The following is a 57671-nucleotide window of genomic DNA, read 5'->3' as shown; positions in this document are numbered from 1 at the left end:
CATCCGCTCAGCCGGGCGCGGGAAGAATCCGGGCAGCGAGCCGTCAACAGCGTGTGGCTGTGGGGCGCGGGCGAACTCGAGCGAATGCCGCAGGCGCCGGCCGCCTTGGTGCAGGCGACCGATCCGCTCAGCATCGGCTTGGCGCGCGCCAGCCAATGCGCGACCGCGACGCCCGAACTCTCGTCGGCACTGAAGCAGGACACGCTCGTCGTCATCGACAGCTTGCGCAAGCCGGCGCAGCGCCTCGATCTCGACAGCTGGCGCAGCGGGCTTGAAGCATTGGAGCGCGACTGGTTCTCCCCCCTTGCCACGGCGCTGCAGCGCGGCCGCATCGATGCCTTGCGCCTCATCGCACCGGGCGATCGCGGCACGCTCGTTGTCGCCAACTGCCGCAGCGACCGCTGGAAGTTCTGGCGCAAGCCCCATGCCTTCGACGCACTGCTGAAGTCCATCTCACCCGCGCCGATGGCCCTGCCGGACGCCCCCCCGCCCACCGCCCCGCATACCGACCGATGACCCGCATACAGTCACGCCCCGTCTCGCAGCAAGCCTACACCCGCCTCGCCGATGCCGGCCTGCACCCGCTGCTGGCCCGCCTGTACGCCGCACGTGGCATCGCACGCGCCGACGAACTCGACACCAGCCTGAAGAACCTGCTGCCGCCCGAAGCGCTCACCGGCACCCAGGAGGCCGCCGTGCTGCTCGCCGACGCCATCGAGGCCGGCGCACGCATGGTGATCGTCGCCGACTATGACTGCGATGGCGCCACCGCCTGCGCCGTGGGCATGCGTGCGCTGCGCGCCTTCGGTGCCGATGTGCATTACCTGGTGCCGGATCGCGTCACGCTGGGCTATGGACTGACCCCGGCCATGGTCGAGATCGCGGCCCGGCTCGAGCCCGACGTGTTGATTACCGTCGACAACGGCATCGCCAGCGTCGAAGGCATCGCCGCGGCGCGCGCGCACGGCATGGCGACCGTGATCACCGACCACCACCTCCCCGGCGACGTGCTGCCCGAGGCCGACGTGATCGTGAACCCCAACCAGCCCGGCTGCGACTTCCCCAGCAAGGCGCTGGCCGGCGTCGGCGCGATGTTCTACACCATGCTCGCGCTGCGCGCCGAGTTGCGCGAACGCGGCGCCTTTGCCGGCGGCAGGGAGCCCAACCTCGCCGACCTGCTCGACCTGGTGGCGCTGGGTACCGTGGCCGACGTGGTCAAGCTCGACCGCAACAATCGCATCCTGGTCGCACAAGGCCTCGCGCGGATGCGCGCGGGTCGCCTGCAGCCGGGCATCCGCGCGCTGTTCGCCCTGGCCGGCCGTGACCCGGCACGCGCGAGCACCATGGACCTCGGCTTCATGATCGGCCCGCGCCTGAACGCGGCCGGCCGGCTGTCGGACATGAGCCTCGGCATCGAATGCCTGATCACCGACGACGCCGGGCGCGCGATGAACATCGCGCAGGAGCTCGACAAGCTCAACCGCGAACGCCGCAGCATCGAGGCCGGCATGCAGGAGGAGGCGCTCGCCCGGCTGGCCGGTTTCGAGGCTGGCAACCGCGCCACCATCGCCCTGTTCGAACCCGACTGGCACCAAGGCGTGATCGGCATCGTCGCCGGCCGCATCAAGGAGAAGCTGCACCGCCCGACGATCGCCTTTGCGCGCTCGAACGACGGCGAGCTCAAGGGCTCGGGCCGTTCGATTCCGGGCCTGCACCTACGCGATGCGCTCGACCTCGTCACCAAGCGCCAGCCCGACCTGATCGTGCGTTTCGGCGGCCACGCCATGGCGGCCGGGCTCACCATCCGCGAATCCGAGCTCGCCCGCTTCGACGCGGCCTTCGAGGACGTCGTCAGCGAACTGCTGGAACCCGCCCAGCTCGAGCGCCGCATCGAGACCGACGGCAATCTCGAGTCAGGCTACTTTGCACTCGACGCCGTGCGCATGCTCGACAACGAGATCTGGGGCCAGGGCTTCCCGGCGCCGGTATTCGACGACGTGTTCCGCGTCGAACGCCAGCGGGTGTTGAAGGACAAGCACCTCAAGCTCGAGTTGTCGCGCGGCGGCAGCCGCTACGAGGCGATCCAGTTCAACCACGCTGAGGGCGCGGCGGCGCAGATCCACGCCGCCTACCGCCTGGGCATCAACGAATACAACGGCGTCTCCAGCGTGCAACTGATGCTCGAGCACTTCGAGGCCGCCTGAGGCCGTTGAAGGGATCTGGAGAAACGGCATGACGCGTCTGCGGTGGTACATCATCGATCTGGCACGCAGTCTGTGGGTACGCTCCAGCCTGTTCGCCGTTGCGGGAATCGCCAGCGCGGTGGCAGGTATCGTGCTGGAACCATTGATCCCTGCCGCATGGTCGGTCCGCATCGGGGCGGAATCAATCGGAAACGTTCTGCAGATTCTGGCCTCGAGCATGCTCGCCGTGGCCACCTTCTCGCTGGCGACGATGGTGTCGGCCTACGCCGGGGCATCGAGCGCGACCACGCCCCGCGTCACCGAACTGCTGATTAGCGACAGTAGTGCGCAGAATGCACTGGCGACCTTCGTTGGGAGCTTCCTTTTCAGTCTGGTTGGCATCATTGCCCTGAACGCGGGGGTGTATGGCGAAGGGGGACGCGTCGTTCTGTTCGTGGGCACGCTCGCAGTAATCGTGATCATCGTGCTGACTCTGTTGCGCTGGATCGACCTGCTGGCACGATTCGGCCGGGTCGGAGACGCCATCGAACGGGTGGAGACGGCTGCGTCGAATGCAATGCGGACGCAAGCGAGGAACCCCTGCTTCGGCGCACACATGCGCGTGGGACCGCCCCCCGGCGACGCGTGGGTAACCAGTGATCGTATCGGCTACATCCAGCATATCGACCTCGGCGCACTGGAACGCGTAGCGACGGAGGGGAATGGGGAGATTCACCTCGAAGCCGTGCCCGGGAGTTTCGTCGACCTCGCCCAGCCGCTGGTCTGGCTCGACTTCGCGCCGGACGAAGAAGGAGTTCGCAGCATACGGGCTGCATTCGATATCGGTCGCGACCGTTCTTTCGACCAGGATCCGCGCTTCGGCGTCGTGGTGCTCGCCGAGATCGCCTGCAAGGCGCTGTCGCCCGCCGTCAATGATGCGGGCACGGCGATCGCAACCTTGGGGGCGCTGAACCGAGTGCTCGCCATCCTCGCCGAACCGCCCGAGGAGAATCGCACGGTCGCTTACGCCCATGTCTTCGTTCCGCCCATCGCGGTCGAAGATGTCTTTGAGGACGCCTTCTCGAGCATTTCCGAGTCGGGCGCAGCCAGCCTGGCAGTAGGAATCCGCCTGCAGAAGACCTTGAAGTCCCTGCACCGCATGGGCTCTTCCGAGTTCCGAAGCGCTGCTGTGCGGCAGTCGCAACTGGCTCTGAAGCGCGCCCGTATCGCCCTCCCTCTCGCGGACGATGCCGCGCGGATCGAGGCGCTTGCGCTATCCGATTGATCGGCGTCCGTCGCCCGGCCTGGCGCCGGGTGTCAAGCCAGACGCTGGCTCGCGTCGACGAGGGATTCCAGATCCGGCACAGCGAGTGGGCGACTGAAAAGGTAACCCTGGTAGGCGACGCACCCTTGCTGCTCGAGGAACAGTCGCTGCGCCTCGGTTTCCACCCCTTCCGCGATCACCGCGAGTCCCAGACTGTCGGCCAGCACGATGACCATCTTCGCGATGGCGGCATCGTTCGGGTCGACCAGAATGTCGCGGACGAACCCCTGGTCGATCTTGATCTGATCCAGCGGCAGGCGCTTGAGGTAGGCCAGCGAGGAATACCCGGTCCCGAAGTCGTCGAGCAAGAAGCCAACGCCGCGGGCCTTGAGTGCGGCCATCTTGGCGATCACGCCCTCGATGTCGGTCACCAGCGAATTCTCTGTCAACTCGATCTTCAGGCGTGCAGGATTGGCGCCGCTGCGCTCAAGGATCTCGATCACCTCGGCCACGAACGCATCCTGCCGGAACTGGCGCGCGCTCACATTCACCGCGACCGACAGGTGCGCCATCCGAGCGTCGTGCGCCCAGTGCGCCAGTTGCGCGCAGGCACTCTCCAGCACCCAGCGTCCGAGCGGGAGAATGAAGCCGTTCTCCTCGGCGAGCGGAATGAACTCCGCTGGTGACACCATGCCGCGCTCGGGATGACGCCAGCGCAGCAGCGCTTCGGCACCCGTAATCCGCCCGTCGGCAAGAACCTGAGGCTGGTACTGCAGCAGGAACTGCTCTTTCTCGAGCCCCACCCACAACGCCGACTCCAGCTCAGCGCGCGTGCTCACCCTCGCCTGCATCACCGGGTCGAAGAAACGCAGGGTGTTGCGGCCCGCCAACTTGGCTTCGTACATGGCGAGGTCGGCGCGCTTGAGAGGCTCTTCAATCCGTTCGCCCGGATGATCGCCAAACAGCGTAATGCCGATGCTGGCCGACACACGATGCTCGGACCCGCCCAGTTCGAAGGTCTTGTGCAGGGCATGCAGGATCTTTGTCGCAACCGTCTCGGCATGCCCGGCAGCCACCATCGAATAGCGCCCCAGCCCGTCGAGCATCACGACGAACTCGTCCCCCCCGAGCCGGGCGACCGTGTCGTCGTGACGGACACACCGCCCGAGAATCGCGGCAACCGCCTGCAGGAGCAGATCGCCCTGATCATGGCCCGCCGTGTCGTTGACCGATTTGAAGTTGTCGAGGTCGACAAACAGCAGCGCGCCGTGCTCTCCAAGGCGCGCACAGTTTGCCAGGGCATGCTCGAGGCGCTCCATCAGCAGGCGCCGGTTCGGCAGCCCGGTGAGCGGATCGAAGAAGGCGAGCTTCCTCACCGCCTCCTCCGAGGACTTGCGCAGTGTGATGTCTCGTGCCGAATGGAACAGCACCGGCTTGTCGTCCAGTTGCAGCGGAAACGAGGTCACTTCGACCGGGAAAGTCTCGCCATCGCTGCGCCGGTGCATGGTCTCGAACGTGAACACGTCGCCCGAGCGGTGCACGCGATCGATGATGCCCCGGGCCTCCTCGGCCGACATGCCGGCCTCCCACTGCGCCACGTTCATGCCGATCACGTCGGCGCGGTCATGGCCCAGCATGCGGCAGAAAGCATCGCTCGCCTCGATCACCGAGCCCTCGAGGTCCGTAATGTGGATACCGTCGCTCGCATTCTGAAGCAGGATCTGGCTGCGCCGGTTCGCACGCTCGTTTGCCTCGATCAGCCGCCACAGCAGCCATGCGGCCAGCGATGTCACGGCAAGGAAGAGAATCGCGAGCGCCGTGCCCTTCTGGACATCGTCACGCCACTGCACGAGGTAGTCGTCCTCGCCCCGCCCAACGACAACGAAGGCGGGCATTACCGAGAGCTTGCGGTAGGCATTGATGCGGTTGACCCCGTCCGCCGTGCGCGCGCTGTAGAAGGATTGCGCCTCGACCCCGGACGCGATGATGTCCGTCAGCTCCTTCGAGCCGCCCCGGGTACCGATCTCCCCCGCCTGCGTTGCCAGCGGCGGGAAACGCGCGATCATGGTCTTGTCCAGGTCGCGCATCAGCGCAATGCCGTGATCGCCGAGCTTCAGCCCGGACAGCAGGCGTTCGAAGTAGGCCGCCGGCACCGCCGCCGTCACCATCCCGGCAAAATCGCCGTCGGGATTGTTGTAGCGTCGCGAGAACACGATGATCCAGGTTCCGGCAATCCGGCCGTACAGCAGCTTGCTCGCGATCAGCCCGCGATCGACGTGATCCCGGTGCTCGGCGAAGAAACTGCGGTCGGCGTAGCTCACCCGCGTCTGCGGCGTCACTCCATAGCCGAGGATAGGCGCACCCGACGCATCCGTGATGCGGATCTCGGCCACCTGCGTCAGCCAGTCCTGATGGAAGTCGACGACGGCCATGGTGTCGCCTGCGCCAGGCAGTCCCTTCCGGCGCAGATCACCCTCCAGCCGAACCTGTATTTCCTTCAGCGCGAGGTCGATCTCGCGCACCGACGAGCTCACGCTCTGGTCCAGCAGCAGCGCGAGATTCTCGACCATGGTACGAACCTCTTCCTCCTTGCGGACCTTGGACGCGTGGAGCGTGTAGGCCAGCAGGCCCACGATGAAAAGGTTCAGCAGCAGCACCCCGGCGAGCAGGATTCGGGTGAGATTCTTCTTGTTCTGGTGCATCTGGCCTTGCCAGCCCGTATGAATATCCACGACAGCGAGGACGCAACGCGGCGCGTGGCCTCCCCTCCAGGTCAATCCTGCCGCCCCCTATGCATGCGGGATTCTGATCGATTGACCACACTCGGATCTCCGGCGCGGATGGTACACGTTCGCGCGCGCAAGGGCCGTGCATGAAGTCGCACCTCATGACATTCGCCCTCTGCCGGCATGACAGGACCGACCCTACGGCGGATGCCGCGCGGCCCGGTGCAAGCACGGTGCGTCGTCCCCGTCCCCTGCAAGGCCGCCTGCCCCGACCTCGCTACCGGTATAATGCGCGGTTTTCCAGATTCCGCCGGAGCCTCACCCATGGAAGCCGAACGCCAGAACGCCATCGCCGAAAAACTCGCCGACCTCGCCGCCCGCGGTCGCGAACTACGGAGGTATCTTTGACTACGATGTGAAAGCATCGAAGCTCGAAGAAGTTAACCGCGCGCTGGAAGACCCCGCCGTCTGGAACAACGCCGAACGCGCCCAGGAACTCGGCAAGGAAAAGCGCCAGCTCGAGGACGTGGTGCTGACGCTGCAGAAGATCGACTCGCAGTCGCGCGACCTCAAGGATCTCTACGATCTGGCCGAGGCCGAGAACGACGACGACACCTTCGAGGCAGTCGAGGCCGACCTCGGCGGACTGGAAGCCGAAGTCGAGAAGCTCGAGTTCCGCCGCATGTTCAGCAACCCGATGGATCCGAACAACTGCTTCGTCGAAATCCAGGCTGGTGCCGGCGGCACCGAGGCGCAGGACTGGGCCGGCATGCTCGAGCGCATGTACCTGCGCTACGGCGAAAAGAAGGGCTTCGGCGTCGAACTGATGGAAGAGACCGAAGGCGAAGTCGCCGGCATCAAGAACTGCACGATCAAGGTCAGCGGGGAGTACGCCTACGGCTACCTGCGTACCGAGACCGGCATCCACCGCTTGGTGCGCAAGTCGCCGTTCGACTCCAACGCCCGCCGCCACACCAGCTTCACCTCGGTGTTCGTATATCCGGAAGTGGACGACTCGATCGAGATCGAGATCAACCCGGCCGATCTGCGCATCGACACCTACCGCGCCTCCGGCGCCGGCGGCCAGCACATCAACAAGACCGACTCGGCGGTGCGGATCACGCACGAGCCGACCGGCATCGTGGTGCAGTGCCAGAACGACCGTTCGCAGCACAAGAACAAGGCCGAGGCGATGTCGATGCTGAAGGCGCGCCTGTACGAAGCCGAGCTGCGCAAGCGGCAGTCGGAGCAGCAGAAGCTGGAAGACTCCAAGAGCGACATCGGCTGGGGCCACCAGATTCGCAGCTACGTGCTGGACCAGTCCCGCATCAAGGATCTGCGCACGAACTACGAAGTGGGCAACACTCAGGCAGTGCTGGATGGCGACCTCGACAACTTCATTGCGGCAAGCCTGAAGCAGGGCGTCTAGGATCGCCCACCATTCAGCCGAAGAGCGGTGACCACGCCAAGGACTGGCCTGGGTATTTGTGAAGAAGGCGAGGACTGTCTGAGCCCTGCGCAGCCAGGGCGAGTTCCGCAGACTTCGGAACAAATACCCAGGACGGGCCGATTTGATGCGTGAAGGGTCGAACGCCGCTGGTTTTTCACAGCGCTGAAGACCGCGCCGCTCAGGTCGGACGCACGGGGTATTTGTTCCGCCGGCTGCGGAACTCGCTTCGCTCGGACAGTCCTCGCCGACTCCACAAACACCCCGCACGTCCTCCGGCAACCGGTGCTGAATCGGCTGAAGAACCACTGCGGGATCGAGCTTATCGCCATCTCCAACCGGTTTGATTCCGACCGCCGGCAAGCACACCAAACCGACCCAACCGGACTTTGCAGCGTTCCCAGAATCGATGACTGAACCGTTCCTGTCGGACTTTCTCGCACCCGGCGTTGATCCCGACGAAGTGCCGGAACTCGCCGCGCTCAACAGCGCCCGGCCGCTGCTCGACGCCTTCATCACGCTCTTCCGCGGCACCGAGGCCGAAGTCCTCATGCGCCTGCTCGTGCTGCGCGAGATCGGCCGCGAAGCCGACGCCCCGCGCTGGTCGCCGGACGCACTGCGCGCACGCTTCACCTACCTCGACCCGGTCAAGCTCGAGACCGTGCTCAAGCGCCTGCGCGACAACGCCCTGCTCGCCATTGGCGAAGACGGGCAGTACCACCTCTCGGATATCGGCCGCAACGCGGTGGCCGCCATCGCCATGCTGCTGCGCTTCGGCGAGGAAGAGGACGCCGAGCTCGGCTTCCTCACCGCCCAGCTTGCCGGCCTGCAGGCCGTGGGCGGCGTCACCGCCGAATCCCTCGGTCACCTGCTGTCCAAACTCAACGATCTCACCTGGCACTTCGAGGAAGCGATCGCCTCCGGCTCCGAGTTCCGCATCCTCGACGCCCGCCGCCGCCTGTCGGCCAACGGGCGCTGGCTCGAGCGCGGCACCGACATCCTCAACAAGCTGCTCGCCGACCCCGAAGTCGACTTCGACATCGCACGCATCGCCCAGCGCATCGGCCTCGCGCAGTCGCGGCTGGCGCGGGTGGATGCCGCCTTCCAGCGCGCGCTGAACAAGATCGAATCGCAGCGCGTGACGCTGGGTGGCTCGGGCATCTCATCGTCAGACGTTGCCGCCTGGCTACGCCGGCTCGATATCGCCACCCTCGCGGATCTTGCCGAAGGCGGGCTCGCGGCGGTGCCGGACTTGCCACTGCTGGCCGGCGGCCACGAGCTGCTGGACCGCGCCGAGACCGCGCTCGGTGACGACAAGGCGCGCACTGCGGTCGATGCCACGCTGCCACCGCCGGACAGCTCGCCCGTCGGCACCGCGCCCGACGCCGAGGACCTGGCGATGCTCGAACACTTCACCCATCGTCTCGAAGCCCTGCCGGAGGCACGGCCACTGCAGTACGTGATCGCCGGCGGCGGCTTCGCGCCCGCCAGCTACCGCCTGTCGCTGCTCGCGCTGCTGGCCGACGGCGAGGACGCCAGTCCGGTCGACGGCCCCATCGGCGCCTTCATGCGTCTGCCGCTCGACGTGCGCTTCGGCGACGAGCTGGTGCTGGTCGGCAAAGACGAGATCGCTGCCATCAACGCCGGCGAGGTGGTCCCGCGTGCGACCGCCCTGCCCGCCCAATCCTGAACGGTGCGCCCATGGAACATGAACTGAAGACGCTCACCGCGCGCCTGCTGGCGCAGCGCTGGCTGCCACGCAGCGACCGCATGGTGCGGCGCGCACTGGTCGACGAGACCTTCCGCCTCGAGCTCGACCGCCGGCTGGCCGACGTCGGCCTGCAACTGCTCGACAACCCCTATGCCGCCCACGTTGGCGTCTCGCTGCAGGCCGAGATGGCCGAGCCGGTGTTTGGTGCCGGCCGCGAGTATGCCGCCAGCAACCTCGGCCTGGCACGCGACGAGATCGCGCTGCTGGTGGTGATCTGGTCGCTGATCGTGCTGCCCAAGCGCGAGCGCCAGGTAACCCGACGCGAGTTGGTCGACGACGGCCAGACCGACATGTTCGGTGGCGACAAACCGATGGCCCACGGCGACAGCGTCTCCGGCAGCCTGGCGGAGAGCTCGCTGGTGGCCGACTTCGGCCCGCGCCTGGGCGGCAAGACCAAGATGACGATCGCGCTCGGCAAGCTCGCGCGGCTGGGCTTCATCGAGCGCCGCAACGGCATCATCGGTGAAGGGCCACTGCTCGACGTGGCACTCGACTACCGCGTGATGGCCGACCGCATCATCCACGGCACGCTGGGCGAGGTACTCGCCGCCGCCGGCCATGCCGTGCCCGAAACCAATGCCTTCGAGCTCGCGGACGTGCTGCCCGACACGGACGATAGCGACGACGACGCCGGAGACAACCGCTGATGTTCCATATCAAGACGCTCGAACTCGTGCACTGGGACTTCTGGCGCCGCTTCTCGCTGCCGCTGGACGCCCAGATCATCACCATCGTCGGCCCCAACGGCTCGGGCAAGACCACCCTGCTCGACGCCCTGCGGACGCTGTTCGCGTTGCGTTGCTCGGGCAAGCGCGACTTCCGCCGTTACGTGCGCCGCGCCGACCGCAGCTTCGCCTGGATCCGCGCCATCGTCGCCAACGTCCCCGGCAGCACCGGCAAGCGCCCGTTCTTTCCCTGCCTGTCGGACGAAGTGACGCTGGCCTGCCGCATCCGCAAGGCCGGCGGCGACTGGATTCGCGACTACACCATCGTCGACGACAACCAGGACATCGAGGCGCTGGAAGCCAACAATGACTGGATCGGCCTGCGCGACTATCAGAACCGCCTCGCCTGGGGCGGGCTGACGCCGGCCATCACCAAGGTGCTGGCGCTCGAACAGGGCGACACCGACAAGCTGTGCGAGTACTCGCCCAAGGCCCTGCTCGAGCTGGTGTTCGACGTCTTCGGCGACAAGGAAGTGCTGGACAACTACCAGGCCGCGCGCGAGGAGCAGAAGAACGCCGAGCGCGAGCTGGGCGAACTCGGCATCGACCTCGACCGCCTCAAGACCCAGGCCGAGGAGAAGAAGGCCGAGGCAAACCGCTTCCTCGAATGGAAGCAGCTCGCCGACGAAGCCCAAGCCCTGCAGGCGGAGATCGTGCCGCGGCTCGAGATCGCCGAGCTGACACGTGCGATCGCCGACGAGCGCGACGCGCTGCGCCGCGTCAGCCGCGAGCGCACCGACAAGCTCGTCGAGCAGCGCGAGGCCCGTCTGAGGCTCGACGCTGTGCGCGCCGAACAGGACGCCGCCAGCGCCGAACGCAAGCGCCTGAAGGAGAGCGACACCGCCACCGAGCAGCGCTACCTCGCGGCCCACGACCGCGTACGCGACCTCGAGAAGCTGCTGGCCGAACGCGACACCCTGCGCGCCCAGCTCGCCACCGAGCACGGCGCTGACGCGGTGGCGCTGGAGAAGGAGCACGAGGACGCCGACGCCGAGCGCAGCCGCCTTCGCGCCAGGGAACGCGAGCTCGTCGCGGCCTTCGAGGACCGCACCGAGACCCTGCGCAGCGAACGCAACCGCAGCGGCCCACCGGGCGACGCCGAGGTGTCGCGCTTCCGCGTCAAGCTCACCGCCGAAGGCATCGCCCACCAGAGCCTGGCCGAGGTCGTCGAGGTCACCGACCCGGCCTGGCAGACCGCACTCGAAGCCATTCTGCGCCCTTACCGCCACCTGATCCTGCTCGAACGCGAAGGTGACCGCCACGCCGCATGGGCGCTGGGTGAGCGCGAGCGTTTCCGCCACTTCATCGTGCCCGAACTCGAGCCGGCCCCGCCGCCGCGCTCGATGAGCCTGGCCGAAGTCGTCGACTTCAACGGCCCGGTGCCGCGCTGGCTGGCCGACCTGCTCAACCGTATCCGCCGCGTCGAGGACGCCGAGGCCGCGCGCGACCTGCCGCGCGAACAGGAGTGGATCACCCGCGACGGCTACCACCGCGAACGCCGCGGCGCCCGCCACCTCGGCCGACCGCAGGAGTTCCACTTCGGCGAACTCGCACGCCAGTCACGCATCGCTGCGCTGCAAGAGGAAATCATCGCGCTTGACAAGCAACTGCAGGCCCTGCGCCCGAAGCTGGACGAAGCCACCGCGCGCGTCACCGCGATCCGCCAGCGCATGCTCGGCCTGCAGTCGGCGCAGCTGCTGGCTGCCAACGCCGAGCGCTACGCCGCAGCCGACACCGAACTCCCGCAGGCACGCAAGGAACTGACGGCCGCGATCGCCGAGCGCAGCGAGATGCACGGCACACTCGACGCGCTGAACGAGAAGCTCAGCGGCATCCAGATCGAAGTAGACCGCCGCCAGCGCGAGCTGAAGGCCATCGACCTGCGCCTGGCCGACATCGCCCGCGAGCACGGCCCGCGCCGCCGCACGCAGGCCGAACGCATCGTCACCCTGCGCCGCCGCCGCCGCGGCATGCCGGCGCACTGGCTGATCGCCGGCGAGCTCGCCCTGCTCGCCGAGAAGTACGGCGACGCCCGTGGCGCCCGGCTGCAACTCGAGCGCCTGCAGCGCCACATCGACGAAGGCGACTGGATCACCGACCCGGCCGTGCTGGTCGTGCGCGACCGCCTAGCCGCCGACGTTGACCGCCGCGAGCGCGACTACCTCGACCGCCAGGGCTATTGCGCCACCGCGCGCAACCACACCGAGAATGCCCGCGCGGCCTACATCGCCAAGCTGCGCGCCACCGTGCGCCAGTACGCCAAGAACCTGAAGGCACTGGGCGACCTCGCCAACGTCAGCGTCGACTGCCCCACCCCGCATCTCGAGAATGACGACCTCTCGCTATCGCAGGCCGGGCTGGAGGTGCGCTTCGACTTCGACCGCAAGGGCGCCGTGGGTTTGAACGATGGCGAGGCCTCGGGCGGCCAGCAGGTCATGAAGTCGCTGATCCTGCTGATCGGCCTGCTGATGGACGAAGCCCGCCCCGGTGGCTTCGTGTTCATCGACGAGCCCTTCGCCCACCTGGACGTCGCCAATATCGACCGTGTCGGCACCTTCCTGCGCGCCACCCGCGCGCAGTACCTGATCACCACGCCGGTCACACACAATGCCAACGTCTTCGCGCCAGCGCAGCTGACGCTGGTCACGCGCAAGAAACAGCCTGGCAACGACTGGGCGCCGCCAATCGGCGTCTTGCAAAGGGCATTGGACTGAGTACACCGTGACCGATTGCACACCTTGATCTGCATCAAAATTGAGACCATCCCGGCTGAATTCCCGCTTCATGCATCCCAACTTTTCAGCCGCTGGTAAAGACATGACGAAACACCTGCCCCAACGTTCGCTGCTCGCCCTTATCTCCGCCCTTGCCATCGGGCATGCGCTGCCCGCCGTGGCACAGGACGCGAGGCCGCTCAGCCTGGCCGTCAGCGAGGGCACCTCGGGCGGCATCGACGCTGCCACCGCGCGCAAGAAGTACGCGCCCATGGCCGAACGGCTGTCCACCGCACTCGGTCGCAAGGTCGAAGTCACCTTCGTGCGCGAGTTCTCGGCGCTCGAGGAAGGCATGCGCGACGGCAAGTTCGATTTCGTGATCGCCCGCCCGTCGGACTACCCGGCACGCGGCCTGCGCGACTACCGCTACCAGTACGTCGCCAACGCCGAGCCCGAGGGCCACTGCATGCTGGTGGTACGCGCCGATTCGCCGGTCAAGACCGTCGCCGACCTGCGCGGCAAGACCTTTGTGCTGCCGGAAGAAGTCGCCTACATGACGCGTTTCTGCCGCGCCGAACTGCGCGACAAGGGCATCGACCTGACCAAGGAGAACGTCTTCTACGTGCGCGAACAGGGCGCGATCCCCTTCGGCCTCGAGAAGGGCATCGCCGACGTCGGCGGCCTGGCATCCTATTCGGGCGCAGTGCGCAAGTGGCGCGAAAGCGGCCAGCGCATCCTGCACGAGTCGGTCGGTCAGCCCTACATGCCGGTGGTCGGCCACCCCAACCTGTCGCCCGAGGACATCGCCAAGGCCCGCCAGGTGCTCGTCGGCCTGTCGGGCGATGATGCCGGTCAGGCTTTCCTGCGCCAGCTCGGCATCAGCGGCTTCTCCGCCGGCCAGGAAGATCGCCTGCGCAAGCTGCTGGGCTGGCTGGGCGTCTGATCCGCACGGCCGGATTGGCCATCGGTCTGGAGGCGTGCGCCCCCGGGATCATCCCGCTGGGCGCACGCCTTTTTTTGCGAGGCCGGCTGATGCCCGGCACTCAGAAATCGATGCCGGCCTGAGCCTTTACGCCGGCCTTGAAGGCGTGCTTGCGATCGGCGATCTCGCTGACCGTGTCGGCCAGGTCGACGAGTTCGGGCCTTGCCGCGCGACCGGTGATGATCACCGTCTGCCGCGGCGGACGGGCGCGCACCGCTGCAAGCACCTGCGCGGTATCGAGGTAGTTGTACTTGAGCATGTAGGTGAGCTCGTCGAGCACGACGAGGCTCAGCGCCGGATCGGCGAGCATCGCCTCAGCCTGTGCCCAGGCCTCATCGGCAGCGCGCTTGTCGGCGTCCCAGTTCTGCGTGTTCCAGGTGAAGCCGGTTGCCATCGCATGGTAACGAACCGCCTGGGTGCCGGTAATCTGCTGCAGGAAGACCACCTCGCCGGTGGCCTGGGTGCCCTTGATGAACTGCACCACACCGGCACGCTGGCCGTGGCCGAGCGCACGATAGAGGGTGCCGAAGGCGGAGGTCGTCTTGCCCTTGCCGTTGCCGGTGATCAGGATGACGATGCCGCGCTCTTCCTGCGCGCGCTCGATGGCGGCATCGACCACCTCCTTCTTGCGCTGCATGCGTTCGTTGTGGCTGTTCTTCCTGTCTTCGTCCATCGTTCCGGGCTCCAAGTCGTCCTAGGTGGCACCGGAGAGCGGAAGAGTGGCGACAGCATGAGCGCGTGCAGCACCGCAGTAAGGCGAGTCTGGCAGGACGCAGGCGGAGGATGAATCCGTTCAGGCAGTCGGCAATCAGCCGGCACCCCGGGGCGCTTACATGTCTGTTCGAGGGGGACGGACTATACGCCGCCCCCGACGCACGGGGCAAGTCCCGTCTTGCCGACGGCATGCCCGGGCGAAACTCAGCTGCCGAGCAAGGCTTCCGCTGGCACGCCGATCCGCGCGTTGCCCCAGTGGCGACCGCCCACCATGATCGGCATCGCGATGTCGCACAGGATCTCGCCGGTGTCGCGCAGGTAGGTCTGCAGCAGCATCGGCTCGGTGTTGCGCGCTGCGCGCAACTCGGGCGGACGCTCGAATTTGCGACAGGTGCGGTTGCCGACGAGGTCGGCCTCGTAATTGCCGGTGAGCGGCTTCGAAAACTTGCTGTTGTGCGTCGACAGGTAGCTGTCGGTATTGACCGCCACAGCAAACGCCGCGCCCCGCGTGGCATTGAGGCTGTCATCAAGAATGGACTGGCAGCGGCGGGTGAATTCCTCGCCCCAGCTCACCTTGAACTTGGGCGGATTGGTCCCGGCCATCGGAGCGTAACGGCGATCGAACACGTCCACGCGGTTAGCTGCCATCTGTTCGAGCTGTTCCTGAATGCGATCGCGGAACACGCGGGCCTGATCGACGACCTGGTCGAAGGCGCCACGACCGATCTTGAAGCGCGAGACCAGTTCCTGCACCGCCTCGGTGGCCTTGGTCAGATCCACGGTGCGACGCTCGCTGTCCTGCATCTGCTCGCCGACCTTGGCCGACAACTGATTGATGGCGGTGACACTCTCATGCACCTTGGCGTTGGTGTCGCTCAGCGACTCCATCGCCACGGCGATCTGGCTCAGCTGCTTGCCAGTGGTCTCGAACTCGCCAACCATGTGTTCGAACTGTTGCGCCGAGCGCTCGACCACCTGGCGGGTGTCCTGCACGTCCGCATTGATTACCTCGTTCTCGCTGCGCGTGTTCGCCACCAGGCCAAGCATGCCGTTGATGTTGCCGACGATCTCCTCGGTGGCCTTGTTAACCCGCTCGGCCAGCTTGCGCACCTCGTCCGCGACCACGGCGAAGCCGCGACCGGCTTCACCCGCCCGCGCAGCCTCGATGGCGGCGTTGAGCGCCAGCAGGTTGGTCTGGTCGGCGATCTCTCGGATCAGCACCGCGATCTGCTTGACGCTTTCCGAGCGCGTCGATAGGTCGTCCACCGTGGTGTTGAACTTCAGCACCTTCTCGCTGACCGTGTTGATCTTGCCGGCGATTTCCTGCATCTCGGCGAGCGAATCACGCGCGATGACGAGGTTGGCATTGGTCGAATCGGTGATCTGGTGCGCGCTGTGCGACACCTCCTCGATGGCGGCGGTAGACGCGGTACTGGTCTCGAACACCTGTGCCGTCATGCGTTCCTGATCGCGCGCCCCGCCGGCCGAATTCTCGATACGCAGCTTCACCTGCACCGCTTCGCGCGCGATGTTGACGCTCATGTTGCGCACCTCGCCGATGATCTCGCGCATGCGGTCGGCAAAGCGGTTGTAGCTGATCGCGAGGTCGCGGAACTCGTCGTGGCTGCTCACCGGCAGGTTGCGCGAGAAGTCGCCCTCGCCGCGCGCGATCTCGTCGAACACTTCGCAGATCGCACGTACCGGGCGCACGATCAGGTGGCGCATGTAGAAGATCTGCCCCACCGTCAGCAGCAACGCGAAGATGCTCAGCGAAATGGTGATGACCAGTCCCTTGTCCAGCATCGCCGTGATACCGGCCGCCGCCTCTGGCCCCCTTGCAACCAGCTTCTGGATCTCCGCGGCCTGCCACCAGAACACCGCGAGATAGAAGATGTTGAGCACGAACAGCAGCAGGAAGCTACTGAGTTTCTTCGTCAGTGAGTTCCAGAACGTCTTTTCGACTGATTCGTAAAGCTCGCGGAAACTGCTCATTGCGGGGTTCCTGAAACGAGATGGGTCGGTATAAGCACTATCGGAGTGCGGAGCATGCACTTTAGGGCGGGTCGTGAAATATTTCCGAGAAACAATGCACGCCCGACAGCGCGCCGCATCTGATGCGAGGGATCGGCCCGGCGACGCCTTGCGCAATTGCCCTGCCCCCCCTCCGCCTGCGACAATCACGCCTTTGCCGCCGGCACCGCGCCGGCGCCCACGAATTTCCATCCGACCCGAATCCACACCATGTCCGACCAGACGAACACTCCGCCGCAGGACGAGAACCACCTGATCGCCGAGCGCCGCGAGAAACTCGCCGCCTGGCGCCAGAGCGGCCGCGCCTTCCCCAACGACTTCTCGCGCGAGAACACCGCCGGCAAACTCGACGAGCTGTATGGCGAGAAAGACGCCGAGGCGCTGGAAGCCATGCCGGTCGAGGTCAAGGTGGCCGGCCGCATCATGCTCAAGCGCGTGATGGGCAAGGCGAGCTTCGTCACCATCCAGGACCTGTCGGGCCGCATCCAGCTCTACGTGCAGCGCGACGGCGTGGGTGAGGACGTGTACGCCCAGTTCAAGACCTGGGACATCGGCGACATCGTCGGCTGCGTGGGCACCGTGTTCAAGACCAAGACCGGCGAGCTGTCGGTCAAGGCCAGCGAGATCCGCCTGCTGACCAAGAGCCTGCGCCCGCTGCCGGACAAGTTCCACGGCCTCACCGACGTCGAGCAGAAGTACCGCCAGCGCTACGTCGACATGATCATGAACGAGCAGACGCGCTTCACCTTCGTCGCGCGCAGTCGCATGGTGCAGTCGATCCGCAACTACATGACCGGCCACGGCTTCCTCGAGGTCGAGACGCCGATGATGCATCCCATCCCCGGCGGCGCCGCGGCCAAGCCCTTCATTACCCACCACAACGCGCTCGACATGGAACTGTTCCTGCGCATCGCGCCGGAGCTCTACCTCAAGCGTCTGGTGGTGGGCGGCTTCGAGAAGGTGTTCGAGGTCAACCGCAACTTCCGCAACGAAGGCCTCAGTCCGCGCCACAACCCCGAATTCACGATGATGGAGTTCTACGAGGCGTACGCGAACTACAAGACGCTGATGGACTTCACCGAGGGCCTGATCCGACACGCCGCGCGCGAGGCGCTGGGCACCGAATCCTTCGTTTACCAGGGCCGCGAGCTGGACCTGTCCAAGCCCTTCCACCGCCTCACCATCGTGCAGGCGATCCGCAAGTACCACCCGGGCTTCACCGAGGAGCAGCTGGCGGATGCCGAATGGCTGAAGGCAAAGATCGTCGCCTTCGGCGAGAAGGTGAAGCCGGGCGGGCTGGGCAGCCTGCAACTGCAGCTTTTCGAGGCCTGCGCCGAAGCCGAGCTGTGGGAGCCGACCTTCATCATCGACTACCCGGTCGAGGTCTCGCCGCTGGCGCGTGCCTCCGACACCGACCCCGAGATCACCGAGCGCTTCGAGCTCTTCATCGTCGGCCGCGAGATTGCCAACGGCTTCTCCGAGCTCAACGACCCCGAGGACCAGGCTGCGCGCTTCCGTGCCCAGGTCGAAGCCAAGGAGGCCGGCGACGAGGAAGCCATGTTCTTCGACGCCGACTACATCCGCGCGCTCGAGTACGGTCTGCCCCCGACCGGCGGCTGCGGCATCGGCATCGACCGCCTGGTGATGCTGCTGACCGACTCGCCCTCGATCCGCGACGTCATCCTGTTCCCGCAGATGCGTCCGGAGTAATCCTGCCATGGCCGGCGGCAGCCTGTTCCTGCTTCTCGACGACATCGCGAGCGTGCTCGACGACGTCGCAACGATGACCAAGGTGGCAACGAAGAAGACCGCAGGGGTACTCGGCGATGACCTTGCGTTGAACGCACAGCAGGTGACTGGCGTACGCGCCGACCGTGAACTGGCGGTGGTATGGGCGGTGGCCAAGGGCTCGCTGCTCAACAAGGCCATCCTGGTGCCGGCAGCGCTGGCGATCAGCGCCTTCGCGCCCTGGCTGATTGCGCCGCTGCTGATGCTGGGCGGCGCCTTCCTGTGCTTCGAGGGTTTCGAGAAGCTGGCGCACAAGTTCCTGCACGGCAAGGAAGAAGCCGGACACCGCAGCGAGGTGGTGAAGGCGCTGGCCGACCCCGAGGTCGACCTGGTCGCGCTGGAGAAGGACAAGATCAAGGGCGCGGTGCGCACCGACTTCATCCTGTCGGCCGAGATCATCGTGATCGCACTCGGCGTGGTGGGCGGCATGCCGTTCGGCACGCAAGTCGCGGTGCTGATCAGCATCGCGGTGATGATGACGATCGGGGTCTATGGTCTTGTCGCAGGCATCGTCAAGCTCGACGACGCCGGCCTGTACCTCAGCCGCATGGCCAATGCCGTTGCTCGCGGCATTGGTTCGGCCATCCTGTGGCTCGCCCCATGGCTGCTGCGGGCACTGTCGGTGCTGGGCACCGCAGCCATGTTCCTCGTCGGCGGCGGCATCCTCAGCCACGGCCTGCCGCCGGTGCATCACCTGATCGAAACGCTCACCGCCGGCATGACGGGCCTGACGGGCGCCCTGCTGCCCACGCTGCTCGACGGCGTGGTCGGGATTGTCGTCGGCGCCCTGGTGCTGATGGTCGTCGGCCTCGGCAAGCGTCTGCTGCCACGCCGCACGGCCACGCACTGAGCGGCGGCGCACCAGGCGTTTTTCCCTCCGGTCGCGGCATGGCAGCAAAACCCCTCGTCCCGGCTCGGCTGGCCTTCGCCGCAGACGGCACGCCCTACTCCGACACCTTCGACGACGTCTACCATTCGGCCGACGGCGGTCTCGGCCAGGCCCGGCACGTCTTTCTCGCCGGCAACGATCTGCCGCGGCGCTGGCAGGGACGCGAGCGCTTCGTCATCCTCGAGACCGGCTTCGGCCTCGGGCTCAACTTCCTCGCCACCTGGGCCGCCTGGCGGGCCGATCCGCAACGCTGCGCGCGGCTGCACTTCGTGTCCTGCGAGCTCCACCCGTTCAGCCGCGAGGATCTCGCCACCCTGCACGCCCGCTGGCCGGAACTGGCGCCGCTTGCGGCCGAACTCCAGGCGCGCTGGCCGGTACTCACGCCCGGTCTGCACCGGCTGCACCTCGACAGCGGACGCGTCACCCTGACCCTCTACCTCGGCGATGCGCGCGACGGGCTCGACAGGTTGGCGCTCTGCGCCGACGCCTTCTATCTGGACGGGTTCTCGCCCGCGCGTAACCCCGAGCTGTGGTCCGAGCGCATCTTCCACCTGCTGGCCAACGTGGCCGCGCCGGACGCCACGCTGGCCACGTGGTCGGTCGCGGGCCATGTCCGCGAAGGGCTGCGCCGCGCCGGCTTCGAGCTTGAGAAGTCGCCCGGCTTCGGCGGCAAACGCCAGATGCTGCGCGGCCGCCGCACCCTGCCCGTGCCGCAGGAAACCACTCCGAACCGGCACGCGCTGATCCTCGGCGCCGGCATCGCCGGCTGCAGCCTTGCCGAACGGCTGGCTGCGCGTGGCTGGCGCATCGACCTGATCGACGCCGCCGACGGCCCCGGCCAGGGCGCCTCCGGCAACCACGCCGGTGTGCTGCGCCCCTTGCCCAGCCTGGACGACAACCGGATGAGCCGGCTGACCCGGGCCGGCAGTCTGTATGGCTGGCAGACCATCGCGCGCCTGTGCCGCGACGGTTTCGCGCCCCGGGCTGAGGCCTGCGGCGTGCTGCACCTGGCGCGCGACGGCGCGCAGGAAGGCAAGATGCACAAGGTCGTCGACGCGCTCGCCCTGCCGCCGGCGCACCTGCGCTACGTTGAGGCGACCGAAGCGGCGGCGATCGCCGGCTGCACGGTGCGGCACGGCGGCTGGTTCTTCGGTGACAGCGGCTGGGTGCAACCACCCAGCCTGTGCCGTACGCTGCTGCAGAGCGCCGAGGCCAGCGCACCGCTGCGCACGCATTTCGGCGCACGGGTCGAACGCATCGCCCACGTGGATGCGCAGTGGCAGGCGCTCGCCGCCGACGGCAGCCTCATTGCCGCAGCACCAACCTTGATCCTCGCGGCCGGGACCGGCGTCGTGCGCTTCCCGGAGGCGAGCGCGCTGCCGGTCGTCAGCGCCCGTGGCCAGGTTTCGCTGCTGCCGGCCGGCGCCGACAGCCCACCGCGTGTCGTCGTGTGCTGCGGGGGTTACGTCAGTCCCGAAATCGACGGCCTGCGCTGCGCGGGCGCGACCTTCGCGGTCGACGATGCCGACTCCACGCTGCGCCCCGCCGACCACGCAGAGAACCTGGCGAAGCTCGACAACATGCTGCCCGGGACGGGTCAGGGGTTCGATGCCGTGCAGCTTGGCGGACGCGTCGGCTTCCGGCCGGCTTCGCCCGACCGCCTGCCCATGGTCGGCGCCCTCGACGCGGAGCGGCAACTGTTTGCACTATCGGGCTTCGGTGCCCGCGGACTCGTATGGTCGATGCTCGTCGCGGAGCACGTGGCAAGCGAGCTGGAGGGCGAGCCCCTGCCGCTGGAGCGCGACCTCGCGGATGCGATCCGTGCCGGACGCTTCAAGCCGCCCGCCCCTGATACCGGCATCTGATCCCTCACCGCGGCGCCTGGCGGCATACGTCACGCCCACCCGTCTCATCCACTTTCATCCGGCGTTCCCGTGCGCCGGGCCGCAAATCGGCCGCCATCCGCCAACTTTGGCACTCTCGCATGGCGCATTAGCGATGGATAATGAACTTATAGCAGGCCAATGATCGAAAACGGTTAGCCACGTGATCACCTATCGACGGATCCTCGCACTCGTCAGCCTCATCACGGGCCTGATCTTCATTTCGGCAACCGCCTACTTCATTCGCCAGGACGAACGTCAGCATGCCCATGAACGGAACGGCGAACTTCTCGCGCTGCGGGTGACCTACGAGGTTCATCTCGCCGAGCTGGAGCACAATCTCATCAATCTTGCGCAGATGCTGGCGAGCGAGCCGGAGGTCATCCGGCTCATGTCGAGTGCTGCCCAGCTGCCGCGCGGCGTCGATGGCTCGATCAACCAGGACGCCCTGGACAGCCTGCGCGACGGCCTTCGCACTGTCATCGACCCGCAGTGGCAGGTCATGCAGGACCAACTCGGCATCCGCCAGTTGCAGCTCACAACACCCGACCTCATATCGCTGTTGCGACAGCACGCACCCGATGAGCATGGCGATTCGCTCGAGCGTGTGCGTCCGATGCTCGAGGCCGCACGCCGCGACCGCGTGGCCCATAGCGGTTTCGAAATCGGCCGCGCCTTCGCCGGACTGCGCGGCGTCGTACCCGTCCTGGCCCAGCAGCCGAATTCCACACCGCAGCTCGTCGGCCTGATCGAGATCGGCGCCCTCCTCGACGGCCACATCGCACGCCTGACGAACTCGACCGGCGTTGGCTACGGCGTGCTGCTGAACCCGGCGGCCGTGTCGCCCACGATGTGGCAGGCGTTCCAGCCGCCAACATCGAACGGCGACCACAGTTGCTGCTTCCTGCTTGCCACCTCCCGTCACGAGTTGCGCTACTGGGTCGGTAGTGGACAACTGCACCCGGTGAACGCTCCCTATCGCATCGAACGCCTGCATGCAGATGGGCGGGACTTCGACCTGCTTCGCTTCCCGCTGCACGACTTCCTGGGGCAAACCGTGGCCTCGCGCCCGCCGGTAGGCGCGCTGGCGGTCTGGCGCGACGTCACGCCCGCACTTCAGGCACAGCAGGCCGCACGCACCGAGAAGATCGTTTCGGGCCTGCTCGGCTTCCTGCTGGTTCAGGGTCTCATCCTCGGCGTCGCCCGCCTTTCACGGCGCGAATGGCAGGCCCAGCTTGCGGCACAGACCCGCGAGGTCTCGACGCTGGCGCAACGCAATGAGGTGCTGTTGATGGCCGCCGAAGAAGGAATCTTCGGCATCGACCTGGAAGGGCGCACGCGCTTCATCAACACGTCTGCGCTGCGCATGCTCGGCTTTCGCCAGGACGAGATAGAAGGTGAGCGTCAGCACCTGCTGTTCCACCACTCGCACCATGACGGCCAGCCCTACCCGGAAGCGGATTGCCCAATCGCCAAGACGCTGAAGGATGGCGTGGTCCGCAGGCAGGAAGACTGGTTCACCCGCCGCGACGGGCGCGGCTTCCCGGTGGAGCTGACCTGCGCACCGCTGATCGAGGATGGGCGCCTGAATGGCGCGGTCGTCGTGTTCCACGACATCAGTGACAACAAGCAGCGCGAGGAAGCGCTGATCGCACTCGCCAACACCGATGCGCTGACCGGCGTCGCCAACCGTCGCCACTTCCTTGAGCGCCTGCAGGCGGAACTGGGCCGCGTCGGCCGCCATGCGACACAGGCCTCACTGCTGATGATCGATCTCGACCACTTCAAGCGCGTGAACGATACCTACGGGCACGCCACCGGCGATGAGGTGCTGCGCAACCTCGCCGCTCTGGCGCGGCAGACGCTGCGCCAGTCCGACGTGATCGGACGGGTCGGGGGTGAGGAGTTCGCCGCACTGCTGCCGGATGACGATGCGGCGAGCGCCGTACAGACCGCCGAACGCCTGCGCAAGGCCCTCGAGACGCATCCGGTGATTACGGCGGACGGCGTGCAGGTCATGGTCACCGCAAGCATCGGCGTCACCCGCCTTCGCGCCACGGACCAGAAACCCGAAGCCCCGCTGGGCCGTGCGGACGAGGCGCTCTACCTGGCGAAGAACCAGGGGCGGAACCGTGTCGTGCTCCACCCCGGCGATCAAACCACTCAAGACTCGGACTGAACCGCGCCGCCGCGACGCTCAGATGTGGCGGTCAAGCCGCTGCAGCACGCGCTCGCGCCCGAGCACCTCGAGCACCGCATCGATCGACGGCGTCTGCGGCACGCCCAGCACCGCCACGCGCAGCGGAATGGCGACCTGTGGCATCTTCAGGCCATGCTCGGCCATGGTGTCCTTGATCGCCTGCGACAGTGCTGCCTTGTTCCATTCGGCGCCAGCGAGGCGCGCGCGCAGGCTGGCGAGCGCCGCCTTCGCCACATCGGTCAGGTGCTGGCCGATCACTTCCGGCGCGGGATGCACGTCGGCCACGAACAGCTCCACCGAATCGGCCAGTTCGTTCAGGTTGGCGACACGGTCCTTGTACAGCGCCACCACCGCCTCCAGCGTCACGCCAGTCTCGGGATTCACCTGGCGGCGGGCCAGGCGGTTGGCGACCTGCGCAGCGAGGAAGGCATCGTCCGCCTTCTTGATGTACTGGGCGTTGAGCCAGTTGAGCTTCTCGGTGTTGAACTGCGCGGCCGAGGGCGTGATGTGGTCGAGGTCGAACCATTCGACGAACTGTCCGCGGCTGAAGACCTCGTCGTCGCCATGGCTCCAGCCCAGGCGCGCCAGGTAGTTGATGACCGCGTCCGGCAGGTAACCGTCGTCGTCGTACTGCATCACGCTCACCGCGCCGTGGCGCTTGGAGAGCTTGGTGCCGTCGTCGCCGAGGATCATCGACAGGTGGGCGTACAGCGGCACCTCGGCGCCGAGCGCACGCAGCACATTGATCTGGCGCGGGGTGTTGTTCACATGATCGTCGCCGCGGATGACGTGGGTGATGCCCATGTCCCAGTCGTCCACCACCACGCAGAAGTTGTAGGTCGGCGTGCCGTCGGCGCGGGCGATGATGAAGTCGTCCAGTTCGGCGTTGCCGATCTCGATGCGGCCCTTCACCAGGTCGTCCCAGGCCACGACGCCTTCGGTCGGGTTACGGAAGCGCACCACTGGCTGCACGCCTTCGGGCGGTTGCGGCAGGGCCTTGCCCGCCTCGGGACGCCAGCGGCCGTCATAACGCGGCTTCTCGCCGCGGGCGCGCTGCTCCTCGCGGATGCGGTCGAGCTCTTCCGAGGACATGTAGCAGTGGTACGCGGTGCCGGCGGCCAGCATCTGCTGGATGACGTCCTTGTACCGATCCATGCGCTGCATCTGGTAGAACGGGCCCTCGTCATGCTCGAGACCCAGCCAGTTCATGCCGTCAAGAATGGCCTGCACCGCCTCGGGGGTGGAGCGGGCGACATCGGTGTCCTCGATGCGCAGGATGAACTTGCCGCCATGGCGACGGGCAAAGGCCCACGAGAACAGCGCAGTACGGGCGCCGCCGATGTGCAGGTAGCCGGTGGGGCTGGGCGCGAAGCGAGTGCGGACGGGACGGGAGGCGGGAGACTGGGACATGATGGAATTCGTTGGTGACGCTCGGGCGAAGCGCGGATTCTAAGGGATTGTAAAAGAAGCTGACGGGGGCACCGGCACTCAGCTCAGCAGCAACGCATCGTCGTCGACTTCCTCGCCGCGCACCTTCTCGAACATGTCGAGCAGGTGATGCACGTCGAGACCTTCGCGCTCCGGGCCGGAAACGTCGAGCACGACCCGGCCTTGGTGCAGCATCACGGTGCGCTGGCCAACGTCGAGCGCCTGGCGCATGGAGTGCGTCACCATCATGGTCGTGAGCTTGTGCTCGGCGACGATGCGCACGGTGAGCTCCAGCACGAAGGCCGCGGTGCGCGGATCGAGCGCTGCGGTGTGCTCGTCCAGCAGCAGCAGGCGCGATGGTTGCAGCGCGGCCATCAGCAGGCTCACCGCCTGGCGCTGGCCACCCGAAAGCAGGCCGATGCGGTCGGACAGGCGGTTCTCAAGACCAAGGCCGAGCGTGGCGAGCTGGGCGCGGAATTCCTCGCGCAGCGCGGGCTTGACCGCGAAGGAGAAGCCGCGACGCTGGCCGCGCATCTTCGCCAGCGCCATGTTCTCCTCGATCGTCAGATCCTCGCAGGTGCCGGCGAGCGGATCCTGGAACACCCGCGCCACATGGCGCGCCCGCCCCCACACCGGCTGGCGGGTCATGTCGATGCCGTCGATCTCGATCGTCCCGCTGTCGACCCGCTGCTCGCCGGATACCGCATTGAGGAAAGTCGACTTGCCGGCGCCGTTGGAGCCGATCACGGTAACGAACTGCCCGGTCGGGATCTCGAGCGACATCCCGCGCAGGGCCTGGGTCTCGATTGGCGTGCCGGGGTTGAAGGTCAGACGCAGGTCGGTAGCCTTGAGCATGTCAGCTCCCCTTCTTTCCGGACCAGTGCTGGCGCAGCTTGGGCACCACCAGGGCCACGGTGACCAGCAGCGCGGTCACGAGGTTGAGGTCCTGCGCTTGCAGGCCGATGAAATCAGAATTGAGCGCCAGCGCGATGAAGAAGCGATACACGATGGCACCGACGATCACCGCGATCGTCGCCAGGTAGAGCTTGCGCGAGGGCAGCAGGCTCTCGCCGACGATCACCGCCGCCAGGCCGATGACGATGGTGCCCACGCCCATCGAGATGTCCGCCCCGCCCTGGGTCTGCGCAAACAGCGCGCCGGCCAGGCCCACCAGCGCGTTCGACAGCGCCATGCCGGCCAGCACCGCCAGCCCGGTGTTGACACCCTGCGCGCGCGCCATGCGTGCGTTGGAGCCGGTCGCCCGGATCGCCAGGCCGCTCTGGGTGGCGAAGTAGGCATCGAGCATCAGCTTCACCGCCAGCACGACGAACACCAGCAGCAGCGGGCGGAACACGTAATCCACCAGCGCCTCGGGCTGCAGCACGTTGAACACCGTCGGTTCCATGATCAGCGGCACATTGGGCTTGCCCATGATGCGCAGGTTGATCGAGTACAGCGCGATCATCATCAGGATGCTGGCAAGCAGGTCCATGATCTTGAGGCGCACGTTGAGCCAGCCGGTGATCAGCCCCGCGACCGCGCCGGCGATGGTCGCCACGATGGTCGAGGTGAAGGGATCGTAGCCGGCTGCGATCATGGTCGCGGCGACGGCGCCGCCGAGCGGGAAGCTGCCATCGACGGTCAAGTCTGGAAAGCGCAGCAGGCGGAAGGAGATGTACACGCCGAGGGCGACGAGGCTGAAGATCAGACCGATCTCCAGCGCCCCGAGCAAGGTGTAGAGGGACATGGGAAATACCGTTGGAGAGAAGGCGCTGCGGGCGCTCCGAAGGGAGCACCCGCCGCAGCCGGCACCGGCCGACTGCGTACGGGTCCGGCCGGACCGTTGTTACTGGACGACCTTGGAGGCGTCCTTGACGAGGTCGTCGGCCAGCGTGATGCCCTGCTTCTGTGCCGCGGCGGGGTTCACGTGCAGTTCGAGCTTGTTGCTGGTCTCGGAAGCGATGGTGCCCGGCTTCTCGCCCTTGAGGATGCGCGCCACCATCTGGCCGGTCTGCAGGCCGAGCGCCTTGTAGTCCATGCCATAGGCTGCCACCGCGCCACGCGCGACGCTGTCGGTATCGGCCGCCACCAGCGGAATCTTGGCATCCATGCCGACCTTGACCAGCGCCTCATAGGCCGACACCACGTTGTTGTCGGTGCTGGTGTAGAACACGTCCACCTTGCCGATCAGGCTGCGGGCCGCCGAACCGACGTCGACCGAACGCGGCGCGGCCGCCTCGACCAGGCTCATGCCTTGCTCGGGCAGCAGCTTCCGCATCTGTTCCAGCACCACGACCGAGTTGGCCTCGCCCGGATTGAACACCATGCCGACGCGCTTGGCGTTGGGCGCCACGCGCTTGATCAGCTCGATCTGCTTGCCGAGTTCGAGCGCATCGGACACGCCGGTGATGTTCGTGCCCGAGGCGGCCATCGAGGGCACCAGCTTGGCCACCACCGGATCGGTCACCGCCGAATACACCAGCGGGATGTCCTTGGTCGCCGCGGCCACGGCCTGGGCCGAGGGCGTGGCGATGGCAACGATCACGTCAGCCTTGTCGCCGACGAACTTGCGCGCGATCTGCGCCGCGGTGCCGGTGTTGCCCTGCGCGCTCTGGTATTGCCACTTCAGGTTCTTGCCTTCCTCGAAGCCGGCCGCGGCCAGACCTTCCTTGACACCGTCACGTACGGCATCCAGCGCCGGGTGCTCGACGATCGCGGTGATCGCGACGGATTTCTGCTGTGCATGGACCGGGGCCGCCATCGCGAAAGCCAGCGCCATCGCACCGAACAGGACCTTGCGGGACTTGATGAAGGGCATTCAGGACTCCTCTGCGGCCATCTCGGCCAGGAAGGTTGGACAGGGTTCGCGCCGCTGTGGCGGAGCGAAGCTGCGAAGTCTACCGGTCATCAATGATTTAGGCGACTGTGGTGGACCCGAAGTCGGAAGCTGCACCAGCGGACGAAGCGAAATCCGGAAACCGGCATTGCCTCAATGACTGTATTTTCTTACAGTTGCCACATGGCGAACGAACATGCCGAACTCCACTGCCTGAGCAACTTCAGCTTCCAGCGCGGCGCCTCGCACCCCGAGGAACTGGTCGCGCAGGCGGCGGCGTTCGGCTATGCGGCCATCGCCCTCACCGACGAGTGCTCGCTGGCCGGCATCGTGCGCGCCCATCGCGCGCTGAAGGCACTGCCCGAAGCCAGCCGCCCGAAGCTGGTCATCGGCAGCGAGCTGCATCTGGCCGACGGCCCCTGCATCGTGCTGCTGGTGACCAACCGCGCCGGCTACGGCCAGCTGTCGCGCCTCATCACCCGCGCCCGGCGCGCGGCCGACAAGGGGCAGTACCGGCTCACTCGGGCGATGCTCGACGGCGCCTGCCCCGACTGCCTTGCCCTGCTCGTGCCACCACCGGACTTCCCGCCGCTGAAGGACGGCGAAGAAGGCCGTCTTGCACTGGAGGCCGACGCCGCCTGGCTGGCACAACACTTTCCCGGCCGCGCGTGGATCACGGTGACAACGCAGCTCGACGGCCGCGATCGTGCCCGCATCACCTTGCTGCGTCGCATCGCCCGAGGCGCCGGCATCCCCGCCGTGGCTGCCAGCGGCGCGCTGATGCACGACGCCGCGCGCCGCCCGCTGGCCGACGTGATGACAGCGCTGCGCCTGCACTGCAGCGTGGCCGAGGCGGGCCTGGCGCTCGCCCCCAATGCCGAACGCCGGCTGCACGACCGCGACACCCTCGCCCGCCGCTATCCACCCGCCCTGCTCGCCGAAACCCTGGCCATCGCCGCCCGTTGCAGCTTCAGCCTCGACGAGTTGCGCTACGAGTACCCGGCCGAGCTCGTACCCGAAGGCGAAACGCCGGCTCGCTGGCTGCGCCGCCTGGTGGAGGACGGCCTGGCCTGGCGCTACGCGGAACAGGCAGACCCAGCCGTGCCGCCGTCGGTCCGCGCCCAGATCGAACACGAACTGACGCTGATCGCCGAACTCGGCTACGAGCCCTACTTCCTCACCGTGCACGACATCGTCCGCTTCGCCCGCAGCCAGGGCATCCTGTGCCAGGGCCGCGGCTCGGCGGCCAACTCGGCCGTGTGCTGGGCGCTGGGCATCACCGAGGTCGACCCAACCCTGGGCATCATGCTGGTCGAGCGCTTCATCTCGCGCGAGCGCAACGAGCCGCCCGACATCGACGTCGACTTCGAGCATGAGCGCCGCGAGGAAGTCATCCAGTACATCTACCGCAAGTACGGTCGCGACCGCGCCGCGCTGGCTGCCACCGTCATCAGCTACCGCGCCCGCAGCGCGCTGCGCGACGTCGGCCGCGCGCTCGGCCTGGGCGAAACGCAGATCGAACGCCTGACGCGCGAGCACCACTGGTTCGACGGCCGCCGCATCCTGCCCGAGCGCCTGGCCGAAGCCGGGCTCGACCCCGCCAGCCCGGTCACACGGCGCCTGGTCGCGCTCACCGAGGAACTCATCGGCTTTCCGCGCCACCTGTCACAGCACGTCGGCGGCTTCGTCATCGCCCGCGGCCGGCTCGACGAACTGGTGCCGGTCGAGAACGCCGCCATGCCCGAGCGCACCGTGATCCAGTGGGACAAGGACGACCTCGACGCCGTCGGCCTGATGAAGATCGACGTGCTCGCGCTCGGCATGCTGTCGGCGCTGCGCCGCGGGCTGGCGCTGGTGTCGGGCTGGCGCGGACAGCCATTGACGCTGGCGAGCATTCCGCGCGAACGGCCCGAGGTGTATGAAATGCTGTCGTGCGCCGATTCGGTCGGTGTGTTCCAGGTCGAATCGCGCGCGCAGATGACCATGCTGCCGCGCCTCAAGCCGCGCCGCTTCTACGACCTGGTGGTGGAGGTCGCCATCGTGCGCCCCGGTCCGATCCAGGGCGGCATGGTCCATCCCTACCTGCACGCGCGCGAACGCGCGGCGCGGCACGAAGACCCGATGGACGGCCTGCGCGCAGAGATCCGGGGCGTGCTGGCGCGCACGCTGGGTGTGCCGATCTTCCAGGAACAGGTGATGCAGCTCGCGGTGGTGGCTGCCGGCTTCACCGGCGGCGAGGCCGACCAGTTGCGGCGTGCGATGGGCGCCTGGCGACGCAAGGGCGAACTCGAGCGCTACCGCGACAAGCTGCTGCAGGGCCTGGCCGACAATGGCTACGACGCCAATTTCGCCCAGCGCCTGTGCCAGCAGATCGAGGGCTTCGGCAGCTACGGCTTTCCCGAATCCCACGCCGCCAGCTTCGCGCTGCTGGTCTATGCCTCGGCCTGGCTGAAGTGCTTCGAACCCGCCGCCTTCCTCGCCGCGCTGCTCAACAGTCAGCCGATGGGCTTCTACTCGCCTTCGCAGCTGATCCAGAACGCACGCCGGCACGGCGTGGAAGTGCGCCCGGCGGACGTCACCACCAGTGACTGGGACTGCACGCTGGAGCCGGCAGACTTGGAGATCGCAGGCCCAACGGCGCCCGTCCAGGCGGATGCGGGCACCACAGCTTCCGCTGCCCCGCAGCCCGCCGTGCGCCTCGGCCTATGCATGATCCACGGCCTGGGGCGCGATGCTGCGACCCGCATCGTCGCGGCCCGCCGCTCGCACGCCTTCGCTGACGTGCAGGACCTCGCCGCCCGCGCCCGGCTCGATGCCGGCGCGCTGCGCGCGCTCGCCGCCGCTGGCGCACTCGCCACGCTGGCCGGCCATCGCCGGCAGGCGCTATGGCAGGCCAGCGGTGCCGTCCCCCTGCCCGGCGTGCTGGCCAACGCCCCGGGTGGTGATGCGGCCGTCAGCCTCGCCGCCCCGGCCGAGACCGAGGACCTGCTCGCCGACTATGCCCGCCTCGGTTTCACGCTGGGGCGCCATCCGCTCTGCTTCGTGCGCGATCAGCTCGCGCGGCTGCGCTTTCTCACCGCGACCGACATCGCCCGCGCGCCCGACCGCATGCTCGCCCGCGGCGCCGGCCTGGTCACCTGCCGCCAGCGCCCGGGCACCGCCAAGGGCACGCTGTTCGTCACGCTGGAGGACGAGACCGGCCTCACCAACGTCATCGTCCGCCCCGAGCTGTTCGAGCAGCAGCGCCGCATCCTGCTCGGCGCGCGGCTGATGGGCGTGTTCGGCCAGATCAGCCGCCAGGGGCGGGTCGTGCATCTGGTGGCGAGCCGGGTGGTGGACCACTCCGAACTGCTGGGCGCGCTGCAGGCCAGGAGCCGCGACTTTCACTGAGCACGCCCGGCGCGTGACTTCAGTCGGCGCAGGCCCTCGGCAGGCAGCGCGCGACCTCATCGGCCGCCCACGCTACCAGCGCGTCCGCCACCGCCGTCGATGCCTCGCCAAAGCCCGCCACCACCTGCGGCACCTCCACGCCCACCGGACGCTGGCGCGCCTCGAACAGCCGCGACGCGACGATCCGGCGCCCGTCGCGCCGCACCAGGCGCGCGTCCAGCCGCACGACCACCTCGGGCGCACCATCGCGGTACTCACTGTGGAAGGCCAGCAGCTCGCTGGCGATCTCGTAGTCCGCCTGCAGCCGCTGTTCATCGCTGCTCAGGGCCGAGATGCGAGCGTCGCTGCGGAAAGCCGCGACGATGCGATCGCGCAGCAAGACCGGCACGGGTTCGCTCCAGTTCGCGCCCTTGTACACGCTGACGCGATTGTGCTCGGGCACGACGAGGATGCGCTGGCCGGACAACTGCGTGCCGGCCACCGGGCGGGACACCCGCAGCGCCACGGGCAAGGCCGACTCCCCCTGCCCTTGCGCCACAGTGCGACTCACCGGCGCCCCCGGCAGCAGATAGGTGTCGACCGGCTCGGGCCGTGGCAGCACCGAGCAGGCCGCGGCCAGCGCGATGACGGCAACGAGACCGGCGCGCACCGCGATCCGGCTCAAGGGCGAAACATCGGCTTTGCGGACGCTCATGGCGTGAACTCCTTCACCGGCTCGAGGCCGAGCAGATAATCCGTCGGTCGGTTTTCCAGCTGACGCGTGATCGCGCGTAGCGAGGCCAGCGTGTCGCGCAGCTCGGCCAGTGCCGGGCCGAGTTCGGCAACACCGCGCACGCCACTGTCGAGCGCGCCGCGGTTGTCGCTGACCAGCGCATCCACCGTCAGCATGGCGCGCTCGAACGCCGCCATCGACTGTTGCGCGCTCTTCAGTGTCTGCGCGCCATGCACGTCCACCAGCCGGTTGGCTGCGCCGACGAGCTTCGTCGCCTCGACCAGCGCGGCGTTGGCCTGCCCGCTGGCGCGCGCCAGCTCGCGCAGGGCCAGCGAGATCTCCTCGCGCTCGGCGGCAATCGTGCCGGTCGCCTGTTCCAGGTTGCGCAGGGTGCGGCCGATGCTGTCGACGTTGTCGGCCGAGAACAGCTCGCGCGCCTGGATCAGCAGTTCGTTCACGTTCAGCACCACGTCCTCGCCGTCAGCCAGCAGCTTGGTCAGCGGCGAAGGCGTGGCGATGATGACCGGCACTTCGTCTCCCGATGCGGCGGCCAGCGGCGGGCTCGCCATGTTCTCGCCGCTGCTCAGGCGGATGATCGACATGCCGGTGATGCCCGCCGGCACCAGCCGGGCCTGAGTGTCGGTGCGCACCGGTGCGGCGCTGTCGACGCGCACGCGGGCGATGACCCGGCGCGGGTCCTGCGGATCGAGCCGCAGGCTGGAGACGTCGCCGATCTTGATGCCGTTGAACTCCACCGTGCTGCCCTTGGACAGGCCACTGACCGCCTCCTGAAATACGATGTCGTAGGTCTGGAACTGCTTGTCGGCGTCGGCCTTGCCGAGCCACAGCGCGAACAGCAACGCCGCGCCGACCACCAGCACGGTGAAGAAGCCGATCAGCACGTGATGGGCACGCGTTTCCATGTCAGGCCTCCCGCCCGATCGCCCCAAGGGCGGCCCGCGCCTCCTTGGTGAACAGCGAGCGCAATGTGTGTGGGGATCGTTTCATCTCAGGTTTGCTCCGGTGTGGATTCGGGTTCGCAGCCGCTCGCCTGCGCTGCGTCCGCAGCGGCGCGGCCGCGCGGCCCGTGAAAGTATTCGCGGATCCACGCATCGTCAGTGGCGGCCACCGCCGCGAGCGTGTCGTTGATCAGCACCTTCTTCTGCGCCAGCACGGCGATGCGGTCAGTGATCGTGTAGATGGTGTCGAGATCGTGGGTGACGATGAACACCGTCAGCCCGAGCGCGTCGCGCAGAGTGAGTATCAGCTGGTCGAACGCCGCCGCGCCGATCGGGTCGAGGCCGGCGGTGGGCTCGTCGAGGAACAGGATGTCCGGGTCGAGCGCCAGGGCGCGCGCCAGCGCCGCGCGCTTGACCATGCCGCCCGACAGGTCCGACGGATACTTGCCGCCGGCATTGGCCGGCAGACCGGCCAGCGCGATCTTGAGCCGCGCCAGCCGCGCGGCGTCGTCTCCCTTCAGCCCGGCATGCTCGATCAGCGGTAGCGCCACGTTCTCGGCCACCGTCAGCGACGAGAACAGCGCCCCCTTCTGAAACAGCACACCGAAGCGACGCTCAACCGCGCTGCGGCGCGCGGGTGGCAGCGTCAGCAGGTCCTCGCCGAACACGCTGACCGTGCCCGCTACCGGCCGGTTGAGGCCGACGATGGTGCGCAGCAGGACCGACTTGCCGGTACCCGACCCGCCCACCACGCTCAGGATCTCGCCGCGGCGCACGTCAAGGTCCAGTCCGTCATGCACCACCTGGGCGCCGAACTGGTTGCGCACACCGCGCACCTCGATGATGTTCTCGCCAGGGCGTTTCACCAGCCCATCTCCATGCAGAACAGTGCCGCCACCGCATCGACCACGATCACCGTGAAGATCGACTGCACCACCGCCGAGGTCGTGTGCTCGCCCACCGACTGCGCGCTGCCGCTGACGCGAAAGCCCTCGAGGCAGCCGATGATGCCGATGAGGAAGGCGAAGATCGGCGCCTTGACCATGCCGACGAGGAAATGCGTGATGCCGACGTTGTTCTCCACCACCGACAGGAACATCACCGGCGAGATGTCGAGCTTGGCCGCACACACCAGCATGCCGCCGACGATGCCGGAGATCATCGCGACGAAGGTGAGCATCGGCAGCGCGATCAGCAGTGCCGCCACCCGCGGCAGCACCAGCAGCTCGACCGGGTCGAGCCCGAGCACGCGGATCGCATCCACCTCCTCGTTGGCGCGCATCGAGCCGATCTGCGCGGTGAAGGAGCTCGCGGTGCGGCCGGCGACGATGATCGCGGTCAGCAGCACGCCGAACTCACGCAGGAAGGAATAGGCCACCAGGTCGACGGTGAAGATGCTGGCGCCGAACTCCGCCAGCACCGTGGCACCGAGAAAAGCCACCACCGCACCGACCAGGAAGGTCAGCAACGCGACGATGGGCACGGCATCCAGCGCCGTGCGCTCGAGGTTGGCGACCAGCGAGGTCATGCGCCAGCGTCGCGGCCGCAGCAGCACAGCGAAGGCCGTCTGCAGCGTGATGCCGATGAAGCCGGCGATATCCACGACATGGCGCCAGAACACCACCGTCGTGCGGCCGACATGCTCGAGCACGTCGCCCAGCGCGTAGCCCCGACGCAGGGGCGCAGCGGGTTCGCTCGCGAGGGCATCCGCCACGGCCTTCAGCAGCGCGCGCCGTTCAGCGCCCAGCGGACTCGCATCGCCGGCCAGGTGCGCGAGGTGCGTGGCGCCCAGCAGATCGTGCAGCAAGGCCACGCCGGCGGTGTCGAGCGCGCCCAACGCGGCGACCTCGACCCGCGTGCCAGGCTCGACCTGCGACCGCAAGGCCGCAACGCGCGACGCGAGTGCGCCATAGTGCGCGATCGTCCAGTCGCCGCTCAGCGCCAGGCGGCTCTCGCCTGCGCTGCGGGACAACACGACCGTGCCTTCGCCTGCGCTCGTCATCGCGCTCCGCACTCCCTGTTGCCCAGCCTTGTGTTCATCGAAACCCTCACCAATTCGTCATCACCCGCAGATTGTCACACCGCATGCACCGTCAAGCGGACCAATTAAAGTGCAGTGCAACAATTCTTGCTAGAGTGTCATCACCGTCACGCGCGCCGCGCCCCGTCTGCAGCGGCCCGACGACCCGGCCACGGCTATGCGCCGCGGCCCACAGACCGGAAAGATGCCATGAAAACCGAAAACAAACGCAAGGCGGCATGGACCCTCGCCGCGGGTCTTGCCCTCGTCGCCATCGTCGCGTGGTCGTTCCTGCGCCCGCAGGACGAGGACGGCAACGTCATCCGCGGCAATGGCCGCATCGAAGCCACCGAGGTCGATGTGGCGGCAAAGGCAGCCGGCCGCGTGCAGGACATCCTTGTCAATGAAGGCGACTTCGTGCAGGCAGGCGACATCGTGGCCCGCATGGACGCGAAGGCGCTCGAGGCCCAACTCGCCCAGGCCCGCGCCGAGGTCGCCAATGCCATGAGTGCGCGCGAAACCGCACTCGCCCAGGTCGCCCAGCGCAAGGCCGACGTCGCGATGGCCGAGGCGGTGCTGGTGCAGCGCCGCTCCGAACTCGACATCGCGCGCAAGACCAGCGCTCGCTCGCAGGCCCTGCGCGCCGATCGCGCCATCTCCGAGCAGGTGGCCGACGACAACGCCGCGCGCGTGCGCAACGCCGAGGCCAACATCAGCGTGGCCCACGCCCAGATCGCCGCCGCGCAGGCCGGTGTACGCGCGGCCGACGCCCAGGTGGCGCAAGCCAGCGCCGCCATCGAGGCGGCGAAGGCGGTCGTCGCCCGCCTGGAAACCGAGATCGAGGACAGCGTGCTGAAGGCGCCGCGCAGCGGCCGCGTGCAGTACCGTGTGGTGCAGCCGGGCGAGGTGATCGCCGGCGGCGGCAAGGTCGTCAGTCTGGTCGATGTCGGCGACGTGTACATGACCTTCTTCCTGCCCGAGATGGCCGCCGGACGGGTGGCAATGGGCAGCGAGGCGCGCATCGTGCTCGATGCCGCCCAGCACTACGTGATTCCCGCGAACGTATCCTACGTCGCCAGCGTCGCCCAGTTCACGCCGAAAACGGTCGAGACCCAGAGCGAGCGCCAGAAGATGGTGTTCCGCGTCAAGGCGCGCGTCGATCCCGAGTTGCTGGCCAAGTACTCCGAGCAGGTCAAGACCGGCCTGCCCGGCGTCGCCCACGTGCGCCTGAACGACACCCAGCCCTGGCCCGACGTGCTGCAGGTGAAGCTGCCGTGACCTCCACGGGCGGCACGATGCGAACGGACCCAGGGCAGGACAGGGTGGCAGGCGGCAACACCCGGCCGCCGGTCGTGCGCCTCGCCGAGCTCACGCATCGCTATGGCGACGTGCTCGCTGCGGATGGCGTCACGCTCGACATCCCCACCGGCCGCATGGTCGGCTTCATCGGCCCCGATGGTGTCGGCAAGTCGACCTGGCTGGGGCTGATCGCGGGCGCGCGCCAGATCCAGCACGGCACGGTCGAGGTGCTGGGCGGCGACATGGCGAGCGCGCGCCACCGCGGCGCCGTGTGTCCGCGCATCGCCTACATGCCGCAGGGCCTGGGCAAGAACCTCTACCCCACGCTGTCGGTGTTCGAGAACATCGACTTCTTCGGCCGCCTGTTTGGCCAGTCGCGCGCCGAACGCGATGAGCGGATCGCCGACCTGCTCGCCTCCACCGGCCTCGCCGACTTCGCCGACCGGCCCGCCAACAAGCTGTCCGGCGGCATGAAACAGAAGCTCGGTCTGTGCTGCGCACTGATCCACGACCCCGACCTGCTGATCCTCGACGAGCCCACGACCGGCGTCGATCCGCTGTCGCGCCGCCAGTTCTGGGAGCTGATCGGCCGCATCCGCCTGCGCCGCCCGGGTATGAGCGTGCTGGTCGCCACCGCCTACATGGAAGAGGCCGAGCAGTACGACTGGCTGGTGGCGGTCGACGCCGGCCGCGTGCTCGCCACCGGCACGCCGGCCGGACTGCGCGGCCAGACCGGCACCGACACGCTGGAAGAGGCGTTTCTCGCCCTGCTGCCGCCCGAGCGCCGCGGCGACCACGAGGCGCTGACGATTCCGCCGCTCACCGCTGGCGAGGTCGTCATCGAGGCGCGCGACCTGCAGATGCGCTTCGGCGACTTCGTCGCGGTCGATGACGTCAACCTGCAGGTGCGGCGCGGCGAGATCTTCGGCTTCCTCGGTTCGAACGGCTGCGGCAAGTCGACGACGATGAAGATGCTCACCGGCCTGCTGCCCCCCACCCGCGGCGAGGCGCGCCTGTTGGGCGAGGTGCTCGATGCGCGCAACATCGACACCCGCCGCCGCGTCGGCTACATGTCGCAGGCCTTCTCGCTGTACGGCGAGCTGTCGGTGCGGCGCAACCTGCAGTTGCACGCCCGCCTGTTCGAGCTGTCGCAGGCCGAAGGCGATGCGCGTATCGCCGAGCTGGCGCGCCGCTTCGATCTCGAGCCCGTCATGGACGCCCTGCCCGACGCGCTGCCGCTGGGCATCCGCCAGCGCCTGCAACTGGCGGTGGCGGTGCTGCACCGGCCCGACGTGCTGATCCTCGACGAGCCGACCTCCGGCGTCGATCCGGTGGCGCGCGACCATTTCTGGGCACTGATCGTCGACCTGTCGCGCAAGGACGGCGTGACGATCTTCATCACCACCCACTTCATGAACGAAGCGCAGCGCTGCGACCGCATCTCGCTGATGCACGCCGGCCGCATCCTCGCCAGCGACGCGCCAGCCGCGCTGATGGCGCAACGCGGCGCCGACAGCCTGGAAGACGCCTTCGTCGGCTACCTGGCCGAAGCGAGCGGCGTGCAACTGCTGCCGCCCGACGCCTCGGCGGCTGCCTCCGACGACACCGCTGCCGCACCTGCGCCCCACCCGGCGCCCCCGGCCCGCGCCGCCCGCTTCAGCCTTGCCCGCCTGTTCAGTTTCAGCATGCGAGAGGCGACCGAGCTGCGGCGCGATCCCTTCCGCCTGACGCTGGCGCTGCTCGGCACCGTGATCCTGATGCTGGTGATGGGCTACGGCATCAGCACCGACGTCGAAGACCTGAGCTACGCGGTGCTCGATCTCGACCGCAGCACGGCGAGCGAGAGCTACACGCTCAACATCGCCGGCTCGCGCTACTTCCTCGAGAAACCGCCGCTGGAAAGCCATGCCGACATCGACCGTCGCATGCGCGCGGGCGAGCTGGCGATGGCGATCGAGATCCCGCCCGGCTTCGGCCGCGACCTCGCGCGCGGCGCACGACCGGAGATCGGCGTGTGGCTGGACGGCGCCATGCCGATGCGCGCCGAGGTGGCGCGCGGCTACGTGATGGGCGTGCATGCGCAGACACTGACCGAGGCGGTCACCGCCTCCACCGGCAAACGGCCCGCGGCGCTGGCCGACATCGCCGTGCGCTATCGCTACAACCCGGACATGCGCAGCCTCATCGCCATGGTGCCGGCGGTGATCCCGATGCTGCTGGTGTTCATCCCCTCCATGCTCACCGCGCTGGGCGTGGTGCGCGAGAAGGAGCTCGGCTCCATCCTCAACGTCTACACCACGCCGGTGACCAAGCTCGAGTTCCTGCTCGGCAAGCAGCTGCCGTACATCGGCTTGTCGATGCTCAACTGCGTGCTGATGTTCGTCCTCGCGATCACGCTGTTCGACGTGCCGTTCAAGGGCAGCCTGGCGGCCTTCTTCCTCGGCGCCCTGATCTACGTCACCGCCACCACCGGCCTGGGCCTGCTGATGTCGACGCTGACCAACAGCCAGGTCGCGGCAATGGCCGGCACCTCGATCGGCACGCTGCTGCCAGCGATCCAGTTCTCCGGCATGCTCGACCCGGTATCCTCGCTCGAAGGCGCCGGCGCGGTACTCGGCCAGATCTACCCGACGACGCACTTCCTCACCATCAGCCGCGGCACCTTCGCCAAGGCGCTCGACTTCGGCGACCTGGGTGCCTCCTTCTTGCCACTGCTGGTGGCGATTCCGGTGCTGACCGTGGCTTCGGCGCTGCTGCTGAAGAAGCAGGCGCGCTGAGGAGAACGGACCATGGCCACGCGCAAGCGCACGCTGCACAACACCTGGCACCTCGGCATCAAGGAATTCCACAGCCTGCTCGGCGACTGGACGATGCTGTTCCTGATCGTGTTCATGTTCACCGTGTCGGTGTATGCCGACGCCCGCGCCAAGCCCGAGAGCCTGCACCGCGCCTCGATCGCGGTCGTCGATGAGGACCAGTCGCAGCTCTCCACCCGCATCATCGCCGCGCTGCAGCCGCCGCAGTTCATCCCGCCGGTGCATGTGGCGCTGTCGGACATCGACAGGGGCATGGACGCCGGCCTGCACACCTTCGTGCTCGACATCCCGCCCAACTTCCAGCGCGACGTGCTGGCCGGGCGCGCCCCCGCGCTGCAGCTCAACGTCGACGCCACGCGCCAGAGCCAGGCGCAGACCGGCACCGGCTACATCCAGAACATCGTCAATGACGAGATCCGCGCCTTCGTGCAGCGTTACCGGAGCACGGCGGTGCAGCCGGTGCAGCTGATCGAGCGCGCGATGTTCAACCCCAACCTCACCGAAAGCTGGTTCGCCGCGGTCACCGCGATCATCAACAACATCACCCTGCTCGGCATCCTGCTCACCGGCGCCGCGCTGATCCGCGAGCGCGAGCACGGCACCATCGAGCACCTGCTGGTGATGCCGGTGACGCCCTTCGAGATCATGCTGTCCAAAGTGTGGTCAATGGGCGTGGTGGTGCTGATCGCCTCGTCCTTCTCGCTGCAGATCGTGGTGAAGGGCGTGCTCGGCGTGGTCGTGCCGGGTTCGGCCGTGCTGTTCGGCGCGGCGACCCTGCTCTACCTGTTCGCCGCGGCCTCGATCGGGGTCTTCATGGGCACGCTGGCGCGCAACATGCCGCAGTTCGGGCTGATGAGCATCCTCGTGCTGCTGCCGCTTCAGATCCTGTCCGGTGCGCTCACGCCGCGCGAGAGCATGCCGGACGTCGTGCGCGGACTGATGTCGCTGACACCGACCACCCACTTCGTCAGCCTCGCGCAGGGTGTTCTGTTCCGCGGCGCCGGCATCGAGGTCGTGTGGCCGGAATTCCTGATGGTGGCGGCCATCGGCACACTCTTCTTCGCCCTCGCCCACCACCGTCTGCGTAGCACGATCGGAACCATGCAGAACTGAGCGATCATGGTCACAAGGTGGAGAAACTACGCTTGGGCCGCGCTGGCGGTCGTCGCGGTCGCACTCGTCGGCGCGCCCTTGCTGGGACATCTGGATCTCGCCAACATCGCCATGCTGTTTCCGCTGGCGGTCCTTTTCGCCGCCACGCGGCTCGGTCGCGGACCGGCGGTGTTCGCTGCCTTCCTGTCGGTCGCCCTGTTCGACTTCTTCTTCGTCCATCCGCATTTCACCCTCGCCGTTGCCGACCTGCAGTACCTCGTCACCTTTGCCGTGCTGCTCATCGTCGCGCTGATCACGGCCGAACTCGCAGCCCGGCTGAGGCTCGAGCGCGACGCCGCCGAGGCGCGCGGAAAGGAGGTCGCGCGCGCTCAGCTCGCCGTCGAGTCCGAGCGCCTGCGCAATACCCTGCTCGCCTCTCTGTCGCACGACCTTCGCAGCCCGCTGACGGCCCTCGCCGGGCTGGCCGAGTCGCTGCCGCTTGCAGGCCCACCCCTGCCGCCCGCACAGGCGCAAGTGGCGGAGGCGATCCGCCGCGAAGCCCTGCGCACCCATGCGCTTGCGCGCGACCTGCTCGACCTTGCCCGCCTGCAGTCGGACACCATCACGCTGAGCCGCGAATGGCTTCCGGTCGACGAAATGGTCAGCGCGGCCTTGCGCACCTCCAGCCACGCCATCCGGCATCACCACCTCGCGCTGGAGATCGCCGACAACCTGCCGCTGCTCCACGTCGATCCCGTGATGATGGAAAGGGTGCTGTGCAACCTGCTGGAGAATGCCGTGGCCCACACCCCGACGGGCGGCGACATCCGGATCAGCGCACGCGTCCTTGAGCGTACGCCTGCCCCTACCATGGAGCTTGCGATCAGCGATAGCGGCTGCGGTCTGCCGCCGGGTCGAGAGCAGGCGATCTTCGAGCGCTTCGTGCGGGGCCGCAACGCGCCAGGTACGCCGTCCGGCAGCCGAGGGGCGATGACCGACGCCGGCACCGGCCTCGGGCTCGCGATCGTGCGTGCCATCGTCGAAGCGCACGGCGGTAACGTCCTCGCCCGCAACAATCCGGAGGGCGGCGCATGCTTGACACTGCAATTGCCCATCCCGCCCCAGCCGCGGCTTCCCGCCGGGAACGGAGAAGAACTTTGAGCCGCTCGGCACAAACACCCGCACCCGTCGTCCTGCTGGTCGAGGATGAAGCCGGAATCCGGCAGTTCGTCCGCACCGCGCTGGAATCCGAGGGCTGCCTCGTCGCCGAGGCGACGACCCTGGAGCGTGGGCAGATCGAGACCGCCTCGCGCCGACCCGACCTTCTCATCCTCGACCTCGGACTGCCCGATGGCGACGGCATGAGCCTGCTGCAAAGCCTGCGCCGCTGGAGCCACATGCCCGTCCTCGTGTTGTCCGCACGCGCCGACGAAACGGACAAGGTGGCGGCACTGGATGCTGGCGCGGACGACTACCTGAGCAAGCCGTTCGGGGTCGCCGAACTGCTCGCGCGCGTGCGGGCGCTGCTGCGCCGCGTGCTGCGGCCGCCGGAAGGCGCATCGGTAGTCCGTTTCGGCGACGTCGAGGTCGACCTCGGTGCGCGTCTCGTCAGCCGTGCCGGGACGCCGGTTCACCTGACGCCGATCGAGTTCAGGCTGCTCAGCCTCCTCGTTCGCGGTGCGGGCCGCGTCCTCACGCAGCGCGAGCTGCTCGTCGGCGTGTGGGGGCCGAATCATGTCGAGCACAGCCACTACCTGCGCGTCTACATGGCCGGGCTGCGGCGCAAGCTCGAACGGGATCCGGCGCTGCCGGCCCACATCCTCACCGAATCCGGGGTCGGCTACCGCCTGCAGATCTGAGCGTGCTCAGCGGCGCCAGAAGGTCGGGGTCAGCACCACCAGCAGCGTGAAGATCTCCAGCCGGCCGAGGATCATCGCGAAGCTAAGCACCCAGGTCTCGAAATCGTTCAGGCCCTGAAAATTGCCGGCCGGCCCAACCGCCGCGAGACCGGGCCCGGTGTTGTTGATGCAGGCGACTACCCCCGAGAAGGCCGTGACCAGCTCCAATCCGCTGGCAACCAGCACCAGCGTCAGTGAAACGATGCTGACCATGTACATGAATCCGAACGACAGCACCGCATGCAGCACGTCGTTCGAAACGCTCTGCCCTCCGAGCCGCAACGGAACAACGGCACTGGGGTGCAGCGCGCGCAGGATCTCGCGATACACCTGCTTGTAGAGCAGGATCGCGCGCATCATCTTGATGCCGCCGCCGGTCGATCCGGAGCACGCGGCGAAGCTGCCCAGAAACAGGATCCAGACCTGGGCGAACATCGGCCACGCGGTGTAGTCGTAGGTCGCCAGTCCCAGCGAAGTTGCCAGCGACACCGCGTGGAAGGCGACATGGCGCAGCGCCAGAGCGCCATCGTCATAGGTATGGCCTTCGATCAGGTACAGCGTCAGAAATGCGATCGACACTGCCAGCACGCCGTAGAACCAGCGCAGTTCCGGGTCCAGCAGGTAGGCGCTAGGCTTGCGCCGCACCAGCGCGAGGTAGTGCGTCGCGTAGTTAACGCCTGCCAGCAGCGCAAACACGATCGTGACGATCTCGATCGGCAGGCTGTCGAAGCCGCCGAGACTTGCATCCTTGGTGGAAAAGCCGCCCAGGCCCATGATGGAAAAGGCGTGGATCACGGCTTCCCACGGCGCCATACCGGCGAACCAGAGCGCGAATCCGCAGGCGATGGTCAGCAACACATACACGGACCACAGGCCTTTCGCGGTCTCCGCAATCCGCGGCGTGAGGCCGGACTCCTTGAACGGTCCAGGGGTCTCGGCCTTGAAGATCTGGCGTCCACCGATACCCAGCAGGGGCAATATCGCGACCATCAGCACGATCACGCCCATGCCGCCGACCCAGTGCATGAAGCTGCGCCACAGGTTGATCGAGACCGGCAACGCGTCAAGCCCCGTCAGCACCGTGGCCCCGGTCGTCGTCAGCCCGGAGGCGGCTTCGAAGTAGGCGTCGGTGAACGAGAGCTGCGGCAGGTAGAGCATCAGCGGCAGCGCGCCGAAGACCGGCATGACCATCCAGGTCGCGGCAACCAGCAGGAAACCGTCGGATACGTGCAGGTCGCGGCGCGCCCGCCGCGTAAGGGACCAGAGCGACAGTCCCGCGCCGACACTCGCCAGCATGGCGATGTCGTAGGCCTGCGTGGCGCCGTCATCGAGGAAATACGACACAGCCAGCGGGAAGCCCATCAGCAGGCCGAAAAGCACCAGCATGAGGCCGAGCACGCTGAGGACGGGAAAGTACGCACGCATGGGCACACTGCGCCCGGACGCCACGCCTGGCGCGTCACGGGCCGCTCGAATTGAACGGCCCGCAGCTTAGGCGTACCCGCGTAAAGATCTCGTAAATTTTTGCGCCGCAACATCGGCGCTGCGTTGCGTCAGCCGCGCTGAATCTCCGCCTCGCGCCGACGGCGCAGTGCCAGCCAGACCAGCGCGACGCCCGTCAGCGCCACCGGCGCCAGCGAGCCCACGTTCAGCAGCGTCCAGCCCTGAGTCGTGACCAGCGCGCCGGACGCGAACGACGTCACCGCCATGGTGGCGAACACCGCGAAGTTGATCGCAGCCTGCGCCTTGTCCTTTTCCTCCGGGCGATAGGCCTGCATCGCCAGCGTGGTGCTGCCGGTGAAGAGGAAGTTCCAGCCCACGCCGAGCAGGAAGAGTCCGACGAGGAACTGGTGCAGGTCCTGCCCCGACAGCGCCACCACGATGCAGGCGAGGTTCAGCGCGACCCCGACGCCCATGATCTGCAGCACGCCGAAGCGCTTGATCAGGTGCCCGGTGAAGAAGCCCGGCGCGAACATGCCGATCACGTGCCATTCCAGCACCAGCGCGGCGTCCGAGAACGGCATGCCGCACACGTCCATCGCCAGCGGCGTTGCCGCCATCAGCAGGTTCATGACGCCGTAGCCCAGCGCGGCGCCCACGGTGGACACGATGAACACAGGCTGCCGCACGATCTCGCGCAGCGGACGGCCGCCGCCGCTGCCTGCGGCCTTGGGCGGCTCGGGCGGAAACTGGATGCCGGCCATTACCGCCATCGAGACCAGCGCGACCACCGCCAGTGAGAGGTAGGAGCCGAGGAAAGGCGCACCCATCGACTCGCGCGTGTAGTTGGCCAGGTTGGGGCCGACGACTGCGCCCAGCAGCCCGCCCGCCAGCACCAGTGAGACCGCTTTCTCGCGGAAGGACGGCGGCGCCAGCTCGCCCGCGGCAAAACGGTAGAGCTGGCCGTTGGCGCTGTAGTAGCCGGCGATCACGGTGCCCGCCACCAGCAGCCAGAAGCTGCGCAGGTACAGGGCCAGCGCGCACAGCAGCGCCGTCAGCAGCGCCACCAGCAGGCCGAGCTGGAAGGACGTCTTGCGTCCCCAGCGCTGCTGGCTGCGCGCCACCAGGCCGGTGGACATCGCGCCACCGACCACGTAGCCCATCACCGGCAGGGTCGCCATCCAGGCCACCGGCGCCAGGGTCAGGCCGACCAGGCCGTTGATGGCGATGAAGACCACGTTGTTGGTCAGGAACAGGCCCTGGGCGATGGCCAGCAGCCAGAGATTCTTCTTCATGAGCAATTTCTTGTTTTCTGATACGAGTGTGAAATGTACCGCTTTAAGGGACGTACGTCGGGGATATACCTCGCATGCGGGTTCGCGCTCGCCGACGGCGAAACTAGACGACCGGTCTAATCATACCGTATCATCCGCCGTCATGAGTTCGCGCCACACCGATACCCGCCAGCACATCCTCGACACCGGCAACCGCATCATCGCGGCCAAGGGCTTCTCCTGCGTCGGTCTCGCGGAACTGCTGCAGGCCTCGGATGTGCCCAAAGGCTCGTTCTATCACTACTTCAAGTCGAAGGAAGCCTTCGGCCAGGCCTTGCTGCAGGACTACTTCGACAACTACCTTGGCCAGCTCGACACGCTGTTCGGCACGCCCGGGCTGGACGGCAGGACGCAACTCCTGCGCTACTTCGGCCAATGGCGCAGCACGCAGGGTCGGGAAAGCTGCGACGAACAGAAGTGCCTCGTGGTCAAGCTCGGCGCCGAGGTGGCAGACCTGTCGGAAGCGATGCGGCTCACGCTGCGCGACGGCACCGACCGCATCATCGGCCGCCTCGCCGACTGCGTGTCGAGCGGCGTCGCCGACGGTTCATTGCCGGCGCTCGATCCCCTGCCCACGGCACGCACGCTTTACCAGCTCTGGCTCGGCGCCAGCCTGCTCGCCAAGCTGCACCGCGACGAAAGCCCGCTCGAGCATGCCTGGGCAGCCACCCAAGGCCTGCTCGGCCCATGATTTTTTGCCCGAATACTAGACGACCGGTCTAATTTTTTCATCCCAAAGACCGCACACAAGGCGGCAACAGGAGCTGACATGCTGAACTTCGACTACTACAACCCCACCCGCATCGTCTTCGGCAAGGACAGCATCGCGCGCCTCGACGAACTCGTGCCCGCCGACGCCCGCGTGCTGGTGCTGTACGGCGGCGGCAGCGCCGAACGCAACGGCACCCTCGCCGAGGTCGAGGCCGCGCTCGGCGCACGTACCGTGCAGCGCTTCGGCGGCATCGAACCCAACCCGGCCTACGAGACCCTGATGGGCGCGGTCGAGCAGATCCGCCGCGAGAAGCTCGACTTCCTGCTCGCCGTCGGCGGTGGTTCGGTCATCGACGGCACCAAGTTCGTCGCCGCGGCGGTGAACTACGCCGGCGAACCGTGGAACATCCTCGAGACCGGTGGCAAGCACGTCAACCAGGCCCTGCCGATGGGCTGCGTGCTGACCCTGCCCGCCACCGGCTCGGAAATGAACTGCTTCTCCGTCGTCACCCGCAAGTCGCTGCAGGCCAAGCTCAGCTTCGCCAGCCCGCTGGTGTTCCCGCGCTTCTCGGTTCTGGATCCGGTCAAGACCTTCACCCTGCCCCCGCGCCAGATCGCCAACGGCGCGGTCGATGCCTTCGTGCATGTGATGGAGCAGTACATGACCTACCCGGTCAATGCGCCGGTGCAGGATCGCTACGCGGAGAGCCTGCTGCAAACGCTGATCGAAGTCGGCCCGCAGGCGCTGGCCACGCCCGAGGACTACGACGTGCGCGCCAATCTGATGTGGACCGCTACCCAGGCGCTCAACGGCCTCATCGGCGCCGGCGTGCCGCAGGACTGGGCGACCCACATGATCGGCCACGAGATCACCGCCCTGTACGGTCTCGACCATGCGCAGACGCTGGCCATCGTGCTGCCCAACCTGCTCCAGCAGCGTCGCGATACCAAGCGCGCCAAGCTGCTGCAGTTCGCCGCACGCGTGTGGGACATCCACTCCGGCACGGAAGACGAGCGCATCGACGCGGCCATCGCCCACACACGCGCCTTCTTCGAGTCGGTCGGCGTCAAGACCCGCCTGTCCGACTACGGCATCGGTGCCGACGCGGTCGACCGCATCGTCGCCCAGCTCGAGGCCCACGGCATGAAGAAGCTCGGCGAGCACCGCGACATCGACCTCGCCACCAGCCGCCGCATCCTCGAAGCCTGCGTGTAAGCACGGCCCCACCCTCAACCCCAACCGACTCGCACAAGAACACCGAAAAAGGATCACGCATGACCGCACTGTTTCAACCCTTAAAGCTCAAGGACGTCACCCTGCGCAACCGCATCGCCATTCCGCCGATGTGCCAGTACATGGCCACCGATGGCGTCGTCAATGACTGGCATGCGGTGCATTACCCGGCGCTCGCGCGCGGCGGCGCCGGCCTTGTCATCGTCGAGGCCACCGCCGTCTCGCCGGAGGGCCGGATCACCCCGGGTTGCCTGGGTCTGTGGAACGACACCCAGGCCGCAGCGCTCGCCCCCGTCGCCGCGTCCATCAAGGCCGCCGGCGCCGTGCCGGGCATCCAGATCGGCCACGCCGGCCGCAAGGCCAGCGCCAACCGCCCGTGGGAAGGCGACGACCACATCGCCGAGGGCGCCCCCCGAGGCTGGGCGACGATCTCGCCCTCGGCCGTCCCCTTCGGCGCCCACCTGCCGAAAGTGCCCAAGGCGATGACGCTGGACGACATCGCCCGCGTGCGCGCCGACTTCGTCGCCGCCGCCCGGCGGGCACGCGACGCCGGCTTCGAGTGGCTGGAACTGCACTTCGCCCACGGCTATCTCGGCCAGAGCTTCTTCTCGGTGCATGCCAACCAGCGCGACGACGCCTATGGCGGCAGCCTGGAGAACCGCAGCCGGTTCCTGCTCGAGACGCTGGCCGCCGTGCGCGAGGTATGGCCGGAGCATCTGCCGCTGACCGCCCGCTTCGGCGTCATCGAATACGACGGCCGCGATGAGGAGACGCTAGCGGAATCGATCGAGCTGGCGCGCAACTTCAGGCAGGGCGGGCTCGACTTGCTGAGCGTCAGCGTCGGTTTCTCGACCCTGCAGGCCAACATCCCCTGGGGCCCGGCCTTCCTCGCCCCCATCGCCGGTCGCGTGCGTGCCGAAGCCGGCCTGCCCGTCGCCTCCGCCTGGGGCATCGACGATCCGCAAATCGCCGACGGCACGGTCGCCAAAGGCCAGCTCGACCTCGTCATGGTCGGCCGCGCCCATCTCGCCAACCCGCACTGGCCGATGCAGGCCGCGCGCGCACTGAAGATCGACCGCCCCACCTGGGTGCTGCCGGCGCCCTACGCGCACTGGCTGGAGCGTTACGGCGCACGCTGATCCGCGTTCTGCAAAATGCGTCACGACGGGCCGAGGGGGACGCCGCCTTGGCCCCCTACGCATTCATTTGCGGTGGCCTGGCATCTCACGCCACCGCACCCAATGGGCGAGACACCAGTTCGCCGCGGTAGCCGGATTCGCCCGGGTCCGGCACATGGAAGCAGCCCTCGCCCGAGTTCCAGAACACCAGCAGGCGCACGCTGCCGCGCAAATGCGCGGGCGTGATCTCGTCCGGCAGGATCGAGGCCTTCTCTTCGGCAAGCGACTGGATCTCGGCCTCCAGCACCGATCGCGACCGGTCGCGCGCATGGTCCGCGATCAGGCCAGCGAAGGCCACGCAGGCCCGCTCGTATTGCGAGGCCGAGACGTCCAGCGGAAACAGCAGCTTTACCGTCCAGCCCTCGGGGGAGGCATAGGCGAAAGACAGGTTGCCCGAGAAATACGCGTCGGCAACCAGAGAACCGTCCTGCCTTCGCAAGCGACGGATCACCGAAGCACCGCGACTCAGCGCCTTGTCGTAAAGCCTGCCCAGGCCGCGCTTGAGCATCTGGTAGTGGTCCTTGCCGGCCTCGGCCAGCATCGCACCGAAGTACTTTTCCCCCACCCAGATCAGAACAGCGGTCGGGAAGAGCCATTCGACGAAGGCCTGTGGTCCCAGGTCGCGATGCTCGACGGTGCACCCGAGACCCGCCGCCTCGAGATCCTGGATGGCATCCGTCAGCTCGCGCCCGGCATCGGGTGACAGGGTCTGGATCAATACGGATGTTTCGTTTGGAACCGACATCATTCGCTCCTCCAGTCTCGACGTCCGCCGTCATGGCCATGAGAGCGGGGAGAACCCGGCACGCGACACGCCAGCCCAGGCGCTGCGGCGCCACGAAAGGATACGCCCTTCCCTGCCGCACAAGCATCACCCGTCCAACGCCAGCTTCAGGCGCCGCACCGCCCCGCCGACATTGCCCTCGTCCAGATTGCCGTAGCCCAGCACTAGGCCGTTGCAGCGCACCGGCGGCCGGGAGTAGGCGGACAGCACCCGCACGCCCAGACCCAGCGCGGCAGCGCGTTGCGCCACGGCCACGTCGCACGCCTGATCAGGCAACCACATCACCAGATGCAGCCCGGCCTCCCCGCCGGACAAGGCCGCATCCGGCCCGAAGGCCTGCTGCAGGGCCGTGCGCAGCGCCGCCTGCCGGCTGTTGTAGCGCGCACGCATGCGGCGCAGGTGCGTGGTGTAGTGGCCGCGCCGGATGAAATCGGCCAGCGCACGCTGCTCGATGCCCTGCCCCGCGCGCGTGGCCAGCGCCGCGGCGTGGACGAAGTCGTCGGCAATCGCCCGCGGCAGCACCAGATAGCCGAGGCGCAGCCCGGGATAGAGCGTCTTGCTGAAGGTGCCGGCATAGACGACCGGCGCATCGGGCTGCAGGCCGAACAGCGCGGGCGGCGCCGGGCCGGTGCGGCGGAACTCGCTGTCGTAGTCATCCTCGACGATCCAGGCGCCCGCGTCGCGGGCACGTTCGATCAGGGCCAGGCGGCGCGACAGCGGCATCACGCGGCCGGTGGGGTACTGGTGCGAGGGCGTCACCATGATCAGCCGCGGGCGATGGCGGCCCCAGTCGTCCTCGTCCGGCGCCAATCCTTGCGCATCGACGGTGACGTCATGCACCTGCAGCCCCGCCAGCCCAAAGGCGACGCGGGCAGCGAGATAGCCGGGGTTCTCCACCCACGCGGTGTCGCCATGATCGGCCAGCAGCCGGGCGCAGAGATCCAGCGCGGCCTGCGTGCCGCTGGTGACGACGATCTGCCCGGGCGTCACGGCCAGCCCGCGCACGGCGGTCAGATGATCCGCCAGGGCCTCGCGCAACAGCGGGTCACCGCCGTGCGCGGCATAGCCCAGCTGACGCCAGCCGGCATCGCGCCACGCGCGCTCGAGGCAGGCGCGCCAGCTGCGGAAAGGGAATGCGCCGAAATCCGGCACACCGGGCGAGAACGGCAGCGCCTCGGCATCGCGTGCCGGCTCGCGCTGGCACGCCGCCGAGGCGCGTACGGAAAGCCCGGGTGGCGCCGTCGATGAAGCGGCCGTCGTCACACATGCCGCGCCCCGCGCCGGCAGCAGCGCCACGCAAGTGCCCTGGCGGTCCGCGACCAGACAACCCTCAGCGACCAACTGTTCGTAGGCGAACAGCACCGTGTTGCGCGCGACACCCAGCGTCGCGGCCAGGCTGCGGCTGGCAGGAAGGCGCATGCCGGCGGGCAGCCGTCCCGACAGCACGCCCTCGCGCAGGCGCAGGTAGAGCACGCGCTGGCGCGGCACGGCCTCGGGCAAGGGCGGGAACAGCAGCCAGTCGAGCTCCATCGTGGCTCCATCAATGATGAATTTTGTGGCGCTATGGAAGGTACCACCGAGGACCTACGATGACACCATCGAAACCACCGGAATCGCCTCACCATGCCCCAATCCGCCCCCTCCCCGCGCACCCGCGTCCGCCGCCTGCCGGAGCGCGCGCACTACGACGCCGCCACTGTCGCTGCCATCGTCGACGCCGCGATGATCTGCACCGTTGCATTCCAGATCGACGGCATGGTGCATGCGATCCCCACGATCCACTGGCGCGAGGGCAATCATCTCTACATCCACGGCGCCAAGGCGTCGCGCATGCTGAAGGCGCTGACCGAAAGCGAGGCCTGCGTGACGATCGCCCTGGCCGACGGGCTGGTGCTGGCGCGTTCGGCGATGCACCACTCGATGAACTACCGCTCGGTGGTCATCTACGGCCGCTTCGAGCTGGTGACCGATCCCGCACACAAGCTCGCCAGCCTGCGCGCCTTCATCGACGGCCTCTACCCGGGCCGCTGGGACACCTTGCGCCCGATCACCGACAAGGAACTGAACGCCACCGGGCTGCTGCGTATCGCGCTGAGCGAAGCCGCCGCCAAGGTGCGCGACTGGGGGGTGAAGGACGACGCGGAGGATCTGGACTGGCCGGTGTGGGCCGGCGTGATCCCGCTGCGCACGGTGGCGGGCGAGCCGTTGACGGAAGCCGACAGCGTGGGGCAAACGGTGCCGCCGACCCGCTTCGGCTGATGCCGAAGTGTCGTAGTTACGCCTGCCCCGGACCGGGATCAGCGTCGAGCAGGCGTTGGCACTCGGCCATCAGCGACTGCGCCAGCTCGGACTCGTAGTTCGGGTCCAGTGCTTCCATCATTTCGTGGGTGGTGTACAGCCCCGCCTCGCGCGACAAGGTGCCGGCGATCTGGCGCGCGAGCTGGTCACTGAGGTCGGACAGGTGGCGGCGCTCGGCCAGCGGCAGGGTGCGCCTGGTGCGCGCCAGCCAGTCCGCCGCCAGCGTGGCGCCCTGGGCCTCGGTCGGCCATTGGCCGTGCTCGTACCAGATCGACAGTCGCTCCGCCGTCAGCGCGAAGATCAGTGCCACGCGCGAACCGCGACTGTCGGCAGGCGGAGGAGATGCAGCGGACGGGATCATTGCAGGCAGGCCTCGCGCAAGCGATGCGCCATCACGGACGGCGGCGGGCGTTGCCAAACGGGCGACGGCCTTGCGGGCGGCGCGGACGGTCGTCGTCATCGCGCTTGGGCTTGGGCATCAGCAGGTTCTTGCCACCCTGCTGCGACAGCGCGGCATGTTCCGCGAGGGCGGCCTCGAACTGCTCGGCGCTCATCTCGATCGCTGCGCTTTCGGCGAGCGGCTTGTAGGCGGACAGCTTTTCGCGCACCAGGAAGACGCGCTCGTCGGTCTCCGCTTTCTTCGGCAAACCGCCGGCCATCGCCTGCGCAACCGCCGTGAGTACGTAGCCTTCGCCCTCGGCCACCAGCAGGCCGTGGGTGGAGAAACGCTCGAACGCGCTCGCCCAGGCCTTGGGCGCGGTCACGGGGTAGCCCATGAATTCGGCGGCGGCCACAATCTCCGCCAGCGCAGCGGGCCGCCGCTTCGAGGCAAGCAGGGTGGCCAGCAGCAACTGGGCGTCGGTATCGTGGATGGGGTACATGCGGGGCCTTGTTTGCGGTTATCGGAGTGCGGGGGGCGCCATGATGCCTGAGGCCGGACGATCGGACACAACAGCGTGTCCTTGTCTCGGCATCTGGCGGTGGCGGCGCAGTTCAACCCACCTGGCAGGCCAGGCCCTTGAGGTACTCGCCCTCCGGGACCGCCAGCCCGATCGGATGGTCCGGCGCGGCCGACAGGCGGTAGATGATGCGTGCGTCGACCCCGGCATCGGTGGCGGCGCCGGCGACGATCTTCTGGAACAGCTCCTGGCCGATGCCGCCCGAGCAGGAATAGGTCATCAGGATGCCGCCCGGGTTGAGCAGGCGAAAACCGAACAGGTTGATGTCCTTGTAGGCGCGCGCGGCACGATCCGCGTGCGCGGCCGAGGGTGCGAACTTGGGCGGGTCGAGCACGATCAGGTCGAAGCGCTGGCCTTCGTCCTTGAGGTTGCGCAGCGCCTTGAACACGTCGGCCTCGTGCCAGTCGGCGCGGGTCGCGTCCAGTTGCGGGTTGAGCGCGAGGTTGCGCCGCGCCGATTCCAGCGCCGGCCCGGAAGAGTCGATCGACAGTACCGACTTCGCCCCGCCGGCCAGCGCCTGCAGCGAAAAACCGCCGGTGTAGCAGAAGCAGTTGAGCACGTCGCGCCCGGCGGCGAGCTGGCCGGTCAGCAGGCGGTTGTCGCGTTGGTCGAGGTAGAAGCCGGTCTTGTGGCCGCCCTCCACATCCACCTCCATGCGCACGCCGTTCTCGACGATGGTCAGCCCGCCCGCCGGCAGTTCGCCATGCACGCAGCCAGTGCGCGGCGCCAGGCCTTCCAGCCCGCGCACTTCGGAGTCCGAACGCTCGTAGATCGCCGCGCAGCCGGTAGCCTGCACCAGCCCGGCGACGATGGCCTCGCGCCATTTGTCCGCGCCGGCGCTGGTGAGCTGGAGCACCACCACGTCGCCGTAGCGGTCGGCGATCACGCCGGGCAGCCCGTCGGACTCGCCGTGGATCAGGCGCACGCCCTCCTGCCCGCGCAGCGCCGGAATCGCCGCGCGCCGCGCGACCGAGGCCGCCACCGCGCGCTTGAAGAAGGCGTGGTCGATCGCCGCCTCGGCGTCGAAGCTCCACACCCGGGCTCGGATCTGCGATTCGGGCGACCACGCCGCGCGCGCCAGCGCCTTGCCCTCGGCCGTGACCACCGTCACCGTGTCGCCCGGCCGCGCGCGGCCGTCGAGGCGGTCGACCGAACCGGCGAAGATCCAGGGATGGCGGCGGAACAGCGAGCGTTCCTTGCCGGGGTTGAGGATGAGTTGGGCCATGAGGTTCCGGGTGATATCGCGTGAGTCAGGCCGCGGAGTGTACCGGGTCATGCCGCGTTGGCCCATAGCGAGCACACTCTTGAGGCAGCGCCTTGGATTGTTCCGTTATTTCGATATCCCCCGCGCGCTGGCTATACTCCCCGGCACTTTCACCGAAGGGGAGACCTGACACATGAAGCTCGAAACCATCGCCGTGCACGGCGGCTATTCGCCCGATCCGACCACCAAGGCCGTCGCGGTGCCGATCTACCAGACCACCTCCTACGCCTTCGACGACACCCAGCACGGCGCGGACCTGTTCGACCTCAAGGTGCAGGGCAACATCTACACCCGCATCATGAACCCGACCACCGCGGTGCTCGAGCAGCGCGTCGCCGAACTGGAAGGCGGCATCGGCGCGCTAGCCGTGGCCTCGGGTATGTCGGCGATCACCTACGCAATCCAGACCATCGCCGAAGCCGGCGACAACATCATCTCGGCGTCGACGCTGTACGGTGGCACCTACAACCTGTTCGCCCACACCCTGCCGCAGTTCGGCATCCAGGTGCGCTTCGCCGACTACCGCGACCCGGACAGCTTCGCTGCGCTGATCGACGAACGCACCAAGGCGATCTTCTGCGAATCGGTCGGCAACCCGCTGGGCAACGTCACCGACATCGGCCGCCTGGCCGAGATCGCGCACAAGGCCGGCGTGCCGCTGATCGTCGACAACACCGTGCCCTCGCCCTACCTGTGCCGCCCCTTCGAGCACGGTGCCGACATCGTGGTGCACGCACTCACCAAGTACCTCGGCGGCCACGGCAACTCGATCGGCGGCATCATCGTCGATTCGGGCAAGTTCCCTTGGGCCGAGCACAAGGCGCGCTTCAAGCGCCTCAACGAACCCGACGTGTCCTACCACGGCGTGGTCTATACCGAAGCCCTCGGTGCCGCCGCCTTCATCGGCCGTGCGCGCGTGGTGCCGCTGCGCAACACCGGCGCAGCCATCTCGCCCTTCAACAGCTTCCTGATCCTGCAGGGCATCGAAACGCTGGCACTGCGCATGGACCGCATCTGCACCAACACCATCAAGGTGGCCGAGTACCTGAAGAAGCACGCCAAGGTCGACTGGGTGAACTATGCAGGCCTGGCCGACCACGCCGACCACGGCCTGGTGCAGAAGTACATGGGTGGCCGCGCCTCGGGCATCCTGTCGTTTGGCGTGAAGGGCGGGCTCGAAGCCGGCGGCCGTTTCCAGGACGCCCTCAAGCTCATCACCCGCCTGGTCAACATCGGCGACGCCAAGTCACTCGCCTGCCACCCCGCCTCGACCACCCACCGCCAGCTGTCGCCGGCGGAACTGGCCAAGGCCGGCGTATCGCCCGACATGGTGCGCCTGTCGATCGGCATCGAGCACATCGACGACATCATCGCGGATCTGGAGCAGGCGCTGGCCGCGGTCTGACCCCACCTGCCGTCGCCAGCGCGACGGCCGCCATCGCTCGCGACGCCACCTGCGGGTGGCGTCTTTCTTGTGAAGGAGCCCGAATGCTCGCAGTGCTGCAACGCGTCTCCGAAGCGCGCGTGATCGTCGACGGTGAAACAATCGGCGAGATCGGCCCAGGCCTGCTCGCGCTGGTGTGCGCCGAGCGCGGCGACACCCCCGCCGAGGCCGACAAACTGCTCGCCAAGGTGCTTAAGCTGCGGATCTTTTCCGACGAGGCCGGCAAGATGAACCGCTCGGTGCAGGACGTGGCAGGCGGGCTGCTCATCGTCAGCCAGTTCACCCTCGCTGCCGACACCGCGGGCGGCAACCGCCCGAGCTTCACCAACGCCGCCGATCCTCAGACCGGCAAGGCGCTGTACGAACATTTCGTCGCCCGGGCGCAGGCCGCGCACCCCATCGTCCAGACCGGGCGCTTCGCTGCCGACATGAAGGTGCAGTTGGTCAACGACGGGCCGGTAACGATTCCGCTGCGGATTGCGCCGCCGGCTTGATCATCTGGCCCGCGGCATCAGCGCGAACACGCCCCAGCCCAGGTATTCGCGCGTGTAAGCGGCGTAGCGCTCGGGCTCCGAGCTCAGTTGGGCCCGAACCTCCTCCTCCAACTCGTCGCCGGGATTGGCCTCAAGCCATCGCCGCATGGTGAGCCATTTGGCTGCCTCGTATCTGTCCCAGCCGTCCTGATCGGCCAGCACCATTTCAACGACGTCGTAGCCAAGCCGCCCGAACGACGCGAGCAGCTTCGGCAGCATCAGAAAGTCGGCGATCGAGCCGGCAAGACAGCCCTTGGCAAACTCCTCCGTCGGCGGCAGCTGCCGCCAGTAGGGCTCGCCGACCAGGATTATCCCGCCCGGGCGCAGGCTGCGCGCCAGCAGCTCGATCGTGCCGGCCACGCCCCCACCGATCCAGGTGGCGCCGAGACAGGCGGCGACATCGACCTTCTGGTCGGAGACATGGCCCGCGGCGTCGCCATGGATGAAGCTGACCTGATCGGCGACACCGAGCTCAGCCGCCCGCCGTTTCGCCTGCTCGGTGAATAGCTGGCTCAGGTCGATGCCGGTGCCGACGATGCCGTGATCGCGTGCCCAGGTGCACAGCATCTCCCCCGAACCGCTGCCAAGGTCGAGCACTCGGCTCCCCGCCTCCAGGCGCAGCGCCGCGCCGAGCGTGGCGAGCTTCTCGGGTGTGATCGGGTTGTGGATGCGGTGAGCGCTTTCGGTGATGTTGAATATCCGCGGGATGTCCATCGCGACGCGTTTCCTTTCGGGTGGGTTCGTTGAAGGCTTGTCGAAAATTATGCATCCCCAGCGCTGCGGTCAGACCTTTGCCGTCTTCCATCGGCCACGGCTGAACAGCCACAGCGTAAACAGTCCGACCGCGGTCTCGGAGATGAATACGCCCCAGAACACGCCCGAGTGCGCCCACCCCAGGGGCAGCGCCAGGACCCAGGCCAGCGGAATCTGGATCAGCCAGAAGAACACGAGGTTGATCCAGGTCGGCGTCATCGTGTCGCCCGCGCCGTTGAAAGCCTGCACCGACACCATCCACCAGCCATAGACGAAGTAGGAATACGCCAGGATGGCCAGCCATTCGCCGCCGATGGCGATGACCCGAGGGTCATCGGAAAACAGCGCGACGAGTTCGTTGTGCAGGAAGAAGAACGCGACCGACACCGCGAGCGTGAAGGCCATGTTCATCCAGCCGATACGCCACACGGCGGCCTCGGCGCGCTCAGGCTCGCCCGCACCGAGGTTCTGCCCGACCAGCGTAGCGGCGGCATTGGACATGCCCCAGGCCGGCATCAGCGTGAACATCATGACGCGTATCGTGATCGTCGCTCCGGCAACCGCCTCGGTCGACACGCTGGCGAGGATGCGCATCAGGAAGATCCACGCCGTCATCGAAACGATCATCTGGCCGATGCCGCCCAACGAGGTGCGCACGATCTGCATCAGGGTGGCACCATGCCAGCGCAGGCTGGCGCGCCGGATGCGCAGGTGTTCGCTGCCGCGCACGAGAATCCACAGCTGCATCAGCACACCCGCGCCGCGCCCGATGTTGGTCGCGATCGCCGCGCCCTCGATGCCGAGTGGCGGGATCGGCCCCAAACCGAAGATCAGGATCGGGTCGAGCGCGATGTTCAACGCGTTTGCGACCCACAGCACGCGCATCGCCGCCGCCGCATCGCCCGCGCCGCGGAAGATGGCGTTGATGACGAACAGCAGCAGGATCACCGCGTTGCCGCCGAGCATCCACTGGGTGTAGCGGTAGCCGTGCTCGATGGCCCAGGCGTCAGCCCCCATCAGCCGCAGCAGGTCCTGCGCCCAGACGATGCCCACCACGGCAAACGGCAGCGAAACAAGTACCGCCACCACGATGGCCTGCACCGCCGACAGTGCCGCCTCATCGCCCCGATGCTCGCCGACACGCCGCGCGACGATCGCGGTGACCGCCATCGCCAGCCCCATCGCGATCGAGTAGAGCAGGAACAGATAGGTCTCGGTCAGGCCGACGGTGGCCACCGCGGACGATCCGAGCTTGGCGACGAAGAAGATGTCGACCACTGCGAAGGTCGACTCGAGCACCAGCTCCAGCATCATCGGCACGGCCAGCAGGAACACCGCGCGCTTCAGGGGAATACGCGTGTAATCGGCGTTCGTGCCGCGCAGCGCTGCGCGCAGGTCGGCCCACAGGTGCGCGGAGCTGCTGCCAGAGGTCGTTCGTGCCTCGGCCGCAGGCGCTGTGTCGCGTGGAGTCATACACCGTCCGTCATGCTTCGCGCCGACCTTGCATCGCCTTCTTGCGCTCAGCCGAGTACGTCCACCAAGGCTTCGGATCGTCCCCGCCCACAAAACGCGTCACTGACATAAAAACGTCGATCACACACGGGTCCTGCCTGCACCCTCTGATGATGCAAAGTTCCGCGTACATCTCATACGGATCGCGCCCGACAAGATCACTCGGTTTCTCGATGCCAAGCAAGTTCAGATCTGCAGCCCCCGCCTTGCCAATGTTCGGGAGATCCGTGAGCGTCTTTATCCGTTCGCGGACAACTTTAGTCGGATTCACTTCCAGGCCTCGGGTTTGTGGCACATTGAATCGCCCCGGGTTTCGAGGAGGCCGGTTGGTTTAAGTTAAAACTGCGGTCTCTGTCTTCTCGGCGAGTTGCCGGAAGTAGTTTGCCTCAGCTTCGGCCGGTGGAATATAACCAATCGGCTCGAGCAGTCGGGTGTGGTTGAACCAGTGCACCCATTGCAG

45 protein-coding genes and 1 pseudogene (1 of these 46 running past the window's edge) are annotated in these 57671 nt (G+C 67.6%); 24 read left to right on the top strand and 22 right to left on the bottom strand.

Annotated elements, in window-relative coordinates; all coding sequences use genetic code 11:
* The 3 genes in view from CGK74_RS05600 to CGK74_RS05590 are tightly spaced (at most 28 nt apart) and all read left to right on the top strand, a layout consistent with a single transcriptional unit that may run on beyond the window.
* Window positions 1–516, top strand: the end of a protein-coding gene (locus CGK74_RS05600; RefSeq protein WP_094267520.1) for a hypothetical protein. 561 nt of this gene lie to the left of the window's left edge; only the last 516 of its 1077 coding nucleotides appear in the window; its start codon lies off the left edge, out of view; it ends in the stop codon at window positions 514–516.
* Window positions 513–2204, top strand: a complete 1692-nt coding sequence (gene recJ / locus CGK74_RS05595) for a single-stranded-DNA-specific exonuclease RecJ (RefSeq protein WP_094267519.1) — start codon at window positions 513–515, stop codon at window positions 2202–2204. The genes CGK74_RS05600 and recJ overlap by 4 nt, the downstream gene beginning before the upstream one ends.
* 28 nt (window positions 2205–2232) lie before the next feature.
* Entirely contained in the window at window positions 2233–3468 is a 1236-nt protein-coding gene (locus CGK74_RS05590) for a DUF2254 domain-containing protein (protein ID WP_094267518.1), read from the top strand.
* A gap of 32 nt (window positions 3469–3500) precedes the next feature.
* On the opposite strand, the gene CGK74_RS05585 is transcribed toward CGK74_RS05590, so the two are convergent.
* Window positions 3501–6149 carry a bifunctional diguanylate cyclase/phosphodiesterase gene (locus CGK74_RS05585; protein ID WP_094267517.1) on the bottom strand — a complete coding sequence of 883 codons (2649 nt, stop codon included), beginning with the start codon at window positions 6147–6149 and terminating at the stop codon, window positions 3501–3503.
* A 348-nt stretch (window positions 6150–6497) separates the two neighbouring features.
* Here CGK74_RS05585 and prfB point away from each other — a divergent pair.
* The 5 genes from prfB (at window position 6498) to CGK74_RS05560 (ending at window position 13773) form a co-directional block, all read left to right on the top strand.
* Window positions 6498–7602, top strand: a protein-coding gene (gene prfB / locus CGK74_RS05580; RefSeq protein ID WP_106408396.1) for a peptide chain release factor 2 whose coding sequence is annotated in 2 segments (ribosomal slippage) — window positions 6498–6578 and window positions 6580–7602 — 1104 coding nt in all. Because the reading frame shifts where the segments join, the coding sequence is not laid out codon by codon here.
* Between the two features lie 427 nt (window positions 7603–8029).
* Window positions 8030–9310, top strand: a complete 1281-nt coding sequence (locus CGK74_RS05575; protein WP_094267516.1) for a hypothetical protein — start codon at window positions 8030–8032, stop codon at window positions 9308–9310.
* 11 nt (window positions 9311–9321) lie between these two features.
* Complete coding sequence (locus CGK74_RS05570; RefSeq protein WP_094267515.1) at window positions 9322–10038, top strand: hypothetical protein; 717 nt, start codon at window positions 9322–9324, stop codon at window positions 10036–10038.
* Entirely contained in the window at window positions 10038–12830 is a 2793-nt protein-coding gene (locus CGK74_RS05565; RefSeq protein ID WP_094267514.1) for an AAA family ATPase, read from the top strand. The genes CGK74_RS05570 and CGK74_RS05565 overlap by 1 nt, the downstream gene beginning before the upstream one ends.
* Window positions 12831–12933: 103 nt before the next feature.
* Window positions 12934–13773 (top strand): phosphate/phosphite/phosphonate ABC transporter substrate-binding protein, encoded by an 840-nt coding sequence (locus CGK74_RS05560; RefSeq protein ID WP_240498635.1) that lies wholly within the window; start codon window positions 12934–12936, stop codon window positions 13771–13773.
* Window positions 13774–13873: 100 nt separating this feature from the next.
* On the opposite strand, the gene cobO is transcribed toward CGK74_RS05560, so the two are convergent.
* Together cobO and CGK74_RS05550 are read right to left on the bottom strand one after the other, a co-directional pair.
* On the bottom strand, window positions 13874–14485 hold the full coding sequence (gene cobO, locus CGK74_RS05555) for a cob(I)yrinic acid a,c-diamide adenosyltransferase (RefSeq protein ID WP_094267513.1): 612 nt from the start codon (window positions 14483–14485) through the stop codon (window positions 13874–13876).
* Between the two features lie 245 nt (window positions 14486–14730).
* Window positions 14731–16518 (bottom strand): methyl-accepting chemotaxis protein, encoded by a 1788-nt coding sequence (locus tag CGK74_RS05550; RefSeq protein ID WP_094267512.1) that lies wholly within the window; start codon window positions 16516–16518, stop codon window positions 14731–14733.
* 249 nt (window positions 16519–16767) lie between these two features.
* Between CGK74_RS05550 and lysS the strand changes: the two genes are divergently transcribed.
* The 4 genes from lysS (at window position 16768) to CGK74_RS05530 (ending at window position 23296) form a co-directional block, all read left to right on the top strand.
* Window positions 16768–18267 carry a lysine--tRNA ligase gene (gene lysS, locus CGK74_RS05545; RefSeq protein WP_094267511.1) on the top strand — a complete coding sequence of 500 codons (1500 nt, stop codon included), beginning with the start codon at window positions 16768–16770 and terminating at the stop codon, window positions 18265–18267.
* 7 nt (window positions 18268–18274) lie between these two features.
* Entirely contained in the window at window positions 18275–19195 is a 921-nt protein-coding gene (locus CGK74_RS05540; protein WP_094267510.1) for a DUF808 domain-containing protein, read from the top strand.
* 38 nt (window positions 19196–19233) lie between these two features.
* Window positions 19234–21099, top strand: a complete 1866-nt coding sequence (gene mnmC, locus CGK74_RS05535) for a bifunctional tRNA (5-methylaminomethyl-2-thiouridine)(34)-methyltransferase MnmC2/FAD-dependent 5-carboxymethylaminomethyl-2-thiouridine(34) oxidoreductase MnmC1 (RefSeq protein WP_094267509.1) — start codon at window positions 19234–19236, stop codon at window positions 21097–21099.
* 181 nt (window positions 21100–21280) lie between these two features.
* A complete protein-coding gene (locus CGK74_RS05530) occupies window positions 21281–23296 on the top strand; it encodes a sensor domain-containing diguanylate cyclase (protein ID WP_094267508.1) in 2016 nt (671 codons plus the stop codon).
* Between the two features lie 18 nt (window positions 23297–23314).
* Here the strand turns inward: CGK74_RS05530 and gltX are convergent, their stop codons facing one another.
* The 4 genes from gltX to CGK74_RS05510 all read right to left on the bottom strand — a co-directional run bounded on the left by gltX (window position 23315) and on the right by CGK74_RS05510 (window position 27563).
* On the bottom strand, window positions 23315–24727 hold the full coding sequence (gene gltX, locus CGK74_RS05525) for a glutamate--tRNA ligase (protein WP_094267507.1): 1413 nt from the start codon (window positions 24725–24727) through the stop codon (window positions 23315–23317).
* Window positions 24728–24805: 78 nt separating this feature from the next.
* On the bottom strand, window positions 24806–25600 hold the full coding sequence (locus CGK74_RS05520; protein WP_094267506.1) for an ABC transporter ATP-binding protein: 795 nt from the start codon (window positions 25598–25600) through the stop codon (window positions 24806–24808).
* A 1-nt stretch (window position 25601) separates the two neighbouring features.
* Window positions 25602–26492, bottom strand: coding sequence for an ABC transporter permease (locus CGK74_RS05515; RefSeq protein ID WP_094267505.1), 891 nt, complete (start codon window positions 26490–26492; stop codon window positions 25602–25604).
* Window positions 26493–26591: 99 nt separating this feature from the next.
* Entirely contained in the window at window positions 26592–27563 is a 972-nt protein-coding gene (locus tag CGK74_RS05510; RefSeq protein WP_094267504.1) for an ABC transporter substrate-binding protein, read from the bottom strand.
* 201 nt (window positions 27564–27764) lie between these two features.
* Between CGK74_RS05510 and CGK74_RS05505 the strand changes: the two genes are divergently transcribed.
* Window positions 27765–30971, top strand: coding sequence for an error-prone DNA polymerase (locus tag CGK74_RS05505; RefSeq protein WP_094267503.1), 3207 nt, complete (start codon window positions 27765–27767; stop codon window positions 30969–30971).
* A gap of 19 nt (window positions 30972–30990) precedes the next feature.
* Here CGK74_RS05505 and CGK74_RS05500 read toward each other — a convergent pair whose 3' ends face one another.
* From CGK74_RS05500 to CGK74_RS05485, 4 genes are all read right to left on the bottom strand, one after another.
* Entirely contained in the window at window positions 30991–31665 is a 675-nt protein-coding gene (locus CGK74_RS05500; protein ID WP_094267502.1) for an ABC-type transport auxiliary lipoprotein family protein, read from the bottom strand.
* Window positions 31662–32606: an MlaD family protein gene (locus CGK74_RS05495; RefSeq protein ID WP_094267501.1), complete on the bottom strand. Its 945-nt coding sequence runs from the start codon at window positions 32604–32606 to the stop codon at window positions 31662–31664. Before CGK74_RS05495 ends, CGK74_RS05500 begins: the two co-directional genes overlap by 4 nt.
* Before the next feature lie 86 nt (window positions 32607–32692).
* Window positions 32693–33508: an ABC transporter ATP-binding protein gene (locus CGK74_RS05490; RefSeq protein WP_094267500.1), complete on the bottom strand. Its 816-nt coding sequence runs from the start codon at window positions 33506–33508 to the stop codon at window positions 32693–32695.
* A complete protein-coding gene (locus CGK74_RS05485) occupies window positions 33505–34644 on the bottom strand; it encodes an ABC transporter permease (RefSeq protein WP_094267499.1) in 1140 nt (379 codons plus the stop codon). Before CGK74_RS05485 ends, CGK74_RS05490 begins: the two co-directional genes overlap by 4 nt.
* Window positions 34645–34872: 228 nt before the next feature.
* On the opposite strand from CGK74_RS05485, the gene CGK74_RS05480 reads away from it, so the two are divergent.
* Genes CGK74_RS05480 through kdpE form a run of 5 tightly spaced genes read left to right on the top strand, consistent with a single transcriptional unit; the run spans window position 34873 to window position 41728 of the window.
* Window positions 34873–35940 carry an HlyD family secretion protein gene (locus CGK74_RS05480; protein ID WP_094267498.1) on the top strand — a complete coding sequence of 356 codons (1068 nt, stop codon included), beginning with the start codon at window positions 34873–34875 and terminating at the stop codon, window positions 35938–35940.
* Between the two features lie 17 nt (window positions 35941–35957).
* Window positions 35958–38738: a ribosome-associated ATPase/putative transporter RbbA gene (gene rbbA / locus CGK74_RS05475; RefSeq protein WP_094267528.1), complete on the top strand. Its 2781-nt coding sequence runs from the start codon at window positions 35958–35960 to the stop codon at window positions 38736–38738.
* Window positions 38739–38750: 12 nt separating this feature from the next.
* Entirely contained in the window at window positions 38751–39890 is a 1140-nt protein-coding gene (locus tag CGK74_RS05470) for an ABC transporter permease (RefSeq protein ID WP_094267497.1), read from the top strand.
* Window positions 39891–39896: 6 nt separating this feature from the next.
* Window positions 39897–41030 (top strand): DUF4118 domain-containing protein, encoded by a 1134-nt coding sequence (locus CGK74_RS05465; protein ID WP_094267496.1) that lies wholly within the window; start codon window positions 39897–39899, stop codon window positions 41028–41030.
* On the top strand, window positions 41027–41728 hold the full coding sequence (kdpE, locus tag CGK74_RS05460; RefSeq protein WP_240498634.1) for a two-component system response regulator KdpE: 702 nt from the start codon (window positions 41027–41029) through the stop codon (window positions 41726–41728). Before CGK74_RS05465 ends, kdpE begins: the two co-directional genes overlap by 4 nt.
* A gap of 6 nt (window positions 41729–41734) precedes the next feature.
* Here kdpE and CGK74_RS05455 read toward each other — a convergent pair whose 3' ends face one another.
* Together CGK74_RS05455 and CGK74_RS05450 are read right to left on the bottom strand one after the other, a co-directional pair.
* Complete coding sequence (locus CGK74_RS05455) at window positions 41735–43192, bottom strand: TrkH family potassium uptake protein (RefSeq protein ID WP_094267495.1); 1458 nt, start codon at window positions 43190–43192, stop codon at window positions 41735–41737.
* Window positions 43193–43320: 128 nt separating this feature from the next.
* On the bottom strand, window positions 43321–44502 hold the full coding sequence (locus tag CGK74_RS05450; protein ID WP_094267494.1) for an MFS transporter: 1182 nt from the start codon (window positions 44500–44502) through the stop codon (window positions 43321–43323).
* Window positions 44503–44644: 142 nt separating this feature from the next.
* On the opposite strand from CGK74_RS05450, the gene CGK74_RS05445 reads away from it, so the two are divergent.
* From CGK74_RS05445 to CGK74_RS05435, 3 genes are all read left to right on the top strand, one after another.
* Window positions 44645–45232 carry a TetR/AcrR family transcriptional regulator gene (locus CGK74_RS05445; RefSeq protein ID WP_094267493.1) on the top strand — a complete coding sequence of 196 codons (588 nt, stop codon included), beginning with the start codon at window positions 44645–44647 and terminating at the stop codon, window positions 45230–45232.
* 78 nt (window positions 45233–45310) lie between these two features.
* Entirely contained in the window at window positions 45311–46468 is a 1158-nt protein-coding gene (locus tag CGK74_RS05440) for an iron-containing alcohol dehydrogenase (RefSeq protein ID WP_094267492.1), read from the top strand.
* 59 nt (window positions 46469–46527) lie between these two features.
* Window positions 46528–47625, top strand: a complete 1098-nt coding sequence (locus CGK74_RS05435) for an NADH:flavin oxidoreductase/NADH oxidase (protein WP_094267491.1) — start codon at window positions 46528–46530, stop codon at window positions 47623–47625.
* Window positions 47626–47710: 85 nt separating this feature from the next.
* On the opposite strand, the gene CGK74_RS05430 is transcribed toward CGK74_RS05435, so the two are convergent.
* A complete protein-coding gene (locus tag CGK74_RS05430; RefSeq protein WP_133091785.1) occupies window positions 47711–48412 on the bottom strand; it encodes a hypothetical protein in 702 nt (233 codons plus the stop codon).
* Window positions 48413–48535: 123 nt separating this feature from the next.
* Entirely contained in the window at window positions 48536–49978 is a 1443-nt protein-coding gene (pdxR, locus tag CGK74_RS05425) for a MocR-like pyridoxine biosynthesis transcription factor PdxR (RefSeq protein WP_094267489.1), read from the bottom strand.
* Window positions 49979–50071: 93 nt separating this feature from the next.
* On the opposite strand from pdxR, the gene CGK74_RS05420 reads away from it, so the two are divergent.
* Window positions 50072–50707: a pyridoxamine 5'-phosphate oxidase family protein gene (locus CGK74_RS05420; protein WP_094267488.1), complete on the top strand. Its 636-nt coding sequence runs from the start codon at window positions 50072–50074 to the stop codon at window positions 50705–50707.
* A gap of 16 nt (window positions 50708–50723) precedes the next feature.
* On the opposite strand, the gene CGK74_RS05415 is transcribed toward CGK74_RS05420, so the two are convergent.
* The 3 genes from CGK74_RS05415 to CGK74_RS05405 all read right to left on the bottom strand — a co-directional run bounded on the left by CGK74_RS05415 (window position 50724) and on the right by CGK74_RS05405 (window position 52930).
* Window positions 50724–51107, bottom strand: coding sequence for a hypothetical protein (locus CGK74_RS05415; RefSeq protein WP_004253283.1), 384 nt, complete (start codon window positions 51105–51107; stop codon window positions 50724–50726).
* Between the two features lie 31 nt (window positions 51108–51138).
* Window positions 51139–51627, bottom strand: coding sequence for a hypothetical protein (locus CGK74_RS05410; protein WP_094267487.1), 489 nt, complete (start codon window positions 51625–51627; stop codon window positions 51139–51141).
* 112 nt (window positions 51628–51739) lie between these two features.
* Entirely contained in the window at window positions 51740–52930 is a 1191-nt protein-coding gene (locus tag CGK74_RS05405) for a class I SAM-dependent rRNA methyltransferase (protein ID WP_094267486.1), read from the bottom strand.
* 172 nt (window positions 52931–53102) lie between these two features.
* Here CGK74_RS05405 and CGK74_RS05400 point away from each other — a divergent pair, with 172 nt between their 5' ends.
* A complete protein-coding gene (locus CGK74_RS05400) occupies window positions 53103–54374 on the top strand; it encodes a bifunctional O-acetylhomoserine aminocarboxypropyltransferase/cysteine synthase (RefSeq protein ID WP_094267485.1) in 1272 nt (423 codons plus the stop codon).
* An 83-nt stretch (window positions 54375–54457) separates the two neighbouring features.
* On the top strand, window positions 54458–54907 hold the full coding sequence (dtd, locus tag CGK74_RS05395) for a D-aminoacyl-tRNA deacylase (RefSeq protein ID WP_094267484.1): 450 nt from the start codon (window positions 54458–54460) through the stop codon (window positions 54905–54907).
* Here the strand turns inward: dtd and CGK74_RS05390 are convergent, their stop codons facing one another.
* The 4 genes and pseudogenes from CGK74_RS05390 to CGK74_RS18660 all read right to left on the bottom strand — a co-directional run.
* Complete coding sequence (locus tag CGK74_RS05390) at window positions 54908–55660, bottom strand: SAM-dependent methyltransferase (RefSeq protein ID WP_094267483.1); 753 nt, start codon at window positions 55658–55660, stop codon at window positions 54908–54910.
* 69 nt (window positions 55661–55729) lie between these two features.
* Window positions 55730–57172: an MATE family efflux transporter gene (locus tag CGK74_RS05385; protein ID WP_094267482.1), complete on the bottom strand. Its 1443-nt coding sequence runs from the start codon at window positions 57170–57172 to the stop codon at window positions 55730–55732.
* Between the two features lie 10 nt (window positions 57173–57182).
* Window positions 57183–57482 (bottom strand): helix-hairpin-helix domain-containing protein, encoded by a 300-nt coding sequence (locus CGK74_RS05380; protein WP_094267481.1) that lies wholly within the window; start codon window positions 57480–57482, stop codon window positions 57183–57185.
* Between the two features lie 60 nt (window positions 57483–57542).
* Window positions 57543–57671, bottom strand: a pseudogene (locus CGK74_RS18660) (IS3 family transposase); the annotation flags it as partial.

Origin of the sequence: Thauera propionica, assembly GCF_002245655.1 — a bacterium.
Taxonomy (GTDB): Bacteria; Pseudomonadota; Gammaproteobacteria; order Burkholderiales; family Rhodocyclaceae; genus Thauera; species Thauera propionica.
Note: the sequence above shows the minus strand (reverse complement) of the source record. Positions and strands in the feature narration are given on the sequence as shown.

Bases quoted from the DNA above. Each gene is read 5' to 3' on its own strand.
- recJ (WP_094267519.1), top strand. From the start codon at position 513: ATGACCCGCATACAGTCACGCCCCGTCTCGCAGCAAGCCTACACCCGC.
- CGK74_RS05590 (WP_094267518.1), top strand. From the start codon at position 2,233: ATGACGCGTCTGCGGTGGTACATCATCGATCTGGCACGCAGTCTGTGG.
- CGK74_RS05585 (WP_094267517.1), bottom strand. From the start codon at position 6,149: ATGCACCAGAACAAGAAGAATCTCACCCGAATCCTGCTCGCCGGGGTG.
- CGK74_RS05575 (WP_094267516.1), top strand. From the start codon at position 8,030: ATGACTGAACCGTTCCTGTCGGACTTTCTCGCACCCGGCGTTGATCCC.
- CGK74_RS05570 (WP_094267515.1), top strand. From the start codon at position 9,322: ATGGAACATGAACTGAAGACGCTCACCGCGCGCCTGCTGGCGCAGCGC.
- CGK74_RS05565 (WP_094267514.1), top strand. From the start codon at position 10,038: ATGTTCCATATCAAGACGCTCGAACTCGTGCACTGGGACTTCTGGCGC.
- CGK74_RS05560 (WP_240498635.1), top strand. From the start codon at position 12,934: ATGACGAAACACCTGCCCCAACGTTCGCTGCTCGCCCTTATCTCCGCC.
- cobO (WP_094267513.1), bottom strand. From the start codon at position 14,485: ATGGACGAAGACAGGAAGAACAGCCACAACGAACGCATGCAGCGCAAG.
- CGK74_RS05550 (WP_094267512.1), bottom strand. From the start codon at position 16,518: ATGAGCAGTTTCCGCGAGCTTTACGAATCAGTCGAAAAGACGTTCTGG.
- lysS (WP_094267511.1), top strand. From the start codon at position 16,768: ATGTCCGACCAGACGAACACTCCGCCGCAGGACGAGAACCACCTGATC.
- CGK74_RS05540 (WP_094267510.1), top strand. From the start codon at position 18,275: ATGGCCGGCGGCAGCCTGTTCCTGCTTCTCGACGACATCGCGAGCGTG.
- mnmC (WP_094267509.1), top strand. From the start codon at position 19,234: ATGGCAGCAAAACCCCTCGTCCCGGCTCGGCTGGCCTTCGCCGCAGAC.
- gltX (WP_094267507.1), bottom strand. From the start codon at position 24,727: ATGTCCCAGTCTCCCGCCTCCCGTCCCGTCCGCACTCGCTTCGCGCCC.
- CGK74_RS05520 (WP_094267506.1), bottom strand. From the start codon at position 25,600: ATGCTCAAGGCTACCGACCTGCGTCTGACCTTCAACCCCGGCACGCCA.
- CGK74_RS05515 (WP_094267505.1), bottom strand. From the start codon at position 26,492: ATGTCCCTCTACACCTTGCTCGGGGCGCTGGAGATCGGTCTGATCTTC.
- CGK74_RS05510 (WP_094267504.1), bottom strand. From the start codon at position 27,563: ATGCCCTTCATCAAGTCCCGCAAGGTCCTGTTCGGTGCGATGGCGCTG.
- CGK74_RS05505 (WP_094267503.1), top strand. From the start codon at position 27,765: ATGGCGAACGAACATGCCGAACTCCACTGCCTGAGCAACTTCAGCTTC.
- CGK74_RS05500 (WP_094267502.1), bottom strand. From the start codon at position 31,665: ATGAGCGTCCGCAAAGCCGATGTTTCGCCCTTGAGCCGGATCGCGGTG.
- CGK74_RS05495 (WP_094267501.1), bottom strand. From the start codon at position 32,606: ATGGAAACGCGTGCCCATCACGTGCTGATCGGCTTCTTCACCGTGCTG.
- CGK74_RS05485 (WP_094267499.1), bottom strand. From the start codon at position 34,644: ATGACGAGCGCAGGCGAAGGCACGGTCGTGTTGTCCCGCAGCGCAGGC.
- CGK74_RS05480 (WP_094267498.1), top strand. From the start codon at position 34,873: ATGAAAACCGAAAACAAACGCAAGGCGGCATGGACCCTCGCCGCGGGT.
- rbbA (WP_094267528.1), top strand. From the start codon at position 35,958: ATGCGAACGGACCCAGGGCAGGACAGGGTGGCAGGCGGCAACACCCGG.
- CGK74_RS05470 (WP_094267497.1), top strand. From the start codon at position 38,751: ATGGCCACGCGCAAGCGCACGCTGCACAACACCTGGCACCTCGGCATC.
- CGK74_RS05465 (WP_094267496.1), top strand. From the start codon at position 39,897: ATGGTCACAAGGTGGAGAAACTACGCTTGGGCCGCGCTGGCGGTCGTC.
- CGK74_RS05455 (WP_094267495.1), bottom strand. From the start codon at position 43,192: ATGCGTGCGTACTTTCCCGTCCTCAGCGTGCTCGGCCTCATGCTGGTG.
- CGK74_RS05450 (WP_094267494.1), bottom strand. From the start codon at position 44,502: ATGAAGAAGAATCTCTGGCTGCTGGCCATCGCCCAGGGCCTGTTCCTG.
- CGK74_RS05445 (WP_094267493.1), top strand. From the start codon at position 44,645: ATGAGTTCGCGCCACACCGATACCCGCCAGCACATCCTCGACACCGGC.
- CGK74_RS05440 (WP_094267492.1), top strand. From the start codon at position 45,311: ATGCTGAACTTCGACTACTACAACCCCACCCGCATCGTCTTCGGCAAG.
- CGK74_RS05435 (WP_094267491.1), top strand. From the start codon at position 46,528: ATGACCGCACTGTTTCAACCCTTAAAGCTCAAGGACGTCACCCTGCGC.
- CGK74_RS05430 (WP_133091785.1), bottom strand. From the start codon at position 48,412: ATGATGTCGGTTCCAAACGAAACATCCGTATTGATCCAGACCCTGTCA.
- pdxR (WP_094267489.1), bottom strand. From the start codon at position 49,978: ATGGAGCTCGACTGGCTGCTGTTCCCGCCCTTGCCCGAGGCCGTGCCG.
- CGK74_RS05420 (WP_094267488.1), top strand. From the start codon at position 50,072: ATGCCCCAATCCGCCCCCTCCCCGCGCACCCGCGTCCGCCGCCTGCCG.
- CGK74_RS05415 (WP_004253283.1), bottom strand. From the start codon at position 51,107: ATGATCCCGTCCGCTGCATCTCCTCCGCCTGCCGACAGTCGCGGTTCG.
- CGK74_RS05410 (WP_094267487.1), bottom strand. From the start codon at position 51,627: ATGTACCCCATCCACGATACCGACGCCCAGTTGCTGCTGGCCACCCTG.
- CGK74_RS05405 (WP_094267486.1), bottom strand. From the start codon at position 52,930: ATGGCCCAACTCATCCTCAACCCCGGCAAGGAACGCTCGCTGTTCCGC.
- CGK74_RS05400 (WP_094267485.1), top strand. From the start codon at position 53,103: ATGAAGCTCGAAACCATCGCCGTGCACGGCGGCTATTCGCCCGATCCG.
- dtd (WP_094267484.1), top strand. From the start codon at position 54,458: ATGCTCGCAGTGCTGCAACGCGTCTCCGAAGCGCGCGTGATCGTCGAC.
- CGK74_RS05390 (WP_094267483.1), bottom strand. From the start codon at position 55,660: ATGGACATCCCGCGGATATTCAACATCACCGAAAGCGCTCACCGCATC.
- CGK74_RS05385 (WP_094267482.1), bottom strand. From the start codon at position 57,172: ATGACTCCACGCGACACAGCGCCTGCGGCCGAGGCACGAACGACCTCT.